This window comes from Pollutimonas bauzanensis, assembly GCF_900129885.1.
GTDB classification, from domain to species: domain Bacteria; phylum Pseudomonadota; class Gammaproteobacteria; order Burkholderiales; family Burkholderiaceae_B; genus Pollutimonas; species Pollutimonas bauzanensis.
The window spans coordinates 112116-168384 of the sequence record NZ_FQXE01000012.1; the positions used below are offsets into that span (position 1 = coordinate 112116).

The window sequence follows — 56269 nt, forward strand, 5'->3', positions numbered from 1 at the left end:
GGCCAGCCCATCTACAACGCCATCGTCTGGCAGGACCGGCGCGCCGAGCCGACCTGCGCCGAACTGCGCGCGCGAGGCCTGGATAGCCTTATCCTGGAAAAGACCGGGCTGCGCGTGGACGCTTATTTTTCCGGCACCAAGCTCAAGTGGATACTCGACCACGTGCCGCAAGCCCGCGAGCAGGCGCGCCGCGGCGAGCTTGCCTTCGGCACCATAGACAGCTGGCTGATCTGGCAACTGACCAAAGGCGGCAAGCACAGCACCGACGTCAGCAATGCCTCGCGCACCATGCTGTTCAACGTGCACAGCAACCAATGGGATGACGAGCTGCTGCAGGCGCTGGACATAGAACCGGCCCTGATGCCGCAAGTGCTGCCCTCGGCCGCCGAGTTCGGAGCGGCGCAGGCCGACCTCCTGGGGCAGGCGATCCCGATTTGCGGCGTGGCGGGCGACCAGCAAAGCGCGCTGTTCGGCCAGGCCTGCTTCAGCGCCGGCATGGCCAAGAACACCTATGGCACCGGCTGCTTCATGCTGATGCATACCGGCAACAAATTCCAGGTGTCGCAAAACGGCCTGGTCACCACCAGCGCCGCGCAGACCAGCGCGCAAACCGAATTCGCCATGGAAGGCAGCGTATTCGTCGCCGGCGCCGTGGTCCAGTGGCTGCGGGACGGGCTCAACGCCTTCAAGAAAAGCAGTGAAATCGAGACTCTTGCGCAAAGCGTGCCCGACTCGGGCGGCGTGATGCTGGTGCCGGCCTTTACCGGGCTGGGCGCGCCGTACTGGAAGCCGGAAGCGCGCGGCACGATTACCGGCCTGACGCGCGGCAGCACCATGGCGCATATTGCCCGGGCGGCGCTGGAAAGCATCGCCTACCAGAGCGCCGCATTGCTGCTGGCCATGAGCCGCGACGCCGTGGCCGCGGGTTCCGCGCCGCTGGCCGAGCTGCGCGTCGACGGCGGCGCCAGCGTCAACGATTTGCTCATGCAGTTCCAGGCGGACTTGCTGGGCATCCCGGTCGTGCGCCCCACCATGGTGGAAACCACCGCGCTGGGCGCCGCCTACCTGGCAGGGCTGAGCAGCGGCATTTATGAAAACAAGGAAGAATTATCGGCGCTCTGGCAAGAGGAGCGCCGCTTCATGCCCCAACTGGCCCGGGCCGATGCGCGGGCCTTGATGGAGAAGTGGGAACACGCGCTGCGGCAGACCACGGCCGAATAGCCGCTGGCGAGCTCTTGCTTTTCTTGCGTGGGGACGCGCCCGGCCAGGGCCCGTCCCTGGCCTACAATAAGGCCATTCTTCAAATAGGCCCAGCCATGCCTGCCTCGAACCCTGCCGCCGCCCCCGTCTATGTCGCCTGGACGGAAAATGAACAATCGCGCAAGGCGCAATGGCTTGCGCAGGACGGCCACGGCCTGCCCAAGCGCATCGTCGCGGCCGACGACACCCTGAGCGCCGACGCCGCCTACCGCCTGATCAGCCAGGGGACATCCGTGCTTTGGCGCGGCGACTTCCAAAATGGCCGGCAGCTTCTGCAGGCGCTGGCGCGCCGCATCGACAAAAAGAAAAAGCCCGCCCGCGCCAAAGCCGAACCCGCCTCCCCGCTCGATGAGTTCAATCGGCACCGCCTGCACCAGTCGCAGCGCACCCAGCTGCTGAACAAACTGCTGATCGAACTGGAGGCCGATGCCGGCATAGCGCTGCGCCGCGCGCCCGATGCGCGGGAAGCCTGCCATGCCGCCCTGGGCGAGACCCGCGCACCCTTTTTGCTGCCGCTGAGGGCTCTGCAGGGGATCATAGGCGCGCACGAGTGGCGCAAGAAAGGCGTGGCCGTTCCCGCGCTGGCCCATCCCATCCATGTGCATTACGGGGTGTTTTCACCCAATCGCGGCGAGTATATCGACCTGGTCGCGCAAGCGCCTTTGCCGGCGCGGGATCTGGCCTTCGATATCGGCACCGGCAGCGGCGTGCTGGCGGCGGTGCTGGCGCAGCGCGGAATCGGCAGGATCATCGCCACCGACCAGGACCCGCGGGCCCTGGCTTGCGCCCGCGAGAACATCGACCGGCTCGGCTTCAGCCAGGTCATCGATCTGCAGCAAGCCGACCTGTTTCCGCAAGGCAAGAGCAGCCTGATCGTCTGCAACCCGCCCTGGCTGCCCGCCAAGCCCACCGTTGCCATCGAACGCGCCATTTACGATCCCGGCAGCGGCATGCTGCTGGGCTTTCTCAATGGTCTGGCCGGCCACCTGGAACCCGGCGGCGAGGGCTGGCTGATCATGTCGGACCTGGCCGAACATCTGGGCCTGCGCAGCCGCGAGTTTCTGCTGCAGGCGATTGCCGCCGCGGGCTTGCGCGTGGCGGGCCGTCTGGATGCGCGCCCGGCGCACCCCAAGGCCATGGACGAGTCCGATCCCTTGCATATGGCGCGGCGCGCCGAAGTCACGTCGTTATGGCGCCTGATGCGAGACTAGCGCGGCCGCGCGCCGGCATGGTTTATGATGAAACCATTGGATTACCCGCCCTGGAGGCAAGCCCTGGATCATGCTGCAAAAAATCATTCTCGCCATCGCCGTTTTCATCATCATCCTGGTTGCGCTGACCTTCGGCGAAACCATAGCCTACGAGGCGTTCGCGTGGATCTCCCATATAACAGGGCTGGTCGTCCATAATTTCTCGGACATTTACTATGCCGTCAAAAACTATGTCGCCCTCCATGCCATAAAGGTGCTGATAGCGCTGGCGCTGACCGTGCCCATCAGCCTGTGGATCATCAAAAGCAAGAGCGACGAGCTCGACAAGCCCACCAATCATCGCAAGATCGCCATAGTCCTGGCGATCTTCCTGGGCTGGCTGGGAGCGCACCGCTTTTACCTGGGCCAGATCGGCTGGGGCATTTTCTATCTGGCCGTCTGCTACTTTTTCGCGCCGCTGGCCATTGTGCTGGGCTTGATCGACGCTGTCCGCTATATGTTCATGAGCGACGAAGACTTTGCCCTGGTCCGCAATTGAATCGTCCCGCCCCCGCTATGCCGTTCCAGCTGTCGCCCCCTCCCGCCGGGCTCTGCCAGGATGCGCGATTCGACGAATCGCTGATTGCGATGGCCGCGCAGAACGGCCCCATGGCTTGCGTGTGGGAATCCGGCCAGGGGCTGGTGGTGCCGCGCACCTACCAGCGCTTTGAATCCTTTGCCGCGGCCTGCGCCGAATTTGCCGGGCTGGGCTGGCCGGTCAGCGTGCGCCAGTCCGGCGGCGGCATCGTTCCGCAAGGGCCCGGCATCGTCAACCTGAGCCTGGCTTACGCGGCGCAGGGCAAGCCGCTGGACCACTCCGACGAGGCCTATCTGCTGATATGCCGGGTGATCGCCGGGGCCCTGCAAGAGCACGGCATCGTCAGCCAGCCACAGGCCGTCGAAGGGTCATTTTGCGACGGCCGCTATAACCTGGCGGTCGGGCAAGGCGCCTCGGCCAGGAAAATCGCCGGGACGGCGCAGCTGTGGCGCCGCCACACCCTGGCCTCTACCCGCGACACCGTGCAAATGGTGCTGGTCCATGCGCTGATACTGGCTGCGGTGGATGCGGACGCGCTCACCGCTTGCGCCAACCGCTTTGAACAGGCGGTGGGCAATCACAAGCGCTACGGCAGCGACCGCATTGCTTCCCTGGACGAATTGTGCAATACGCCCGGCCACGCCCGGGAAGCGTTCACGCTTGCCCTGAAAGACTCCTTGCGGCGCCAGCTCGTTTCCCCCTGACGGGGATGCCGACTGGCGGAAATCCGCGTTTCGTTACATAATGTAAAGTTGTTCATCCTAGCGGAACATGTTTCATGATTATGATGTTGCCTTTTTTGACCGGCATGCTCGCGGTCTGGTTCGGCATCCGGGGGCAACGCCCCGCCTGTCTTTCGTTCTGGGCGATCACCCTGGCGGTTTTCGCCGTCTGGTGCAGGTTCCACATGACTGACCCTTTGGGATTATCGCTTTAAGCCATGTCGAACCACTACTTCCACAACGACCGTTTTCGCCTGTCGCGCACGCTCAACATGCTGGCGCTGGCCGGCGTCTGCGCCATCCTGCTCGCGGCCTTCGCCTGGCAGTTGGCCTTCGACGAACTGCCCTGCCCCCTGTGCCTGCTGCAACGGGTGGCGTTCGTGCTGGTGGGCCTGGGGCTGCTGCTCAATGTACGGTTCGGCCCTTCGCCGCTGCATTACGGCATGATAGTGCTGTCGGCGCTGGGAGGCGCCATCGCGGCCGGGCGGCAGGTGCTGCTGCATATCGGGCCGGGCGACCCTGGCTATGGCCCGCCCTTGCTGGGCATGCATTTCTACACCTGGGCCTTGATCCTGTTCGCGGCCTTCATGGCCTGGAGCGGCATCATGCTGATGCTGGATCGCCGCTGCACCGACCAGCCCGATGCGCGCCAGGCCAGCCGCGCGGCCCGCGCCATCATGTGGCTGTTCTTTTTGCTGGTGCTGGGCAATATGGCGTCGACCATGCTGGAATGCGGTTTCGGCTCCTGCCCCGACAACCCGGCAAGCTATCTTTGGCTGAGTTGATCCGCCACAAGGAAATGCTCCTGCGCGCCTGATCAAAAGCGCGGCGGCGCGATGCCGCGCAACGCATATTCCATTACAATATCGTTAACATTGTAAACGTTGATCAGCCATGGAAAACAAGACCGCGCGACTCACAGTGCTCATCGACCCTCGCAAGAAGAAGGCCTTTGAGCAGCTCTGTGCCAGCCAGGACATCACCCCTTCGCAGGTGGTGCGCCAATTGATACGCGACTATCTGACGCAGCATGGCGTGAGCTACGGCAAGGCCAGCGTCACGACCAACCCGCAGGTCAAGAGCCCGTCCAGCGAATAAGCGGACTCCGGCTTCCGCCACGGCTCAGCTTTTTCCGGCATCCGGCGTGGCGGGCGCGCTGCCCGCCTCGGCGTGCAGCAAGGCCGCCACCAGCTCGGACAAGGTCTCGGTAAAGTTGCCGGGGCCCAGCTTTTCAAGCAGGCCCATTTTGCGCAGCTTGTGATAAACCCGGGAATTGGCTTCGGTAAGCACCACGCGCACGCCTCTGGCCTGCAGGCCCAGCACCACTTCTTCGAGTGTTTGCAAGCCCGTCGCATCGATGAACGGCACATGCCCGAGGCGGATGATTAGCACCCGCGGGTCGGTATGCGTGTCGGCCAGGGCGCGCTCGAAGGCCCCGACAGCCGCAAAGAAAAACGGACCATCCACCGCATATACCAGGACGCCCGCCGGCAGATGATGCAAGCCTTCGCGGGCCAGCTCCTTGTCCAGGTCCACGCCGTTCTGCTGGCGCACCACCACGCTTTCAGCCATGCGCCGCATGAAGTGCAGCATGGCCAGCACCACCCCTATGTTCACGGCCACCACCAGATCGGCGAAAACCGTCAGGCCGAAGGTGACCAGCAGAATCGCCACATCGGCGCGCGGAGCGCGCTTCACCATCTTGACCACATGCCGCAGTTCGCTCATGTTCCAGGCCACGATGAACAGAATGGCGGCAAGGCAGGCCAGCGGAATATTGGCGGCCAGAGGGGCCAGGAACAGCAGGACCACCACCAGGGTGAGCGCGTGCACTATCCCGGCGATGGGGCTGGTTCCGCCATTGCGGATATTGGTGGCCGTGCGCGCGATGGCGCCGGTGGCCGCAATCCCGCCAAACAGCGGGGCCACGATATTGGCCAGGCCCTGGCCTATCAATTCCTGGTTGGAATTGTGCCGGGTTCCGGCCATCCCGTCGGCCACGACCGCCGACAGCAGCGACTCGATCGCGCCCAGCATGGCGATGGCGAAAGCGGGACCTATCAGTTCGACCAGCCTGGACAGGGTCACCGCCGGAAAAGCCCATGTCGGCAGGCCGCGGGGAATCTCGCCATAGGTGCTGCCTATGGTGGCCACGCTGTCGAAATGGAATATGGCCTGGATGAGGGTGACGACCACCAGGGCCACGAGCGGCCCCGGCACCCGCGCCAGGCGCGGTATGCGCGAGGCGAAGATGACCAGCAGCAAGGCGATGCAGGCAAGCGCGGTGGTGGCCCAGTCCAGTTGCGGCAGCGCCTGCAGCAGGTTCCAGAGTTTTTGGTGGAAATGCTCGCCGCCCACCGCCGGCAGACCGAAGAAATCTTTCCACTGCCCGACCCAGATGACCACGCCGATACCGGCGGTGAAGCCGGCGATGACCGGCGCGGGGATGAATTTGATGACGGCGCCCAGGCGGGCCACGCCAAAGAGCAGCAGAATGACGCCCGCCATCAGGGTGGCGATCTGCAGGCCGTCGACGCCGTATTTGGCCACGATGCCGGCCAGGATCACGATAAAGGCGCCGGTGGGGCCGGCGATCTGCACCCGGCTGCCGCCGAACAGCGAAACAATGATGCCAGCGATGATGGCCGTGTAGATGCCCTGCTCCGGCTTGACGCCCGACGCGATCGCGAACGCCATGGCCAGAGGCAGCGCCACGACCCCGACGATCAGCCCCGCGACGATATTCGAAAGCCAGTGCGGGCGCCGTAGCAAGCCTGCGCGATACGCATCGAGAAGAGCAAACATCCTTACCCCGGATAAGCCAATATAATGTGGCTTTGATTATAATACGATGTAAACCCGGGATGCGCGGCCCGCCGCCACATATTCATCCTGCCCGCCGATTATTTGCGCAAAAGCCGCAGGCTGTTCGCCAGCACCAGCAGGCTGGCGCCCACATCGGCGAACACCGCCATCCACATCGTGCCCAGCCCCCATAAGGTCAGCAGCAGGAAGACCGCCTTGATTCCCAGCGCTATGCTGATGTTCTGAACCAATACGGCATGCGTGGCCCGCGACAGGCGTATGAAGCGGGGAATCTTGCGCAGGTCGTCGTCCATCAGGGCGACATCCGCCGTTTCGATGGCCGTATCGCTGCCCATCGCGCCCATGGCGAAGCCGATATCGGCCCGCGCAAGAGCGGGCGCATCGTTGATGCCGTCGCCCACCATGCCCACGGCGCCTTGCGCCGCATAGCGCTCGATGGCCTGCAGCTTGTCCTCGGGCATCAGTTCGGACTGCACGCTGTCTATGCCGACCTGCTCCGCGATGCCCCGGGCGGTAGCGCTGTTGTCCCCCGACAGCATGGCGGTGCGCACGCCCAGGCCATGCAATTCGGCGATGGCCTGCCGGGAGGAAGGCTTGACCGCGTCGGCGACGGCGAACACCGCCAGCGCCCGATCCGCCGCGGCCAATACCGCTACGGTCTTGCCTTGTTCCTGCAGTGCCGCCACATGGCGCGCAAGTTCCGCGCCGGCCGGCCGTGCGCCAAGCACGCTGTCGACCCAGCGGGGGCTGCCCAGCATATAGCCGGCGCCGGCTATGTCGCCGCGCGTGCCGCCTCCGGGCACGGCCTCGGAATTGCCTACCGGCAGCAGTTCCTGGCCGTCGTAAGCGCGGACTATGGCCTGCGAGACGGGGTGGTCCGATCTGGCGGCCAGGCTGGCGGCCAGGCGCCGCAGCTCGGCTGCGCCGAGCGCGGATCCCGCATGGGCGGTGGATGTCCCATGGCTGCCGCCAAGGACCAGGAAATCGGTTTGCTGCGGCTTGCCCTGGGTGAGCGTGCCGGTTTTATCCAGGGCAAGCCAGGCCAGTTTGCGGCCTTCTTCCAGATAAACGCCGCCCTTGACCAGAATGCCGTGGCGCGCGGCGGCCGCCAGCCCGCTGACAATCGCGACCGGCGTGGAGATGACCAGCGCGCAAGGGCAGGCAATCACCAGCAGCACCAGCGCTTTATAGACCCACTCCAGCCACGGCTGGCCCAAGGCGAGAGGTGGAACCACCGCCACCAGCAGGGCCAGCAGGCACACGATGGGCGTATAGATGCGCGCGAACCGGTCGACGAAGCGCTGGATGGGCGCCTTGCTGCCTTGCGCCGCCTGCACGGCATGGATGATGCGCGCCAGCATGGTATTGCTGAACGCCGCCTCCGCGCGATATTCGATCTCGGCCATGCCGTTGATGGTGCCGGCATAGACCTGGTCGCCCACGGTCTTTTCGACCGGCATGCTCTCGCCGGTGATGGGCGCCTGATCGACCACGGAACTGCCCGCCACGACGCGGCCATCCAGGCCGATGCGCTCGCCGGGACGGGCGCGCAGCACCGTTCCCGGCTGGACCGCAGCGGCGGCCATGCTGGCCCAGGCGCCATCGGCGCCTTGCGCCCAGACAGTTTCAGGGGCCACCTCCATCAGGCGCTCGACGGCGTGGCGCGCACGGTCCAGCGAGCGGGCTTCAATGAATTCGGCGATGGAAAACAGGACCATGACCATGGCGGCCTCCGGCCAGTTTCCCAAAGCCAGGGCGCCGGTCACCGCAATGCTCATCAAGGCATTGATGTTCAGATTGCCGTTGCGCACGGCGAGCAGGCCCTTCTTGTAGGTGTCCAGCCCGCTCAGCGCCACGGCCAGCAAAGCCAGGGCAATGACCGCCCAGCCGAAATCGCCCAGCCACCCCAGCGCCTCGGCGCCGACGGCGGCCAGCGCCGCCACGGCCAGCGGCCACCATGGCCGGGCCGGCGCGGGGGCGGCTTTGCCCAGCGGCTGGCCTTGTTGCGCCAGCTCCGGCTCGAAGCCCAGGCTGCGTATCGCCTGGAGGATGGCGCCCAGGGCCGGCGCCGCGTGATCCACGGTGAGCACGCGCTGCATCAGGTTGAACTGCACGCCGTGCACCCCTTCCATGGGCTCGAGCTTCCTGCGTATCAGCGCCTCTTCGGTGGGGCAGTCCATCTGCATGATGCGCATGGCCGTGCGCGCCCCGCCCGGCACGGCCTGCTGGGCCGGCAATGGCGCGATGCCGATGGCGGCAGGCTCATGGGCATGGCTCGAGCCATGAGGCGCATGGCCGTGGCCTTGCTCGCCGCCGCCATGGCCGGAACAACATTGGGCCGACGGCCCGGGACCTGCCGGGCCGCCGGCGTACTGGGAATCGTGTGAATGTGCGGACATGAGTTTTCCGTAAGCCTGCTTATTGCATATATGCAGTAAACACCTTAAAGTAACTACAAGGTCAACTCATATGTCGGAGACAGTTATGAAAATCGGCGAATTGGCCAAAGCGGCCAACTGCAGCACGGAAACCATACGCTTCTATGAGCGGGAAGGCTTGCTGCCGACCCCCGGGCGCAATGACAGCAATTACCGCAGCTATCGAGGCGACCATCTGGAACGCCTGCGGTTCATACGCAACTGCCGGGGCCTGGACATGGCCCATGACGAAATCCGCAGCCTGCTCGCATTCATCGATCGCCCTCATGGCGACTGCGCCCCCGTCAACGATCTGCTGGATGAGCATATCGTCCATGTGGACCTGCGGCTGGCGGAACTGCAGCGCTTGCGCAAACAGCTGGTCGGCCTGCGCCAGCAATGCGCGACCGCGCAATCCATGCAGGACTGCGGCATCATCCACGGCCTTGCGGCCATGGAAACCGAAGAAAAACACCCTTCGGCCTCACATCTGGGCTAAGCCCCCCCGCAAGCGCGGCTAGGTTTTCAGGTGATTGATCGCATCCAGCGCAAGATGGGAATGGGCATAGGCGGCGCCGGCGCGCATTTCAGCGGCGACCCAGATCGCTTCCATGATTTCCTGTTCGCTGGACCCGGCCTTCACGGCGGCTTCGGTATGGCCCTTGATGCAGTATGGGCACTGGGTGACGTGCGCCACTGCCACGGCGATCAATTGCTTGGTTTTCTTGGGCAACGCCCCTTCGGCAAATACCGCGGCGCTGAACGCCCTGAAGGCCGCCAGCGCGTCGGGCGCCAGTTCGGCGCGCTGTTTGGCGAATTCCTTGGTCATCGGGGGGTATATGGCAGGCTGGTCCATGGCGGGCTCCTCTAGCATTGGAAAATTCCAAGTATGGCCCCAAGGCAGGCGTCAGGGCCGCCTGGCCGACATGGCGGCATGGCCTTTCGCGGGAGACTCGCTTGTGGCAGGCGCGCCATGTCCCGCTGCGAGCGAAGGGCGGCGGGCTGGTTGACGGCAAATGGCTTGCCCGCAGCAGCGCCGTCGCCTTTTCCCGTCCTCAGAAGTACTTTGCAACGGTTGACGCAGGCCGTCCTGAAAGGGGCGGCCGAAGTCGACGCATGGACGCTGTACCGTACTCTGTCCGAGCCGCTCGAAGGCCTGGGCGGGCAATCACCAGTAGATGCCGTGACTGCCGATTCGGTCGATGCGGTGACCAAGGCGGTGTTCAATGTGCTCGGGGTACATTGAGGCGAGGTGGCGTGAGTATCGATCTGCCGCCGTCCCGAATCGATGCGGGAGAGCTGCTCCAACATGTGAGCCGCGTCGTCTATCGCGATGAACCGCTGTGCTACGGACGCGACGGCACCAACCGTTATGACGCCCCCAAGCGGGACTACGGCGTGCTGTACCTGGGCCGCAATCTCCCGACGGCGTTGATGGAATCAGTGTTTCATAAGCACCAGTGGGACCAGGACACCAAGCGCTCGATCGCGCTGGCGGAAGTCCATAGTCGCCTGGTGCGCGCAGCAGGCGTACTGGAGGATCTGTGCCTGGCCGATCTCATGGCTGAAGGCGTCATGGCGGGCTACTTCGGTTTGAACCTGGAGCAGTTGGCCCGCCGCGACTACACATACACGCAACAGGTATCCGCGCGGGTGCATGCGTTGCAACTTCTGCTCCCCATAATTTTTAATCTAGCGGAATCCCCAACCGGAACCCAGCTTCTATCCGGCCATATTTCCCCCGCAAGAGAACACGTCTTCACTTTTGAATTTTAATTCATAGTATTTTGACTCAGCCTCTGCCATTCCCGGAGTTCGGCACGAAAGCATCCGAGAAACAGAATTCTTCGGCCAGGCCGTGCGACAGAAAATCGGGCACCGCGGCCTGGACCATGCGCACCGAACCACAAACATAGAGCTCATAGCCGCCCAGATCCGGATGATCAGAGAGCAAAGCCTGGTGCACGAAACCGCGCCGCCCGCTCCAGGGATCATCCTCGGCAAGCCCCGAGAGCACCGGCACATACGTGAAGTTATCGTGCGCGGCCTGCCAGCGCCTGAGCTGATCCTGGAGATAGAGGTCGCCCTCTGTGCGTACGCCCCAGTACAGCTCGATGGGCCGGCGCACGCCGCGCCGGAAGGCGTCTTCAAGAATGCTTTTGATCGGCGCAAAACCCGTGGCGCCGGCAATCATCAGAATGGGGCGCTCGCTGTCGCGCAGCGTGAAGCGGCCTATCGGTCCTTCGAAATCGACCTCGTCGCCAACCTGCATGCGCTCGAACACCTGCGTGGTGAAACGCCCGTCCTCGACCCGGCGCACGTGCAGCTCGATGATGCTGTCGTCAGGCAAGGGAAAGGGCTGCGCCGGATCGGCCGGCGCCTTGGCGAAGGAAAAAGAACGCCTGGCGCCATCATCGAGGATGATATTGATGTATTGTCCGGCCTGGTAGCGCAAGACCTTGCCCGATGGCAGCGCGATGAACAGGCGCATCAGCTCTGGTGTGAGCCGCTCCATGCGCAGCACCCGGCCTTGCCAGCGCTGCCATGCCTGCGCTTGATCGGGCGCCAGCGAGGCCACGCCTTCAACCTCGAATTCGACATCTTCCAGCGCAACGGCGCAACACATCAGGGCCTGGCCGCGCGCACGCATCGCGGGCGTCAGCGCGGCCTCCTGGTAAAGCCCGAGATCGACACGTCCATTGAGCACGGTGCAGACACAGACCCCGCAGCCGCCCGAGCGGCAGCCGTAGGGCAAGGCCAGCTCGGCGCGCAGGCCGGCCTCGAGCAGGGTTTCATCGGCGCGCGCCGTGGCGCGCGCCGGCCCGGGATGAATGGTCAGGCTGTGTGCCGCTGCGGAGCCACGGCGCAGCTTCAACCACGGCAGCGCGATGCCCAGCAGCGTCAGACCGATGACCAGCGCCCAGACCAGGCCCGGATGACCTTCCTGTATGAGCGGAAAAACAGGCAGCAGGAACCAGTCCAGCGAGAGCTTCAGCGGCGTGGTGTGCAGGTCCGCCTGACCCTGGCTGGACACCGGCACGGCGATGGACAGCGCCACCAGCGTCAGCGTCACCGCCAGCGCCACGGGCCGTGGCGGCTGCGTGCTCGCCTTGGGCACACGCTGCACATGTATCCACATCAGCAACAACAGCAACAGGGGCACGCCTATGTGCATGAATACCAGCAGCGAAAAAAGACGGTTGGTGACGTGCTCCGGAAGAATGAAGTTGCGAATCAGCCGGCCGCCGAAACCCGGCAGCCAGTCCAGCCATTCGAAGCTGGCCTGCGTGACGAACTGCGCCAGGCGGTCCCAGGGCAGCATGAAGCCGTTGACGCCGGAAACATAGGTCAGCCACAGCAGGCCCATGCCGGTGATCCAGGAAAACGCCCGAAAGCCGCGCAGGCGATCGAGCGCGAAATAGCGCAGCATGTGCAACAGCATGGTCAGCACCATGGCGTCGGAACCATAGCGATGCAGGCCGCGTATCAGGCTGCCCAGGCCCCAGGCGCCGTGGGAGACCGCGACCACTGATCGATATGCGCCTTCCACACTGGTGTCGAAAAAAATATAAAGCACCAGGCCGGTGATGGCGATCACCCAGAACAGGAAGAAGGTGATTTTTCCCAGATGATATAAAGGATTCATGCGGTCGCCGAAAGCACGGTTGAATATTGCTTCGACAGCCATGAATACGGCACGCAGCGCGCGCTGCAAAAGGGTTATCATGCCGCGCCGTCCCTTTGCTTGGCGGGCGTGGCCGCAACGCCTCGCATGGCACGGATGACCACCAGGGCAAACAACAGCCCTCCGCCTATGGCCAACAGCCCGCCCAGGCCCATCAGGCCCATGCCGGCGATTTCGCCGCTGGTGCGCAGCACCTGCTGCGCGCCGGCCACCTTGCGCTGCACGCCATAGCCGCCCGACCACATCAGGCCGACAATGTGCAGCAGCTGCCCGCCACCGTACAACCAGGGCTGCAGCAGCGCCGTGCGGCCCGAGGGCGCGGCGTAGCCGAGCCTGGGCAGCAGCCAGTAGATCATGCCCATCAGGGCCAGCGTGACGCCCACTATGCTGCCGTGGTAGTGCGCGGGAATGCGCACGTTGCTGCCGGCTATGGTCAGCCCGATCAGGCCGCCGGCCACGAACAGCAGCAGCGACGCCAAGACCGCTGCGCGCAGCGGCCGCAGGCCCGGCGCCAGACGCCGCAACGGCGCAAGGCCCAGCAACACCGCCAGCATCAGCGGCGCAATGGCCATTCCGCCGCCCAGGCGCATGGCCCAGGTGTGCATATGGCGATGTTCGACGCTGCTGATGTCGTACATCAGATAGGCCAGCGGCGTAACGAAGACGCCCGCCAGCGCCAGGGCGAACAACAGCAATACGATGCGCGGACTGAGCGGCACCTGGCCGCCGCAAGCCTGCACCAGAACCAGCCACGACACCAGCATGAGCAGCGTCCAGGTGAACTGCAGGGCGTGGCCGCCACCCCAGTAAAGAATTTCATAATAGGCATCGGCCGGCAAGCCCGCGGGCATCACCGCCAGGGACCAGCCCAAGGCCAGCAGCGCCACCGCCGCCGCCACTGCGCTCGCATGCAGACCGAAACGCAGGGCGCCTGTGCCGTCGACCGCCGGCCCGATGGGGACCGCGCAGATCATGGCCTGCAACACGAGCAGAAGACCGCCAGCGGCGAACACCAGCAATGCGATGCGAAAGGTGGCGCTGTCTATCATGGGAATGTAGTTGGCCATGATGGCCGCTCCTGAATCAACGAAGGGCGCCGCGGCCATGCCCAGCGCCCCCGCCGCACACAAGGCCCATGCCAGCTGCGCGGCCAGACGGCTCCCGGGCGTGAGCGCCCTCAGATTGAGGCTCCACAGCATACCGGCAACGGCGACAAACCAGACCAGAACCGACAGGTCGACGTGCACCACCAGCGCCACGCGAAAGAAATCGCCCCCGGGCAGCACTGCGTTGATTCCCGGTGTGCGCGCCAGCACCAGCAGCACAGAGAACAGGCCCGAGCCGAGCAGGGCTGCCAGCGCCAGCCTCAGCCAGGCGCGCGCCAGCCGACGACTGCCGGCCGTTGTTGCCGGCAGTGCATAACGTGCGGGGGTGGAAGCCGTCACACGGCCCATGCTGTCGTGAGTCGATACCGTATGTGCATTCATTGCAGTACTATGCCGCCTTTTTCCGCGTCGAAATCAATGACCAGAACCTGGCCGGGCGCGAGCGCCACGCTGGCCTCGCGTTCGTAGACACGCGCTCCCGGCCGCACGTCATCGTTGAAGCGCACACTAATGCGCTGTTCGCCCGCGGACACCACCAGCCGCTCGTAAATGGCCGCGGCGCCGTCCCTGGACAGGCCGCCTGGCTCGGCCACGCGCTTGAGCATCCTGGCGCCGTTGACATTGACTTCCATGCTCAGCGGCGAGCGCTCACGTGGACACTGCACAGGGTCGCGCATATTGGGCGGCAGTTTGGCCAACTCTTCGTCGGTCAGCCGCCGGCATTCGCCAACCGGCTGGCCCAAGCGCGCAACGCTGACCTTGATCAGCGCCTGGTCCTCGCCCAGTGGATGATAGGGTGGCCATTGCGTGAATACGCCTATGGCCAGCGCAAACAGGCCGTAAAGAAGGAACTGCCCCAGCCACTGGACAGGGCCGGCGGGGCTGCCGCGCCGAGTTTCGACGACGATGGGCTCAGTGGACGATTTCATTGGCATTCATGCTCACATGTGGCGACATGGCCCGCAGCCGTTCCCGCAGGCCCTGCAGGGCTTGGTCAAGCAGAGCTTCTTCGCCGGGTCCGGCAAAAACCAGTTGCAAGCGCTCGGCCGGCGCGTGAACACGCAGCCGCGGCTCACGCTGACGCGTCAGGCGCTGCACCATCCAGCGCTCTCCCAGACGAAACTCGCAGCCCCCTTCACGACAGGCGGCCACAAGTACTCCCGCCGCGCCATTGCGCATGGCGTATTCAACAAAAGATGGGGGCAGCTGCCCTGCGCAAATCAAGCCAAGCACGCTCAGGTCGGCGCCGTGCAAATTGTCATGGGACGCCCCGTGCCGACACGAAAACACCACTATCGGCCGCTGCGCCGTCGACGCCGCCAGCCGGGCGCGCAGGCGCCGGCGCAAAGCGTCGATGGACAGCTGCGGCATGTCAATGCCGGTGACCAGTCGCCGGGCTCTGCGTAACGGCGTGGACGATGGGCAGGCCCCGGCGCAGATGCCACAAGCCGTGCACAAATCGGCATCCACCTGCGCCAGCCGGTGCCCGGGACGTCTGTCGGGATGGGGCACCATAGTCACCGCCGCATAGGGGCAGTCGGCAAAACACCAGGCGCAGCCGCTGCAATTTTCGGCGTCGACCACCGCCACTGCGGCACGCGGCGTTCGCGGCAAAAAAGGCAAGGCAAACAGTACCAGCACGGCGCCACCAGTCAAGGTCAGGGTAAAGCCTCGCGAGGTAGCGTCAGTGAGCGGGTGCAGCCACAGCAGCAACCAGTCAAGACGCAGCTCTGCCGGCACCTGGCCCAGGGCGGCCGGGGCGTGGCTGAGCACCGGGCGTGCCAGTGCCAGCAGCGCCAGCGCCAGGATCACCCCGAACGTCAAGCCCCGTGGCGGCAGCATGGCAACATGTGCCAGGCGCTGAATATGAAACCACAGACCGAACAGCAATAACAGAGGGACCCCCACGTGTACGAAAATGAACAATGAAAACATCCGGTCGCTGAGCGCCGCGGGCGACAGGAAATTTCGCGCCAGCGGCGATGCCAGCAAGGGCAGCGCGTCCAGCCATTCAGCCGTGGACAGCGCCGAATATTGACCCAACTGGTCCCAGGCCAGCCAGAAGCCGCCGATGGCGCTGATGAAACAGAATCCCGGCAAAGGCACGCCCGTCAGCCAATGAAAGCGGCGCGCGCCATGCGCATGGCCGTGCAGCCATTCACGCAAAATATGCAAAAACACCACCAGCATGAGCAAATCTCCGGCATAGCGGTGCACGCCGCGCAACAGGCGCCCCAGTCCCAGCGGCAAATGCGCCAGGCGTTCGACCGAATGCCAGGCGCCGTTGACCGAGGTGTCGAACAAGGCGTACAGAATGACGCCGCTGGCCGCCAGCAGCCAGAGCGCCAGAAAACCGATAGTGCCCAGATGACGCAGGGGATTCTGGGCCGAACCGAACGCCATATCGAAATACCGTTCGATGGTTCGCCAGCCCTTCAGACCCCTTTGCCGGAAACCGCGTGTGCTGTGACTGGACATGGCAAACCCGTTAGACGACGCTGGCGTCTTTGCCGGCGCCACTCGCCAAACAGCCAGATGAACATGGTCAGAAAAAACAGCAAACCACTGGCCATTTGCAGAATCAGTTTCCAGTCATAGCGGTATTCGCCGGTCCTGGCGTCATAGACCGTGCACAGAATGCGCACGCGTTCGATCAGCTGACTTATGGGGCTGGACACGATTTGCGGCTGCTCGTAGAGCAGCAGACGGCGCAGGGGTGTGCCCAGGCGCTCGGCGCTTACCGCGTCGCCCAGCACCTGGCTGTGGATGCGCCCCTCGGCGTCGACCACGGTGACGCCCAGCACGTGGTCGAAACCCGCGGGCGTAGCGACCCAGCTGAAACCGAAGGCGCGCGTCAAGGCCTCGACATCATTGGGCCTGGGGCTCAGGAACGCCCAGTTGCGGTGCTTGATGCGGTGCTGCGAGGCGAACGCGCGCATGGCTTTCGGATCGTCAAAGGGCTGGTTGAAGCCGATGCTGATGACGTTGAACTGGTTTTCACCCAGCATGCTGTCCAGACCCTTGACCGCTGCATACAGGCTGCGTGTCTGCGCAGGGCAGATTTCAAAACAACCGGTGTAGATGAAACTGACCAGCAGAGGTTTGCCCCGATAGCTGCCCAGCCGCAGCGGTTTGCCGTTACTGTCGCGCAGCTCGAAGTCAGGCACCACACGGCCCACTGCGTCTTCGGCCAGGCGAATGGCCTGGGTTTCGTCGATAGCCGGGAGTTCGCCCGGCGCACGCGGTGCCGCGGCAACGCCGGTCACGGCCAGGGCGCCGCCCGCAAACAAAACCAGCATGCCGGCGCACAGCAGGGCCCGCCAGCGCGTCAACCGCCGCGGCGGGGCAAGGTCAGCGCAAGGCCGCATCGAGCCAGACCCCCAGAATGAGCGCGCTCAGTTGCATCATGGATGCAAAGAATGCCGCCATCGCCCGCGCGCGCACCGGCTCACGCGCCAGGGCGAAGGTCTTGCGCAGAAAAAACGCGCCGCCAAGCGCCGCCCCCAGCCCATAGGCCCAGCCGGCGCCAAAACCCAGCGGCACCAGGGAAATGGCCACCAGAGCCACCGTGTTCCAGTGCACGATGCTTGCGGCACGCCCGGGCCCCACGACCACCGGCAGCATGGGCACACCGGCAGCGGCATATTGATCGTGGTTGGCAATGGCCAGGCTCCAGAAATGGGGCGGCGTCCACAGCAACAACGCCAGCGCCAGCAACCATGCCAGGGGTCCCATCTGCGGGCTGACTGCGGCCGCACCGGCCAGCACGGCAAAACTGCCGGCGGCCCCGCCTATGACGATGTTCCATGGCGTGCGCCGCTTGAGCCCCATGGTATAGACCAGAGCATAAGTCAAGGCGCCCAGCAGCACGAACAGCGCAGCGGTCCAGTTGGCGACCAGGCCGGCCGCCGCCACCGCCCCGACCAGCATGCCCAGCATGAGCACCAGCCAGCGCGGGTCCCGCCGCAGCGCGCCACTGGCAAAAGCACGCCCTCTTGTGCGTGCCATGAGGCGGTCACTGTCGGCTTCCACGTATTGATTGAAGGCGCCCGCGCTGGCCGAGGCCAGCAACACGCTCAGCCCCAGCACCAGCGTCCGCCAGGGCGTCACCGACTCATGAGGGACGACGGCCGCTCCTGCGAGCGCCGTGAACATGATAAGCATCCCGATGCGCAGCTTGAATAAGCTGAGCACCAGCCGCCAGCGCGGATGCACGGGACAGACAACCGGCGCCGGCGTGATCCGCGGGGACGACGCAAGAGAGCTTTCGATGTGATTCATGCGTGACTCCAGCACTCACGCTTGCCGGCGGCGGCAAGCGTGACAGGGTGTTGATCAGCTCAAGCCCCACAGGGTGGACAAATACTTCCAGTTGATGAAGTAATAGACGACGAAGGCCACCAGAAAGACCATGGCCAGCACGAAGGTACCCGGGGCAGTAAAGCCGATCGAGCCGTAAGTCAGGGCCGCCGCGCCGGGGGACGCGCGCCCTACAGGCGTGAACCTCGGGCTCGATGCGCCTGCTTCGAGCTTGCGCCCCCAGAGCAGTGAGCCCAGCGTGATGTAGATGAAGGCCACGCCCCCGATGATGGCTGCCACACCGCCTACGCCCACCAGCGCCATCATCAGATAGGCGGCGCCCGGCCATTCATAGGCCATTGCGGCGCCCTGGAAGGCCATGTCCCAGTGCCGGCGCGAAACGCCCAGCGTACCCGCCCCCATCATCACCAGGCAGAGAAAGTACATGGACAGGCCAAACAGATAGGGTTGCCATTTGGCCAGCGTGGGCGCGATCAGTTCGCGCCTGAACAATACCGGGATCAGATAGTAGGTCACCGCCATGAAGGTCAGCGTCGTGCCCACCACCACAGTGGCGTGGAAGTGGCCTGGCACATAAATGGTGTTATGGATGATCAGGTTGAGCTGTTCGGTGCCCATCATGACGCCAGTGATGCCACCCAGAAAGCCGAAGCCGATGAGAGAGATGAATACGGCCGAGAAAGCGGGATTGCTCCAGGGCGCTTTGCGCAGCCACTCGAACAAGCCCTTTGTGAAACCCCTCTGGCGCTGCGCGACTTCCATGGCGCCAGGCACTGTAAGACCGTGCAACATGGAGGCCAGCACGGCAAGATACATGAAATAGCTGGTGTTGATGATTTTCCAGGACGTGGACAGACCGGGGTCGCCCAGCAGGTGGTGCGCGGAGGCCAACTGCAGGAAAAGGATGTAAAGGAAGAAGGCCATGCGGCTGACGCGTTCGCTCATGGGCTTGGCGCCCAGCACCACGGCAGCGATGAAATACCAGATCGTGATGTGCATGGCGACATTGACCTGCTGCGATGAATGCCCCAGGGCCCACCATACGGTGCGATAGATCAAGGGGTCGACATGCATCAAACCCATCGACATCAGCCAGGCCGGGATGATGATGAATGCGCCCGACAGCAGCGTGAATACCATGATGATGGCAGCCGTCAGGCCGCCGAAAGTGACCAGCGGGATCGACCCTTCATAGGTTTTTTCGCGCCGCGCCACCACCAGCGTGCCGAAGAACACGGCGCAGCCAATCAGGGCGCCAACGGCAAACAAGATGATGCCCAGATAAAAAGCCGGCTCGGCCATCATGGGTACGTAGCTGGTCATCATGACGCTGGAGCCGCCGCGGAACACGGCGACATTGTTGACCACGGAGCCGATCACCATTAGCGCGAAACCCAGCCAGGCGAGCTTTGGTGTCGCGATGCGACAGCGCAGCAGCACCGAGGCGCAGAAATACATGAATCCGACTTCGAAGAACATGAGCCAGAAAATCAGCATGTCGAGGCCGTGGGCGGTAAGCACCATGTAGAAGGTCTGGGCCTCCAGCCAGCGAATTGCCGGCCAGCGCGTGAGCACCACGCCGAGGGCCAGGATGCCGCCAAATGCCAGCCACAGCATGCCAGTGACAATATTGAATTTGATGAGTCGTTCAGCTTGGCGCTCGAATTGCAAGCCGGAGCGCGGGCAAGTACGGTAAGTAGTTGTCATCGCAGTCATCCCTTTTCTTTTTATTTCACGTACAGGCGGCTGACCATGCGGTGGTGACCGATGCCGCAATATTCGTTGCATACCAGCGAGTATGTTCCCGACTCATTGGGGGTTACGGTAACGACGTGCTCGAAGCCCGGCACCAACTGGATGTTGATGTTGGCCGGCTGCAGGGAAAAGCCGTGGTTGTAGTCCAGGGCCGTGAGGTGCAGGCGGTAGGTCTTGTCTTTTTCCAGCTCGAGGATGGGCCAGAAATTCCACAGGCGCGCCAGCAGATAGACGTCACTTCCGGCTGGTGGCGCGACCACGGGAATTTTTTCTTCGGTTTCAGTGCGCACGGTGTATTTGTCCACCATGGCCTGCGCTTTTTCCATGAACTGCGCCGGTGTGCTGCGGTAGGTTTCTGTGGACAGGTTCTGTTTGCCCCAGATGTGCCAGCCCGTCATCATGACGAACAAAATGATGCACCAGAGCAAGGCTATGGCAATCCAGGTCCCTTCAACTCTGTCGATCGGGTGCTTGTACCAAAGCCGGTCTGCCGGCGGAAGAATAGCGCTCATTTTGCGGTACTCCGGATATTCCAGGTCATTGGGTGAGGGGCAGAAGCACGATTTCGACGACGCCCCACAGGTTGTAGACGATCATCGGGATCGCCACTCCCAGAGCAAGCAGAATGAACGGACTGTCCAGCAGTTGCTGCATCCACGGTATGGGCGCATCGAGGTCGTTCAGGTCATCGTGATCAGGCGTCGGCATGGTAATTTTCCATCTGTCAGCGCACACTGTCAGTGCGCGCGGGGATCAGCGCCTTTGCACATTAGCGATCGTTAAAAAATATGTCAATGCTTCGGACCTGCGATCTGCTTTATTGCAAACATAGATTAAGAATAGGCCTGATTTATGGGCTCGCAACGAGGCCGGATGTGGAAAAAAAGTCATTGCGTTGTGATCGGTCGGACTGCGTTCCGTCACACAGAGCGCAAGCAAAACGGGAGAGTTTGAAATCCGAACGAACACCCTCGGGCCCCGCTCAGGCAGCGCATTTCCGTGCCCGCGGCGGCGGCCGGAGGCCGGAGGCCGGCGCGCCGGCCGTCAGGACGGATTCTGCCGGGCGCCCGTTCGCTGGACGATATCGGCCCATTTCCTGTCTTCGGCCCGAATGAAGGCGGCGGTATCCTGCAAGGATCCGCCGGCCGGTTCCAGCCCGTGGCCGGCCAGCCGCTTCTGGAATTCCGGCTGCATCAGCAGCGCATTGACGTCAGCATTGAGCCGCTGGGCAATCGCCTGCGGCGTGCCGTCCGGCAGGAACAGCGCCACCCAGGTGTAATCGGTATAGCCGGGGAAACCCGATTCCGCGGCGGTCGGCACGTCCGGCAGCGCCGGGCTGCGCGCGGCACCGGTCACGGCAAGGGCGCGCAGCCGGCCAGCCTGTATCTGGGCCGCCGCGACGGGAACAGGCACGATGGCCAGATCGACTTGCCCACCCACCGCCGCCGCGATGGCCGGGCCGCCGCCGCGAAACGGCGCATGAATGATGTCGGCGCCCGACAGTGCGTTGAACAGATAGTCGCCGGTCAGGTGCGACGTTGACCCGCTGCCGGGCGAGCCGAAGCTGAGCTTGCGCGTCTTGGCCAGCGCCAGCAGTTCCTGCAGCGCGCCGACGCCCAGCGCGGGATGCGCCACGATGACGTTGGGACTGGAGGCGATATTGATGACAGGCGTCAGCGCCTGCAGGCGATAGCCGGTATCGTTTTCCAGCTGCGGATTGACCACGACGGAAGTGGTGGTGACCAATGCGGTGTAGCCGTCCGGCGCGGCTTTCGCCACCGTGGCGGCGCCGATATTGCCGCCGGCGCCGCCACGGTTGCTGACGACGACGGATTGGCCCAGCGCAGCCGCCAGGCCGTCGGCAATGCTGCGGGCGCCCAGGTCGGCGATGCCGCCCGGGGCAAAGGCGACGACGATATTCAGGGGCTGCCGTGGATAATCGCCGGCGGACCAGGCGGAAAACGGGGCTGCCAGTGTCAGCAGCGCCGCTGCGGCATGGCGCCTTATATGCGAGGGGAATGTCATGATGCCGGAAAATTGGAACGGAGCGCATCAGTCTACGGTATATTGCCGACACCACTACGATCTTCTGGCTGATAGCACATGACAGGCGGCAATAAAGATTTTCACGGGGTGTTTCCCTATCTGGTATCGCCGGTCGACGGCAAGGGCAAGGTCAAGACACGCGTGCTGTCCACGCTGTGCCGGCATCTGATCCGCTCGGGCGTGCACGGCTTGGCGCCCCTGGGCTCTACCGGCGAATTTGCCTATCTTGGCGCCGATCAGCGCCGCCGCGTGGTCGATGTGGTCATCGAGGCGGCCGGCGGCAAGGTGCCGGTCGTGCCCGGCGTGGCATCCACGACCATTGCCGACGCCAGGGCGCAGACGCGCGATTATGAACGCATGGGCGCCGACGGCATTCTGGCCATCCTGGAAGCCTATTTCCCGGTGGATGACGAAGGGGTGTACCAGTATTTCAAGGCCATTGCCGATGCAACGTCGCTGCCCGTGGTCCTTTACACCAATCCCAGTTTCCAGCGATCGGACCTGAGCCTGCCGGTGATAGAACGCTTGAGCCGCGTGCCCAATATCCGCTATATCAAGGATGCCTCCTCGAATACCGGCCGCCTGCTGTCCATCATCAACCGGGTGGAGGGGCGCATGCAGGTGTTCGCGGCATCGGCCCACATTCCCACCGCCGTCATGCTGATCGGCGGCGTCGGCTGGATGGCCGGGCCGGCGTGCCTGGTGCCCGAACAGAGTGTCGCGCTGTACGAATTATGCCGCCAGGGCCAGTGGGACAAGGCCATGGCGCTGCAGCGCCAACTGTGGGGCATCAACCAGGCTTTCGCCAAATACAACCTGGCGGCGTGCATCAAGGGCGGGCTGGCCCTGCAGGGGTTCGACGTCGGCGATCCCCTGCCGCCGCAGGCGCCGCTGTCCGAAGCCGGGCGAGCGGATGTGGCGCGCATGCTGCAGTCCCTGGGAGCGCTGCCGGAGCAGCGTTAAGCCGGGGCGCCGGCAGCTCCGGGCGAGCACCATATCACCGAGTATCCAGGTTGGCTTCGATATGCAGCTCGAACTTCAGGTGCCGCCAATCCTCGCGCCAGTCGTGCCACATAGAGGCCATCCTCGACCTAGCGACATCACCAGCCACATGATGGCCAACCAGGCACGACTGACCGTTCAGGTTCAGCCGGTGGCAATACGATAACCGTAGGCTGTATTCGTACCCCAATCAGCAACGACAGCCGCCGAACGGTCGGCGGAGACGGCGAGTCCTACCGGACTCCTGAGGCCCTCCGCCACCACGACCGTCTGTCCGTCCTTGCGCACCTGCTTGACCTGGGTTCCACCGTAGTCGACCACGTAGACGGATTCCTCGTCTGCAATGGCGATGCCCGGGCCTGGCTGCGCAAACTCGCGTGTAACGGTACGAGCACGCCCATCAGGCCCCGCGAAGGAAACCCCTCCGTTGATGTTCGACACGAAGTAGCTGCCATCCGCGAGTTGGACGGCGCCTACCGCGGAGGAAAGGCCTTTGGCGACAATGCGATCACCACTCCAGCGTGACGGCGCTGCAAAGGCACGGACACCAAGCGCGGGTATGATCCAATGGTCGCGTGCATTGCCTCAAGTCATCGGGCCGCTAAGAGGCGACGGGTTTCATTACTTGATTTGCAGTCCGACAACCTGTTTTGGTTCGACCGCAAGCTCAATCCCGCCTACTACGATTACTGCCTGAAATTATTTAATCGGGTCGGTTATTCGGCGCGCAGAATCCCGGAACCCGCAGACCACCATATCTTGCTTGGCTTGATTGCTGAAGGGCAAGGCATCGCACTCGTTCCGAAATCCCTGCATTCAGTCACTCGGAAAGGGGTGGTCTTCAAGCAGATCGTGGAGGGTGATCAGCTCAGTATTCGGCTCAGTGTGGCCTATCAGCCCGCAGCAGCGTCGCCAATGGTTCTGACATTGGTCGCCATGCTCAAGGAGAGATTTTCCGCCCAAGGCGCGAGTGCTGTAGCGTAAGCCAAAAAAAGCTCGCGGCCCGGCGGCAATAAAAGAAAGGGCCGCCCTTAGGCAGCCCTTTCTTTTGTTTCACCAGCCTGCAAGAAGCAGGCATTTCACGGGCACGCCCAAGGAGGGCGGCGCCGCTTGCGGTTTACTCGGCAGCAGCCGTTGCGCCGTAAACACCTTGCTTGACATAGCTTTTGGGCTGGAACACCCCGATCACGACTTGCCAGAATATGGCGAAGGAGCCGATGATGAATACCACGTCGCCGAAGGTGCGCACCCAGCGCAGGGTCTGCAGTATGCCTTGCTGCATGAACTCTTCGCTACGGGCGTACCACATGCCTTCGGTAATGCTGGCGTAGGCCTGTATGATGCCGATGGGCAACAGGCTGGTGGTGATCATCAGCACCAGGCCGATGTTCAGGCCCCAGAAGCCGGTGCGCATCAGCGATTCGCTGAACTTGAAGCCCGGCACGATGTAGCGCAGGACCAGCAAGGTAAAGCCGATGGCCAGGAAGCCATAGACGCCGAACAGTGCCGCGTGGGCGTGCACCGGCGTGGTGTTCAGGCCCTGGATGTAGTACAGCGAGATGGGAGGATTGACCATGAAGCCGAACACGCCCGCGCCCAGCATATTCCAGAAGGCGACCGCGACAAAACACATCAGCGGCCATCTGACGGCTTCCATCCATGGGGCGCGTTGCTTCAGGCGCCAGTTTTCCCAGGCTTCATGGCCCAGGATGATGAGAGGAACGACTTCCAGCGCGCTGAAGCTCGCGCCTATGGCCATGACCGGAGTGGTCGTGCCCGCGAAATACAGGTGATGCAGGGTGCCGGGCACGCCGCCCAGCATGAACAGCGATGCCGAAGCCAGGCTGGCCACTGTCGCGCCGCGCTTGGAAACCAGGCCCATGGTCGAGAAGATGAAAGCCAGGGCAGTCGTCGCGAAGACTTCGAAGAAGCCTTCCACCCAGAGGTGGACCACCCACCAGCGCCAGTACTCCATGATGGTGATGTGCGTGCGTTCGCCGTAGAACAGGCCCGTGCCGTAGAACAGGCCGATGGCGATCGTCGAGGCCACCAGCAAGGCCAGCAGGTTCTTGTCGCCGTCCTTCTTGAAGGCGGGCAACATGCCGCGCAGCATCAGCAGCAGCCAGAAAGCCAGGCCGAGGAATTTGACGATTTGCCAGAGGCGGCCCAGCTCGAGGTATTCATAGCCTTGATGGCCCAGCCAGAAATTGAGGTTGGCCGGCAGGATGTGCTTGATGGCCAGGAAGTTGCCGATGTAAGCGCCGACAACCAGCACCACCAGCGCCCCGAACAGGACGTTGACCCCGAGTTTCTGGTATTTGGGATCCTTGCCGCCGTTGACCACCGGGGCAAGGAACAGGCCCGCGGCCAGAAAGCCGGAAGCGATCCAGAACAAGGCGGTCTGCAAATGCCAGGTGCGCGCCAGCGAGTACGGCAGCCATTCCGATATATTGATGCCGTAAAAGGTCTGCCCTTCGACGGTATAGTGCGCGGTCAGGCCGCCCAGCAGCACCTGGGCGATGAACAAGGCCACGACCAGGAACAGATACTTGCCCAGGGCCCGCTGCGACGGCGTCAATGCGCCTATGGTCAGGGGGTCTTTCTCGGGCGCCACGGGTTCCGGATGGTCGCGGTGCAGGAAGGCCCAGCCCCATACCAGGAAGGCTATCCCCGCAAGCAGGATGACCACGCTGGCGACCGACCACATGACATTGGCCGTGGAGGGATGGTTGTCGACCAGGGGCTCGTGCGGCCAGTTATTGGTATAGGTGACCTTGCTGTTCGGGCGCTCGGTCGAGGCCGCCCAGGACAGCCAGAAATAGAACTTGGTCAGGTCCTGGCGGCGCTGCAGGTCCGGCAGGGTGTCTTCCATCATCGCGAAATGCGAGCGCGTGGTGCGCATTTCGGGATCGGAGCCATACAGCTTGACGTAGTACTGCGCCGTCTGGGCCATGGCCTGGGCGCGGCGTTCCGACACCGTGACCACGCCGGTTTGAGGGTCCAGCGTATTGCGCCGGTACTCCGCTTTCAGCTGGCTTTTCAGCGTCGCCTGCTGGTCGGCATTCAATTGCGCGAACGGCGTGTTCGCGGTTTCCTGGGCGGCCAAGTCGAGCCAGGCCAGGAGTTCGCGATGCAGCCAGTCGGCGCTCCAGTCGGGCGCCTGGTAGGCGCCATGGCCCCAGATGGAACCGACCTGCATGCCGCCGGTGCTTTGCCAGGCGGTCTGACCATCGAGGATTTGGTCCTTGGTCATCAATACCTTGTTCGACGGCGTGACTACCTGGGCGGGTATCGGCGGCACCTGCCGATAGACTTCGACCCCGCTCCACGCCAGAATACCGAAAGTGACCGCCAGAACGGCCAATAATAACCACCATAACTTCTTGTACTCACCCATGATGAGCTGCTCCTTCTGCTGCTATTGAGGCATTTAAAAACAGCACATTGTTTTCAAGATGAATGTGCTGCATCAAGTCTTCCTTGAAGGCGTTGAGGCCGCCGTACAGGGCCCGCCAGGTATTGCAGGCATTGACCGGCGGCGTAATGTTGTTGGTCAGGCGCTGGATGCTGCTGAGCGCGCTGCCGTGCTGCTCGTGCTCGAAGCGCATCACCGAGATGGGCCCCTGGGCCTGCCCGTTCATGCCGCGCGCCAGCATGGGGAAAAGCACCTGCTCTTCCTTCATCATGTGGCTTTCGAGTTCTTGCTGCAGCCCTTCCAGCGCATCGGCCAGGCCGCCGGGGCAGCCCGGCCGGCCGGCATGGACGTGCTCGACGCGGCGCGACAGGCGGATGAGTTCAGGCAATTGCACGCGATGCCGCTCGTGGAAGCGCGCCACGATATGCCCGATCAGGTCCTCCGGGGGGACGCCGCGCCAATCGATGCCCGCGGCCGGGTCCGCGGCCAGCGCCTCCAGGGCGGTCAGCAGCAGGCCGAGATCCAGGCCCCGCTGCTGCGCGGCATCGGCCAGGGTTTTGCCGCCACCGCAGCAAAAATCCAGCTGGAAATCGTGGAAAATGCGGGTGGCGCCGGGAATCGCGCTGGCCAGCGCGCCCAGCGTCTGATCCGGCAGGTTCTTGTTCATATAGCGTTATCCTTCTCATGGTTTTTCATTTGCCTGGCTGTATAAGCAATGCCTGTGCCAACTTATAATTCCTTATATTTCAAGGCTAGGCGATGACCGGGGTGATTTCGACCCTGGTGAACAGGGTTATCCCTACCCTGTCAGGGTATAATTCACCGCATGGATCAACTCATTCTGGCCGATCTGGTCACCGATTTACCCAATGCCGTCAGGCTGCAGCGCGCGGTGCATACCTTGCGCGAGCGCTTCCACTGCGACGCCGTAGGGCTGCTGAGCCTGGACACCGACAGCCTGCGGCTGGTCGCCGCGACGGGGCTCGCCCATGAAGCGCTGGGCCGCCGCTTCGTGGTTGCCCAGCATCCGCGTTTCGCCACCATCCTGTCGCGCCGCGAGCCCACCTGGTTCGAACCCGGCAGCGTATTGCCGGACCCCTACGACGGGTTGCTGGACGACCGCACCGGGTCGCCCCTGCCGGTGCACGACTGCCTGGGCATGAGCCTGTACATAGAAGGCCGCCTGTGGGGCGCCCTTACGCTGGATGCGCTCAAGACCGGCACCTTCGACGACGCCGCGCAGGCCGAGCTGCGGCGCTACGGTTTGATATTGGCCGCCGCCATCCGGATTACCGCGCTCGAAACCGAGAACCGCAATTTGCGCCAGTTGGGCACCACCGTCAGCGGCGCCATGCAGATCATCGACGAAAACGAAATCCTGGGCGAAAGCGAATCCATCTCCGGCCTGCTGCACGAACTGGATGTGGTGGCCGATTCCGACCTGCCGGTATTGCTGCTGGGCGAAACCGGGGTGGGCAAGGAATTGTTTGCCAGGCGGGTGCACCGCCATTCGCGGCGCAGCGCCAAGCCCATGGTGCATGTCAACTGCGCCGCCCTGCCGGAATCGCTGGCGGAAAGCGAGCTGTTCGGGCATGTGAAAGGCGCTTTCTCGGGCGCCACCCAGGACCGCGCCGGCCGCTTCGAGACCGCGCAAGGCGGCACCCTGTTCCTGGACGAAGTCGGGGAGCTGTCGCTGTCCATACAGGCCAAGCTGCTGCGCACCCTGCAGAACGGCGAAATCCAGCGCCTGGGCACCGACGAAACCATCAAGACCGACGTGCGCATCATTGCCGCCACCAACCGCCAGCTAAAGGAAAGCACCTTGGCCGGCGACTTCCGGGCCGACCTGTACCACCGCCTTTCGGTCTACCCCGTCCACATCCCGCCATTGCGCGAGCGCGACCAGGACATCCTGATACTGGCGGGCCACTTTCTGGAATTCAACCGCGCGCGCCTGGGCCTGCGCGGCGTGCGCCTGTCGTATGCCGCCGAGCGGGCGCTGCTGAGCTATGGCTGGCCCGGCAATGTGCGCGAACTGGAGCACGTCATCAGCCGGGCGGCGCTGAAAATGCTGAGCCGGGGCGCGTCGCGCGACCAGATCCTGACCCTCGGCCCCGAATTGCTGGATCTCGACATCGCCGAACCGGCGGGCGACAGGTTCCAGGACATCCGCGTCTCGCGGGTAGGCGCCGCGCACGACGCGGCGGCCGCGTCCGCCGCCCAGGAAGCCGACGACGACCTTTACGCCAGCGAACCCTTTTATGGCCCGGGGTCCTCGCTGATTGCCAACCCGGCCAGCCCCTACGGCCCGGAACAGAAAATCGTGCCGCTGCGCAGCGCGCTCGAAGACTGCCAGCGCACGGCCATACAGCACGCCCTTACAGCCACCAACTACAACTGGGCGCAAGCCGCCCGTTCGCTGCAGCTGGATTCCAGCAACCTGCACAAACTGGCCAGGAAGCTGGGGCTCAAATAGGGCAGTGCCCCTGGCATAAGGCTGCGCCCCTAGCGCCCCATGGCCTGGGCGGTCACGCCGCCCGCCATGCCCATATCGGATTTCGGAAAATCGATGACGCGCACGCGCACCTCGCTTTCCGCGACGCCGGTGGTCTCGGCGCCGACGCGGTGCAAGGCTAGGATCAGCGCCGCTTTCAGTTCGTCGCTGCGCCCTTCGATGAGCTCGACCACGAACATCACGCCGGGCGTGTTGAACTTGCCCGCGTTCAGGTAATGGCCCTCAGCCAGTTCGTGCAGCATGACCCGCACGCTGGCCAGCGGCGCGCCTATGCTTTGCACCACGGCATCGCTGGCGCGTTCCAGCAACTGCCGCTGCTGATCGGCGGAAAGACCCTTGGTGGCGGATATGGTGACGTACGGCATATGACCTCTGTATAGTTGGACGATGGGACACCATAATCCAACATTCGGTCGTCCACAAGAGGAGCCCCTATGCCCGAGCCACAGGTCGAAACCTTTTTCGACAAGCAAACCGCCACGTTTTCCTATGTCGTGCATCGCCCCGGCAACGCCGCCTGCGCCATCATCGATTCGGTGCTGGACTACGATCCCAAGGCCGGCCGCGACGCCACGGCCTCGGCCGACCGCATCATCGCCTTCGTATCGAAGAACCGGCTGCAGGTGCAATGGATACTGGAAACCCATGCGCATGCCGACCACCTCTCGGCGGCCGCCTACCTCAAGGCGCAGCTCGGCGGCCGGACGGCCATAGGCGGGCATATCACGCAGGTGCAGGCGGCATTCAAGCGGATCTTCAATCTCGGCCGCGAAGTCGCTGCCGACGGATCCCAGTTCGATCACCTGTTCCACGACGGCGAGCGCTTCCTGATAGGCGACATGGCGGTCCAGGCCCTGCATGTGCCGGGCCACACGCCGGCGGATATGGCCTATTGCGTGGAAGGCCTGGGCATCTTCATCGGCGATACCTTGTTCATGCCCGATGTGGGCACCGCGCGCTGCGACTTTCCGGGCGGCGACGCCCATGCGCTTTACCAGTCGATTCAAAGAATCCTGGCGCTGGGCGACGACACCCGTCTCTACCTGTGCCACGATTACCCGCCGGATTGCCGCGGGCCGCAATGCTGCGTGACCGTGCGTGAACAGCGCGCCGGCAATATCCATGTGCGCGATGGCATAGGCGCCCAGGAGTTCGTGGCCATGCGCACCGCGCGCGACAAGACGCTGGCCATGCCGTCGCTCATCCTGCCCGCCATACAGGTCAATATCCGTGCCGGCCGGTATCCCGAGCCGGAGGACAATGGCGTGCGCTATCTGAAGATTCCGCTCAATCAATTCTGACCGCCGCCTGAACCGTGGCCCGCCGGCCGCAAAACCCGTCGAGCCGCTGGCGCGACAGCCGTATTTCGACCAGAATGCGGGCTGGGGCGTTCAACGCCACGGCATACGCGGAGACTCGATGAACTTGAACAAGGCGCTGATGGATAGCGGCATGTGGCTGGCGCAGGCCTACCTGATTACCGTCGTGCTGGCGGCGGCCAGCATCTGGGGCCTGGCCAGATTCACGGCATGGGGGCGCCAGTTCTGGAGCCTGACGGCGGACTACTTTTCGCCGCGCCGCAACTGGCGCCCGCTCGCCGCCCTGCTGCTGATCCTGTTCCTGACGCTGTGCGCGGTCCGGCTCGACGTGCTGCTTTCGGACTGGAGCAACACGATGTACACGTCCTTGCAGCAACTGGACGCGCCCGCGTTCTGGCAGGCCATGCTGCTGTTCGCCATGCTGGCGAGCGTGCATGTGCTGCGGGTGCTGATTACGTTCTACATACAGCAGGCCTTCACGATACGCTGGCGCGTATGGCTGAACGAGGAATTGCTGGGCCGCTGGCTCGACAGGCAGGCCTACTATCGCACGCAGTACCTGGACATGCCGGTCGACAACCCGGATCAGCGCATACAGCAAGACGTCGCCAACTTTGTGGATATGTCGCTCACCCTGGCCGTGGGCGTGGTCAACGCGCTGGTGTCCACCTTCGCCTTCACCCTGATCTTGTGGACGCTGTCCGGCCCGCTGCATGCCCTGGGCATGGAAATCCCGCGCGCCATGGTTTTCCTGGTGTTTGCCTACGTGATCATCGCCACGGTCTTCGCCGTCAAGATCGGCCGGCCGCTGATCATGCTCAACTTCCTGAACGAACGCTACAACGCCGACTACCGGTATGCCCTGGTGCGGCTGCGCGAATACTCGGAAAGCATCGCGTTTTATGCCGGCGAAAAAGTCGAGGGCGCGCTGCTGCGCAGCCGCTTCGGCCATGTCATCGGCAATGCCTGGGCGATTGTGTACCGGTCCATCAAGTTCCAGGGCTTCAATTTGTCGATAAGCCAGGCGGCTGTCGTCTTTCCTTTCATCATCCAGGCGCAGCGCTTCTTTTCCAAGCAAATCAGCCTCGGCGATCTGATGCAGACGGCGCAGGCCTTCGGGCAGCTGCAGGATAATCTATCCTTCTTCCGCAACGCCTATGACAGCTTCGCCACCTACCGCGCCACACTGGATCGTCTGAGCGGGTTCACCAGGGCCATCGCCGAGGCGCGCGCCTTGCCCGAACCCGAGGTGCTGGCGCGGGGCTCCAGGCTGGCCCTGGAAAAGCTGACCGTCAAGACGCCCGCGGGCGCCCTGCTGCTTGCAGACCTCAGCCTCGAAGTGCTTGCGGGCGCGCCGCTGCTGATACGCGGGCCATCCGGATCTGGCAAGACCACGCTGCTGCGCGCCATCGCGGGCCTGTGGCCATACTGCCAGGGAACCATCGTCCGGCCCGAACACGATGCGCTGTTCCTGTCGCAGAAGCCCTATCTGCCATTGGGCAGCCTGCGCGACGCCTTGTATTACCCGCGGCAATTGCCCGGCATGGCCAACCTGACCCAGGCCGCCGACATCCAGCGCCAGCAAAAAGCCGCCCACGCCAGCGCGCACGGAACGCCCGGCAATCTGGACGAACTGGTCAGCGCCCGCAAGGACGAACTCGGAACCGGGCCGGAAACGAGTTCCGTGCCGCCGGCGGCGGCCGGGCCGCTGGCGCACTCCCGGGCGGCGGCGCCCGATCCCGCGCAAGCCTATGAGGCGAACGCCTGGACCGAAAGGGCGCAGCAGGTTCTGCGGCAGGTTCAATTGGGCCACCTGATAGACCGCCTGGATCTGGTGGCCGACTGGGGACGCATCCTGTCCCTGGGCGAGCAGCAGCGCCTGGCCTTCGGCCGGCTGTTGCTGGCCGAGCCCGCGGCGGCGTTTCTCGATGAAGCCACCTCGGCCATGGACGAAGGCCTGGAAGATGCGATGTACAGTCTGGTGCGCGAGCAATTGCCGCGGACCATACTGGTCAGCGTGGGCCATCGCAGCACGCTGCTGGCGCACCACAGCCGCCAGCTTGTCCTGCAAGGCCAGGGCAGCGGCGCATGGGAAATTGCGGCCGCCGCATGAAGAACGCGGCCGACCTGCTACGATATCGCCCTGCCATCACCCAACTTCACTTTTTCAACAGGCATCTGGTTTCGCAACATGAACTATCTAGCTATAAAACATCTGCACATGACGGCCGCGAGCCTGAGCATTCTTTTCTTCGTGATAAGGGCTTACTGGTCCGTGACCGGCTCCGCGCTGCTGCAGCGGCGCGCTGTCAGGATCGTGCCGCACGTCATCGACACCATATTGCTGGTCTGTGGCGTCACCCTGTCCGTGATGCTGGGAGCGGCCGGCATGCAGCCCTGGGTCCTGACCAAGATAGTGCTGCTGATCGCCTACATAGGCGTGGGCACCATCGCCATCAAGCGCGGCAGGACAGCCAGAACCCGCGGCATCGCGGCGCTGATCGCCATCGCCATTTTCGCCTACATCGTGGGCGTGGCCATCCATCGCAACCCGCTATCCTGGTTCTCCTGACATCGGCCCAGGGGGCCAAAGGCCTCTTGCGGCCGGCGCCTACCAGGTCCCCATGGCGTGCTGCACCGCCAGGCTGCTGGCGCCCACCGATATCCACACGCCCAAGCCCAGCAGGATGGGCCGTATGCCGGCCTTGACCATGCGCCGCAGATCGGAAGACAGGCCGATGGCGGTCAGGGCGACCACGATCAGGAACTGGGCCAGCGACTGCAAGGCGGCGATCCAGTTTTCGGGCATATAGCCGGTCGAGCGGATTGCCGAGGCGGCCAGGAACCATAAAATGAACCACGGGAAGATCTGCGCCAGGCTGAAGCTGCCGCCGCCCTGCTTTTTGTGGCGCCAGGCCTGGAAAACAACCAGCGCGAGGCAAACCGGGATGATCAAGGTGGCGCGCGTCAGCTTGACGACGGTGGCGTAGTCCCCCGCCGTCTGGCTGTAGCTGTAGCCGGCGGCCACCACCGAAGAGGTGTCGTTGATCGCGGTGCCGGCCCACATGCCGAAGCCAAGATCCGACATGTTCAGCCAGTGGCCCAGCAGCGGAAAGGCCAGCACGGCCACGATATTGAAGATGAATATGGTCGAAATCGCGAAGGCGGTTTCATGCTCGTCGGGCTTGATGATGGGGGTCACCGCCGCGATCGCCGAACCGCCGCAGATGGCCGTGCCCACGCCGATGAGCGTCATGAGCTTGGACGGTATGCGCAGCCATCTGCCCAGCAGACAAGCCGATCCGAAAGCGGCCGCAATCGTGACCAGGGTCACCGACAGCGACTCCATGCCGGTCTGGGCCACTTGCTGGATGCTGAGGCCAAAGCCCAGGGCGATGATGGACCATTGCAATACCTGTTTGGATGCGAATTGCAGCCCCGGCTTGAACAGGGGCCCGACACCCGCCGTGTTGCGTATGGCAATGCCCAGCACAATGCCGAACACCGGGCCGCCGACGACAGGCAGCAGGCGGCCCAGCATCATGGCGAAAATGGCGACGGTTACCGCAAGGGCGAGGCCGTACAGCAGCGCCGGCTGGCGCGGCGAGGCATGGCCGGCATGCCGGCGCAGGAGCCGGGCGCGCAGCGTCCCGGCATCAGTCGAAGTCGCCGCGAGCATGGGGGCCGAAGAGGAAGCAAGCATCGTTTAACCGCATATATTAATAACCTGTAGTTATTTTAAAGCCATGGCCTGCTATAAACAAATTCATTAATTCTTATAAACAGTATAAAATTTACTGATGTTAGGAATCAGTGTCCGCCATATCGAGGTATTCGTCACCATTGCCGCCACCGGCAGCGTCGGCGCGGCGGCGCAGCGCCTGTTCGTGACCCAGCCGGCCGTCAGCATGGCGCTGGCGGAGCTTGAACGCCAATTGAATGCCCAGCTGTTCGACCGCGAGCGAGGGCGCCTGCATCTGAGCCCGCGCGGCAAAGAACTGCTGCCCATGGCGCAGGAAGTCATAGAACGCATACATGAAATGCTGCGCCAGACGGGCGAACAGCCCCTGGCGCTGAGCGGCGAACTCAGGCTGGGCACCAGCAATACCATAGGCAACTACCTGGTCGGAGATCTGCTGGGCCCCTTCATATCGCGGCACCCGCAGGTATCGCTGCAAGTCAGCGTGGAAAATACTGACAGGATCACCGCCGGCCTGCTGGAGCACCGCATCGACGTCGGCTGCGTCGAAGGCCCGGTGAACCATCCGCAGCTCGAGCTGATATCCTGGCGCGACGACGCCCTGGTGGTCTGCGCGGCGCCTTCCCATCCGCTGGCCCAGCGCAGCGACCTGAAGGCGCGCCACTTCAAGGACGCCCAATGGATATTGCGCGAGCGCGGCTCGGCCATGCGCGTGCTGGCCGAGCAGGCGCTGACCGCGCTGCCGCCCGGCCAGATACTGCTCGAACTGGGCCAGGTGGAAGCGATCAAGCAGGCCGTCATCGCGGGCCTGGGCATAGCCTGCCTGCCCTATGCGGCCACCGTCGATTCAGTGGCGGTCGGGCGCCTGAAGATACTCGACACGCCCTTCCTGAACCTGCAGCGCCGGCTGGCGCTGGTCCTGCACAAGTCGCGCTATCGCGGCGCCCTTATCGATGCCTTCGTGCAAAGCATCTTCGCCCCGCGCGGCTGAGCGCGGCCCGGCATTCCGTGCCGCACTGCGGCAGCAACAATTGCTGCACTGCAGCAGCGGCAATGTTATCGTTAGCGTTAAATGAAGAATCCGAAATCACACAGGCGCGTATGAGTCATCAACTTGAGCTGTTCCCCACCCCGTCCAGGAAGCCGATACGGCGCATGGCCGCACAGGCGCGGCGCAAGGGGGCCGACACGCAGCGCATGACCTCCCCGCTGGGCGACACCAGGCAGGCGGACGCCACCAGTCCGCCCGATGCCGCCCTGGCCCCGGACACGCCGCAGCCGCGCGCCGAGCCGCCGGTCAACACCGATCCGCGCCTGCCGCCCTACCAGACGGTGGCCCTGGTGCTGCAGGGCGGCGGCGCCCTGGGCGCCTACCAGGCGGGGGTCTACCAAGGCCTGCACGAGGCGGGTATCGAACTGACCTGCCTGGCGGGCATTTCCATCGGGGCGCTCAACCTTGCCATCATTGCCGGCAATCCTCCGGAAACCCGCATAGCGCGCCTGACCGAATTCTGGGAAACCATATGCCAGCCCAATCACGGCGTGGCGCTGCATCCCTTCGTCGAACAATCGCTTTTCAATTTGAACGACACCGTGCGCCAGTCCATGAGCGCGTGGCACGCCGCCAGCGCCATGCTGGACGGACAGAAAGGCTTCTTTGCCCCGCGTTTTCCTCCCGCGCCGCAGATAACGCCGGGCGATCCCAAGGCGGCCAGCTATTACGACACCAGCATGCTGAAGGAAACATTGGAACGGCTGTGCGATTTCGACCGCATCAATTCCGGCGCGCAGCAAGTATCGGTGGGCGCGGTCAATGTGCGCAGCGGCAATTTCGTCTACTTCGACAATACCAAGATCAGGCTGCGCGCCGAGCACTTCCTGGCTTCGGGCGCCCTGCCGCCGGCGTTCGCCGCCGTCGAAATCGACGGCGAATACTATTGGGATGGCGGCCTGGTTTCCAATACGCCGCTGGCGCAAGTGCTGGAATCCCGGCCCATGCGCGACACGCTGACTTTCCAGGTGGACCTCTGGAGCGCGCGCGGCGTCGCGCCATCCAATATGAGCGAAGTATCGGACCGCATCAAGGACATACAGTATTCCAGCCGCACCCGCATGGTCACCGAGCAGTTGCGCTGGACGCAGCACCTGCGCCACATGCTGCGGCGCATGCTGGAAGACATACCGCCCGAAATCCTCACCCAGGACTACTACTGCCAACTGGCGCAGCAACTGGCCTGCAGCACCCGCTATAACGTCATCCACCTCATCTACCGCAACAAGCCATACGAACAGCACTACAAGGACTTCCAGTTCGGGCTGGCGGCCATGCGCGAACACTGGGACAGCGGCCTGCAGGACATACGCGAAACGCTGCAGAACCCCGAGCGCCTGGCCATGCCGGACAATGTGTCCGGCTTCGTGACGCACGATGTGCACCGCGAGGAAATCGAACAGAGAATGCAGGGCGATACGACGCGCCCGCCCCGAGCCGCCGGCTAGCGCTCGGCGCGGCGCCGCCCCAGCACGACAGCGCCGGCCAGCACGAAGGCAGTGCCGGCCAGTTGCAGGGACGTGATGGGCTCGCCCAGTATCCACCCGGCCAGGAACAATACCGACACAGGCCCCAGCAAGCCCAGCTGCGACGTCATGGGCGCCCCGATGCGCGCCACGGCCCACATGATCATGAAAGTCGGCGCCACGGTATTGACGATGGCGTGCAGCAGCGACAGCTCATACACGGGCAGCGGCTGGCGCAGCCCCTCCCAGGAATGCACGCTCAGGAAATGAGCCATGCTTACCACCGCCGACACCGACATGGCGTAGGCCACCAGGCGCGTCGCGCCGACCCGCTTGATCAATTCGCCGGAACTGATGATGTAGAGCGAATAAGTCAGCGCCGAGGCCAGCACGAAGACGGAGCCCAGCATGACGTTGCTGCCGCTCAGGGACAAGTCCTGCAGAAACACCAGCACCACGCCCAGATAGGCCATACCCAGCGCGAACCATTGCCTTGCGGCGATGGGCCGCTTCAAATAAAGCGCGGTGATCAACAGCACGAAAGTGGGCGACAGGAACAGGATCAGGCGCTCGAGCCCCGCGGTGATGTATTGCAGGCCGAGGAAGTCCAGGTAGCTGGACAGGTAATAGCCGATAAACCCCAGGAAGACGATCTGCAGGCTTTCCTTGCCCGTCAGGCGCGGCAGCCTGCCCCGCCGCGCCTGGCGCGCCTGCATCAGGCCTATCACCGCGAAAAACGGCAGGGAAAGCATCATGCGGAAACCGATGATGGTCAGGGCGTCCACCCCATAGCGGTAGGTCAGCTTGACCACGATCGCCTTGGCGGAAAACAGTATCGCCCCGATCCCGGCCAGCAGGAAGCCCATCCAGAACTCTTTCGTTTTCGTTGTTTCGGGACCAGGAAGAGAGCTCATAGGATCGCAGGAAAATTGGAATAAGGAAGGCAAGGGAATGGCATGGCGCAGAAGCAAATGCCGATAAGACGCAAATGGCCCCGTCCGCTATTTTTGCCTAAAATTTGCTGTGTTGCAAAATAATGTTAGATCAATAGTTGCCGCGGCAAATACATTGCGCTAAAATTATTTTCATGCTCAAGCCCGCCCCTTCCACCGCCGCCAAGAAATCCAAGGCCTCCCCCGCCGCCGGGAAAACCCCGCGGAAACAGGATTTCTACACCGCCGAGGAACTCTCGGGCGACATGTGCAACAACGTCGGCCTGCTGATCAAGCAGGTGCAGAGCTCGCTCAACCGCATGATAGACCTGCACGTTTCCCCGCTGGGGCTGACCTCCCGGCAATGGCGCCCGCTGGTGATGATCCGCTATCGCAATGTCAACACGCCGGCCGAACTGTCCCGCCAGGCCCATGTCGACACGGGGGCCATGACCCGCACGCTGGACCGGCTGGAAGCCAAGAAATTCCTTACCCGCCACCGCTGCCCCGACGATCGCCGCGTCGTCAAACTGGAATTGACCGAAAGCGGGCAAAACGTGGCCGACCAGATCCTGCCCGCGATCGCCACTTCCCTGAACACCCACCTGCTCGGTTTCAGCAAGCCTGAAGTCGAAACCATGATTGCCCTGTTGCAGCGTATGCTGGTCAATGGCAAGCTGGAGGAAAGTACCTGTAGCGGAGAGCAGTAGCCCGCTACCGTACATCGCGGCAATGAGCGCCCTCAAATTTTTTTACCTTGTATCTGCCTAGGCAGATACCTACTAGTCAATAATATTCAGCTATTCGTAAGCTATGCCCGACTCATCCCCATTGCATATAAAAACCATGAAACGATACGCTACCCTACTGCTGATCGCCGCTTTGTCAGGCTGCGCGGCGCTGGACCCGGGCCAGCCCGGCCTGGCCGCCTTGCAGCCCAGCCAGGCCGGGCTGCAAGGCGGCGCCATAGCCTGGCCGACCGAGCAATGGTGGCTGCGCTACCAGGATGCCCAACTGGGCCAGCTGGTCAGCGAAGCCCTCGCAGGCAGCCCTTCCCTCGCCGCGGCGCAGGCGCGCCTGAATATGGCCAATGCGGCCGTGGGCGGCGCCCGCGCCATACAACTGCCGCAGCTCAATGCCGGCTACGACATGGTGCGCGAGCGCTTCTCGGAAAATTACATATACCCGCCTCCCTACGGCGGCTCCATGCTCACCGACAACACCTTGCGCCTGAACCTGGGATTCGACCTGGACCTTTGGGGCCGCAATCGGGCGCGCTACGCCGCCGCCGTGTCGCAAAAAGACGCCTCCCTCGCCGACCTTCAAGTCGCCCGCAACACGCTGGTCAGCGGCGTGGTCCAGAGCTACTTCAATCTGCAGAACGCGCTGTCCCAGGTCACGGTGATCACCCAGATCGTCAAGCAGCTTGAAAACGTGGCGAGCATCACGCGCCAGCGGGTGGCCGCCGGCCTGGATACCGAGGTGGAAGTCAACCAGGCCGACTCGGCGGTTTCCTCGGCCCGCGTCCAGCTCAGCCAGGCAAGCACCAACGCCGATTTATTGCGCAACCAGATATCCGCCCTGACCGGAGCCGGGCCGCAACGCGGCTCGACCATCCGCCTTGCGGACCTGTCGAAAGCGCCTGAAGGCGTGCCCGCCAACATTCCGTTCGAGCTGCTGGGCCGGCGTCCCGACATCGTCGCCGCCAAATACCGCGTGCAAGCCAGCGCCAGCCAGATATCGGCCGCCAAGGCGGAATTCTTTCCCAATATCAACCTGTCCGCCTTCGCCGGCTTCATGTCGCTGGGCCTGGGCAATCTGCTGGCGTCCGGCAGCGAGATCTATGGCGTGGGCCCGGCCGTCACCCTGCCCATTTTCAATGGCGGCGCGTTGAACGCCAACCTGGACACCAGGCAAGCCGAACGGGACCTGGCCATTGCCAATTACAACCAGACCGTGCTGGCCGCCGTGCGGGAAGTGGCCGACGCCACCACCGCGATCCAGGCCTTGCGGCAGCAAACCGTGGACCAGGCCGCCAGCTTGCGCGCCATTACGTCGGCCTATGACATCGCCGTCAGGCGCTACAAATCCGGGCTCGGCAATTTCGTGCAAGTGCTGCTGGCCCAGAACGAGGTCCAGAAGCAGGCCATCCTGAATACCGACATGCAGGCCCGCGCCTTCAACCTCGACGCCCAGCTGGCCACGGCTCTGGGCGGCGGCTACCGCATCGATACGAATACACACTGAAATACGAGAGTTCCATGACTACCGACAAGAAACCGGCTTCCCAGGCCACTGAAAGAAAATCGGGTTCGCAGCGCAAGCGCCTGCTGATTACCGCCGCACTGATCTTTATCTTCATAGGCATAGCCTATGCCATCTGGTGGGCTGTATTCGCCGCCGATTACGAAACGACCGACGATGCCTATGTGCATGGCAACCTGGTGCAGGTCACCTCGCAAATCCCCGGCACGGTCATAGCCATCCATGCCGATGACACCCAGCTCATCAGCAAGGGCGCGCCGCTGGTGCAGCTGGATTCGAGCGATGCCGACATCGCCCTGATACAGGCAGAAGCCGCGCTGGCCCAGGCCGTCAGGCGCACCCGCACCATCTTTGTACAGAACGATGCCCTTCAGGCCGACATCGCCCTGCGCGAGGCCAATGTCGAGCGCGCGCAGGTCGATCTGGCCAAGGCCGCAAGCGACCTGAAGCGGCGCCAGACCCTGGCGCGCTCGGGCGGCGTCAGCGGTGAAGAAATCCTGCACGCCCAGACCGCCGTCAAGGCCGCGCAGTCCGGGCTGGCCCAGGCACAGGCGGCCTTGGCGGCCTCGCAGGCCACGCTCAAGACCAACCAGGCCCTGACCGCGGGCACCACGGTCGCCCGCCACCCGGACGTCATGCAGGCCGCCGACCAATTGCGCAAGGCGTGGCTGACCAACGCCCGCACGCGGCTGCCCGCGCCAGTGGCCGGCATGATCGCGCAGCGCTCGGTGCAGGTCGGCCAGCACGTCGCGCCCGGCACGCCGCTGATGACCATCATCCCCTTGCAGCATGTCTGGGTGGAAGCCAATTTCAAGGAAGCCCAGGTGCGCCACATGAAGCCCGGCCAGAACGTCAAGCTGACGGCCGACCTGTACGGCGGCGACATTACCTATCATGGCAAAGTGGAAGGCATTGCCGCCGGAACCGGCGGCGCCTTCGCCCTTCTGCCGGCGCAGAATGCCAGCGGCAACTGGATCAAGGTCGTCCAGCGCGTGCCGGTCAGGATAACGCTGGATCCCAAGGAACTGGCCGACCACCCCTTGCGCGTGGGCCTGTCCATGGATGTCGAGGTGGAACTGGCCGAACCGCAAGCGTCGGACGCCGGCGCCAAAGCCAATACGCAGTTCGAGACCGCCGTGTTCACCGACAACACCGGCGCGGTGGACGCCCAGATCAATAAAATCATCGAAGAAAACCTTGGCTCATGAGCGCTACAGAAACTGACCGCCCGGCCCGCGATCCCGCCCCCGCGGCCCGACCGCAAGGAGCGGTCCACAAGCCACTGGAAGGCCGGGCGCGGCTCTTTGGCACCATCGCCCTGTCGACCGCCGTTTTCATGAATGTGCTGGATTCGTCCATCGCCAATGTGTCCATCCCCACCATCGCGGGCGATCTGGGCGTAAGCGCCACGCAAGGCACATGGGTCATCACGTCCTTCGCCGTGGCCAACGCCATCACCGTTCCGCTGACGGGCTGGCTTACCCAGCGATTCGGCCAGGTGCGCCTGTTCGTGCTGTCCGTGCTGCTGTTCGTCCTGTCTTCCTGGCTTTGCGGATTTTCGTGGTCGCTGGAATCGCTGGTGGCCTTCCGCGTGCTCCAGGGCGCCGTCGCCGGCCCCATGATTCCCCTGTCGCAATCATTGATGCTGGGCAGCTACCCCAAGGAGAAAGCCGGCATGGCGCTGGCCATGTGGTCCATGACGGTGCTGGTCGGACCGGTGGTGGGCCCGCTGCTGGGCGGCTGGATCTCGGACAACTACACCTGGCCATGGATCTTCTACATCAATGTCCCGGTGGGACTGCTGGCCGGCTGGGCCTCCTGGCAGCTTTACAAGACCAGGGACTCGGCGCGCTCCAAGCTGCCTATCGACACCACCGGCCTGGCATTGCTGGTGCTGTGGGTGGGAGCCCTGCAGCTCATGCTGGACAAGGGCAAAGAACTCGACTGGTTCGCCAGCCCCGCCATCACCACCATGGCCGTCGTCGCTGTCGTGTCATTCGTGTTCTTCGTGATCTGGGAACTGACGGCCAAGCACCCGGTGGTGGACCTGACCCTTTTCAAGTACCGCAACTTCACCGCCGGCGTGCTGACCATTTCGGTGGGCTACGGGCTGTTCTTCGGCACAGTGGTATTGCTGCCGCTGTGGATGCAGAGCACCCTGGGATATACCGCCACCTATGCCGGCATCGCCTCGGCCCCGGTAGGCATACTGGCCATCATATTTTCCCCGCTGGTGGGGAAACTGCTCACCAACCACGATCCCCGCAAAATCGCCACGGTGGCCTTCCTGATTTTCGCGCTCATCAGCTATATGCGCGCCAACTTCAATACGGAGGTCGATCTGTACACCATCATGATCCCCACCTTCATACAGGGGGCGGCCATGGCCACGTTCTTCATTCCGCTGACCACCATCACCCTGTCCGGCCTGGACCCGCATCGCATCCCGTCGGCCGCCGGGCTCTCGAACTTCGTGCGGCTGCTTTTCGGCGCCTTCGGCACGTCCATCACGACGACCATGTGGGACAACCGCGCCAGCCTGCATCATGCCCAGTTGACCGAGATCGCGCGCCCGGGCATGCCCGCCTTCGATGCGATCATGGCCGGCCTGCGGCAAAAAGGCCTGACCCTGGAACAGTCCGCGGCCGTCATCAACAACATGATAGACCAGCAGGCTTTCACAATATCGGCCACGGACATCTTCTACGCTTCGGCCATACTGTTCCTGATCCTGATGGGCCTGGTCTGGATAGCGGCTCCAAAATCCTCCAAGGGCGCTCCCGGCGACGCGGCCGCGGCGGCGCACTGACGCCGCGCCAGGCACGCAAATTGCTGCTCTCCTGCGAAAGCCGGATTGCGCGCCTGCGCGGCGCCCGATCCGGCCAGCGTTTTTCAACGGAAAAGGGATATCTATGAAATCAAGCAATGCTACAGCCGCCAGCAACCATGGCCCCATCGACGTCGCCGCGATCCGCAGCGCCGCCAGGAACCTGGACAGCGGCGCCGTGCCCTCGGGCTATCAGGGCAACCGCGAAGAAATCATTGAAATGCTCAATGCCGCGCTGGCAACCGAGCTCGTCTGTGCGCTGCGCTACAAGCGCCACTATTACACGGCCACCGGCCTGGTCAATGAACCGATCAAGGCCGAATTCCTGCAGCACGCGCAGGAAGAAGAGGACCACGCCGGCCGCATCGCGGAACGCATCGTGCAGTTGAACGGCGACCCCGACTTCAACCCCGCCACCATCACCGACCGCAGCCATGCCGAATATGACGAATGCAGCGACATAAAAGGCATGATCAGGGCCAATCTCATCGCCGAACGCGTCGCCATCGAGTCCTATCGCCAGATGATAGAACGCATCGGCGACACCGACCCCACCACCAAGCACATGCTGATCGACATCATGGCCGTCGAAGAAGAACACGCCGACGACATGAAAGACCTGCTGGACTAAAGCCCTTTCCCCGCGGAGAAGCGGCGCCGCCTGCGCGCCCAAGCGCACATAGAGCGCCGTATCCGGCGCTGCAGAGCGCTTGGGCTCATGTTTGAGCTCCTCAACTTGCGAGAATCGAAAATTCTATGCTATAGTTTCGCTTCTTTAATTCCCCGATAGCTCAGTCGGTAGAGCGACGGACTGTTAATCCGCAGGTCACTGGTTCGAACCCAGTTCGGGGAGCCAAGAATACCAAGGGCCTACGTGAAAATGTAGGCCCTTTTCTTTTGACAGTATGTGCCGCGATATGTGACGCTGGCGCCTATCCAGTACTATAGAAAAACGAGCCCGCCCTAACCGGTGGGCTTTTTTACGCCCGCTTTATGGTAAATGCACTGTTCATTAATACAGTATTTTAGCCATGCAACATTTACCGCTTGCGACAGCGCAATTGCGTGTTATCCAGAATCGCAACATCGTCAACGCTGACGTCATGACGCTGCTGCGAGAAATCAGGCGCTTCCACCGCGTCCTGAACAACTGCTGGCAAGTGCTCGACCGGATGCCACCCGAGCCGCCCAATAGCCGCTCAACCTATTTATCGGACTCGTGAGCCGTGCGTGATGGAGCAGCGGGCCGCCTACGAGCGCATAACTCCGGCGCCGTCGCGGCTACCGCGCGACGGGCTTAATTGATCGCATGAACTATAAGCAGCGCCTAATGACAAATGACTCCGGCGGGAATCGAATCTATTTTTTTGGGGGAATTTATGGGATAATTTTTTGTAGATAGGGCCAATATATTCCCGCTAATTCCTTATCCGTGTCACGCTTTCTGTCACGGAACTAATTCCGCGTGCCGAACGGTGCACCCAATCCGCCCCAGAAAGGACAACAGACGTGTATTCACCGCCACCAACAAAGCAAGAAGTAGTCGCAGCCCTTGATGCCCTGAAAAATATCGCTCGCCCAGAGGGGGACAATGAAGGGGAACCTATCAACTCTCCCAATGTATACCCGCTCCTAACCCCCGAAGATCAGGATTTAGTTGACGACGCAGAGAGGATTGCAAAAGAGTATTTACGCAGACCGGGCGACCATGGGGATGAGCCAAACGCGCGCGCTATTACAGAGCTCCGTAAGGCTGGGTTTAACACATCGCTTAATCCAGACCAATACGATCAGGACATACTGGTCGGCGAGGTAGAAATTAGCGATGAGGTAGTACTAGATGTAGGTGACCGTACTCACCAAAGCAATGACAATTAGAAGGTGAGGCAGTCGACAAAACATATCCCTTATCTGCGGGTACGTCGGGGCGAAGTAGCCAGCGTCAACCTTAGGCCATTCCCAAGCACGCTGACACAGCGCGCCGCCGCCTACCCAAGTCTTCCCGGACCCGAAACCGGCGACAGATGCCCTGAACTTATGCGGCAGCGCAAGGAATCCAGCCTGAGGCCGGTTCAGTGTTGGGTTGATCGTCGTCACGGATACGTGAGACAGCAGGGCCGCTAAATACCGGCTACCCAGCAGGAGGGGGCGATAAAACTACCCTGTGGACTCAATGAAATTCAATACCATCTGAACGAATTCATCAGGGCGCTCAAAAGGCGCTAAATGCCCACAATCTAACTCCGCATAACGAGCACCAGGAATAGCGGCTGCCAATGCGCGAGAATGCTCAACGGGAACCATCTGATCCTGCATACACCCGATGACCAACGTTGGCCTATTTATTCTCTGTGCCTGCGCGCTGACATCTAGCCGACTATCAAGATCGATCTGACGCGCTATGCCGTCCCACCGATTGGCGGTACAGATGGCCTCAACCCATTCGCCGATCTGCTGCTCATTGAGTTGCGAGAGGAAGGCGGGGCTGAACCCTGTTAGAAGGATAAGCTGCGCAAACGCGCGCGGGTCGAAACGAATCAATTCCAGCCACAGCTCGGACTGCAGCTTGAGCCTGGGGTCGTTGCCTGAAGCGAAGCCTGCCAGCAGCACGAGTGATCTCACCATCTCCGGGTATTGGGCGGCAATATGTATGGCGACGCTGGCCCCAAGCGAGTAACCGACCAAGTCAAAAGGCACGGCACCCGATGCCTTGGCCGCCACTACGATTTGTTCTGCAAGTATCTCGACAGACAGTACCTTGTGGTCATCGCGAGTTTCACCCGAGCCGGAATAATCCACTCGTACGACAGTCCGATGCGGCGTTAAGTGGTCAATCAGATGATCCCAATTGCTATGTAAATTACCGCCGGTGCCAGATACCAGGATCAACCCTTGGCCGCTGCCATCAATGCGAAATGACACCGTCGCATCTGAGATGTCAATATGCTTCATTGCGCCGATTCCTTCGGTTTAACGGGAGAATTCGACCTTTTACCCGAACACCAGCGCAAAGGTCAACCAAAAATCGCTACGCCAGAAATGCAAAAAGCCCAAGCGGGTCAGGCTCGGGCTAGTCGTCATCACGCACGCGCTCCCTGACATGTTGAGTGGCGCGAGCAATGTAACGCTCGACGCTGCCCGGCGACAACTTCAGATGACGGGCGATGTCGACCTGAGTCCATCCTTCGATACGGTTGAGTACGAAAGCGCGCCGGCAGTTCAGCGGCAGCTTTTCCAACGCGGCCACCAGAGCCTCTCTCAATTGCTCAGCCGAGGCCCCGGCGTCCGCTCCGCACGCCACGGGATGAGCGTCCTCGGGCACGTCGTCCCAGGCGATATGTTGATACCGGCTTTCCCGCCGCCACATGTCAATGGCGCGATGCTGGGCGGCCCGGTACAGGAAGTTGCGCGCATGCACGCCTGCATGAACTCGCTATAGTGCGCGAGCCAGCCTTTGCGGGACGGCGGTTGGTGAGGCATGGCGGCGGATCAATTCATCACGGCTTATGCTGCCAAACGGAAGACAGGCTGCTAAAGTGCCGAACAACACCAGCGCTCACACCTGGAAACTGCCGCCATGACTACGGCCTGGGCATATGGCGATCGCATCGCGCGGACATCAAAAATATTCTTGCCGCTCGTAACGCGAAGGGTTACAATGTGATTAGAACCTTCATCCATAAAGGGCTTGAAAAATTTCACGAAACAGGCAGCTTGGCCGGCATTCAACCGCAACATGCCAGGCGTCTGCGCTTGATTCTCGCCTTGCTTGGGCAAGCCCGCGTGATCGGAGACGTGTATGCTCCGGGACTACGCCTGCATCCACTGCAAGGCAATCTGAAAGATTTCTGGTCACTTACTGTGCAGGCGAACTGGCGCATTATTTTCCGATTCGAGGATGGCGATGTGCACGCCGTGGACTACGTCGATTATCACTGAGGAAACATCATGAATACGATGTTCAACCCCCCACATCCTGGCGAATTGCTCCGGGAGCTATGGCTCCAGCCTCTCGGGCTGTCGATTACGGACGCCGCAAAGCACCTGAAGGTATCGCGCAAAACGCTCTCGGAGATCGTCAACGGAAAAGCATCCATATCGTCCGAAATGGCTGTGCGCCTGGAGCTGGCCTTCGGCAAGAGCGCCCAAAGCTGGCTTGGGCATCAGTCCGAATATGATCTATGGCAACTGGAACCGAAACGCCATGATCTTGGCATTGAGCGGATCAAGATGGCTGCTTGAGACAAGGAGCAAAGCGCTGTCTGGCCTGGCGAGCTCAAGATGCACGGCTCTCTCTTCAAGTGCGACCATTCAGCCGATCGATAATAGCAAGGGCTTTCTTTCCATGGGTGCTCATTTCTTCGATCAGTTTGTTGACACTCAGCCCAGGCATGCGCGCCAATATTCTAAAACGCTGGACGGTATCCTCCGGCAAACGTATCGTCAATGTGCTCATGGCAGACTCTCCAGGCATTGAGCGGAGTCAATGCCCGCAATTCCTTCCAGACAATCGCTGTCATGCATGACAGCATATATAACGTCAAAAGCGCGGGTGGCCTGACGGCCGGCGTTCATATCAGTTGTCTTCATCTATCTTCCAGCCTCCTCCCAAGGCACGGTACAAATCGACAGCGCTTTGCAGGTGCAAGGCTTTCAACTGCGCCGCCATGTCCTGGGCCGCGTAGAGCGTTCGCTGGGTGTCGAGCAGCGTCAGCAGGGTCTCGGCACCCGCGCGATAGCGGGATTCTGCCAGCGTCAAAGCCAACTGCGCCTGGGTCAGCTCCTCGGATTGAGCCTCTAGCTGTGCTTGAACACCGTGCATTTGTGCCAACGCCATCTGCACATCCGAAAAAGCCATCACGATGGACTGGCGGTAATCAGCCAGCAACTCCTCGCGCCGGGCCTGAGCCAGGTCGTGCCCTGCCGCCAGCCTGCCAGAATTGAAGATGGGCGCGGCTAGTCCCGCTGCCAGCGAATACAGGGGATAGGCAAAGAGGCGGCCCAGGCGATCGCTATTGGCACCCGCATAAGCTGCAAAGGTAAGACTGGGCAGCATGGCCGCCCGCGCGACGAGCACATCGGCGTCGGCCGACGCCAGTTGCGCTTCGGCGCGGGCAATGTCGGGACGGCGCAGCAACAGTCCGGATGGCACGCCCGCATCGATGGCCGGAGCGCGGATCGACGCCAATGTCGGCGTGTCGACCATAACTTCATTCGCCTGTCCCGTCAGGTGAGCCAAAGCGATGCGCGCCTGGTTCGTCTGCTGGCGCAGCGCGGCCAGACTGCGTCGCTGGCTCGCGACCATGGTGCGTTGTTGAGCCACGGCCAGCTGCGTGGCCGATCCGGCCTCGTACTGCGACTGCACCAGCGCCAGCAGGTGCCCGGCACTGTGCAGGTTGTGTTCGGCAATAGCCGCACGCTCACCCAGCGCCACGGCTTGCACCCAGGCACTGGCCGCGCCGGCTGTCACCGTCAGGAGTACGGTATCGCGATCGAAACGAGTGGCTGCCAGGGTATGGACGGCGCTATCGCGCGCGGCGCGGTTACGCCCCCAGAAGTCCACCTCGTAGCTGGCGCTCAAGCCCGCTGCGTAAAGGGTGCCATCCACGTCGGCATGCCCGCCCAGTCTGGCTTGCCGCCCAGCCTCCAGCCCGGCCGAGACCTCGGGCAAGAGTGCCGCCCCCGCGATACGCGCACTGGCCCGGGCCTGGCGCACGCGCGCTGTGGCGCCGGCAATGTCCTGGCTCTGCGCCAGGGCCTGTATCACGAAGGCATCCAGCTCGGCGTTGCCAAAGCCGCGCCACCAGTCGGCGCTTAAGCTGTCCTGCGATGAAGTCCCGGCAACACTGTCGGGCTGAGTCCATTGCGCCGGCAAGTCGGGCGGCTGGGCATCCAATGCCGGAGACGTGGCGCAGCCCGCCAACATCAAGGCACCCACCATCGCGAACAGATGTCGATGAGAGTTTTGCATACTCACTCCCCCGCCAGCGCCACGACCGGATCCAGCCGGGCGGCGGTGCGTGCCGGCATGAAACCGAACAGCACACCGGTGACCACTGCGCAAGCGAACGCCCCGGCCATGGCTGTGACCGAGAACACCAGCGGGACCTCGGCAGCGATCAATGCCGCGCCAATCAATAAGCCCAGGATCAGCCCCAGTGCGCCGCCCACGACGGTGAGCAGCATGGCCTCGGTCAGAAACTGGCGCAGGATGTCGCGCTGGCGCGCGCCGGTGGCCATGCGAATGCCGATCTCTCGGGTGCGCTCCTTGACCGTCATCAGCATGACATTCATGACGCCGATGCCGCCCACCAGCAGCGACACGGCGGCGATCAGTCCCAGCATCATGGTCATGCTGCGCCGGGTGGCCGCTTCGGCCTGCAGGCGCGCGGCCGCATTGCCGATCCCGAAGTCCTCGCGCCCGCCGTGACGCGTCAGCAGCAACTGGCGCACGGCCTCTTCGGCGGCCAACACGCTACCGGAGGACGCCGCCTCCATCACCACATAATCCGGCTGGGCCTGCGCCTGATAGACTCTGGCGCGGCCCGTGCGATAGGGAATGAACACCATGTCGTCGTAGTTCTGAGCGCCGGAATCCGCACCGCGCTCGGCCATCACGCCTATCACTTCGAAAGGCGCGCTGCCGATCAGCAATTGCTCGCCCACGGGATCGGCTGCGCCAAAGAAGTGCGCGCGCGCCTTGGCGCCCAGCACCACGAGCGGCGCCAGGTCGCGGTCTTCGGCGTCCGTATAAAAACGCCCCTGTCCCACCGACCAGTGGTGGATGCTCGGCATGTCCTCATCGGCCGCGAAGACATAGACCTCGCGGCTGGCGTTGCCGTAGCGCAGCGTCAGCGGATCGCCGATCACGGGCATGACCCGGCGGATGTCGGGCAGCTCCCCGATGGCGGCCAGGTCTTCCTCGGTGAGCATGCCCGGCGGTCCGCCGGTGGGCGGTGCGCGGCTGCCCATGTACATGATGGTCGTGCCCAGCGCTCCCATCTGGCTCATCACGCGCTGGCGCGCGCCTTCGCCGATGGCGAGCATGACAATGACCGAGGCCACGCCGATGATGATGCCAAGCAAAGTCAGGAAGGTGCGCGAGCGATTGATACGCATGCCGCGCCAGGCGGTGCGCAGTGCTTCCTGCAGCTCGGCCAAGCCGGCGCCCGGATCGCTGTGCGCGGCATTCATATTCAGTGCCGGCAAGGCGCGTGTGCGAGACTCATCCGCGCCACCGGCAACTTCCGGATCCGCCTTCTGCGTATCGCCCACAATACGCCCGTCGTGAATCTCGATGACGCGCCTGGCCTGTTCGGCCACCTGCCTGTCATGGGTAATCAGGATAACGGTATGCCCAACATCGGCCAGCTCGTGGAACAAAGCCATGACCTCGGCGCCGCTTTGGCTATCCAGCGCGCCAGTCGGTTCGTCGGCCAGAATGATGCGGCCGCCGTTCATCAGCGCCCGAGCGATCGACACCCGCTGCTGCTGGCCGCCCGAGAGCTGGCGGGGCCGGTTGTTCTGACGCTCCGAAAGCCCCAGCCGTGCCAGAAGGACGGCAGCGCGCTCGGCACGCACATCAGTCGATGTTCCGGCATAGATGGCTGGCACTTCCACGTTTTCGCGCGCGGATTCAGTCGCGATCAAGTGATAACCCTGAAACACGAAACCGAACGCCTCGCGGCGCAGCCACGCCAATGCATCAGCGTCCAATGTAGACACGTCCCGGCCACTGAAGCGATAGGCGCCGCTGCTGGCACGGTCCAGGCAGCCCAGAATATGCATCAGCGTGGACTTGCCCGAGCCGGACTGCCCCATGATGGCAACGAACTCGCCTGCCCGAACGCTCAGATCAATCCCATGCAGGACCTCAACGGCAGGCACCCCGTCCTTGCCGCCATATTGCTTGCGGATGCCGCGCAATTCGATAAGAGGGACGGGATCGGGCTCGCTTTGCAAGGATGCCGCGGCTCCTACCATTGCAGCCAGCTCCAGCCTCGCTCGACGGGATGCTCGGCCGTGATCAGGCGCTCGCCTTCGGCCAGACCTTCCAGGACCTCGCCTTGGTGGCGGCTGCGCACACCCAGGCGAACAGGGCGGCTCTGCGCCTGGCCGCCCGCATTCAGCACTCGCGCCCGGTATTGCCCATCCACCCTTTGCAATGCAGATAGCGGCACGGCGACGGCCTGCTCAACCTCTGCCGTGATAAAGGCCACCTGCGCCGTCATCTGCGGCATCAGCTCGCCATCGGCGTTGTCGACATCGAACAGCACCGTGTAGACCACCGCCTTCGTTGCCGCTGGCGCCGCACTGCCCTCGGACACTGGCACCACGGGCGGAGTCGGCAATACTTGACGCACCGTGCTTTCCCAGCGGCGCGGCGCGTCATCACCGCCGCCCAGAGTCGTAAAAAATACCGGCATCCCCGCCTTGACCCGACTTACATCGGCTTCAGAGACTTCAGTCCAGACGGTCATGCCCGACAGGTCGGCGATACGCAGGATATTCGGCGTCTGATAGGTCGCGTTCAGCGTCTGCCCCGCGCGAGCATCGACCGATACCACCGTGCCCGCCATGGATGCGTAAATGCGGGTATAGCCCAGCCTCGCCTCTTCGGCCCGCTGGCTGGCCCGGGTCTGATCGATCTGGGCATTCAGCTGCGCAATGCGCGCAACCGCGTAGGCCAATTCGGCTTGGGCAGCCTGCACATCTTCTTCCCGGGTAGAGCCGTCTTTCGTCATGCGCTGCTGGCGGGCATGCTTCAATCGCGCCAGCTTGTGCGCGGCCTGCTGTTCAGCCAATTGCGCACGCAGGCCCGCTATGGCAGCGCGGCCTGCATCGACCACCGCCTGCTGCACGCTGGGGTCGATCTCCACCAGCAATTGGCCCTGCTCGACCACATCACCCGGCTGAACCGCCAGGCGCGTGATCTGGCCGGAAACTTGTGCGCCGACATCCACGTAGCGGCGCGGCTGCAGCGTCCCAATGGCATTGACCCTGGCCTGGATATCAGAACGGAAAACCGCCACAGTATCGTAGCGAGGGCTGCCTGGCCCTTGCGACCACAGCAACGCTGCGGCGAGCGCCACCAGGCCAACGGCCAGCATCCCTATGCGCCCATGCCGGCGCTTCAGCAAACTATGAGACATGGTGAATAGGGATGGTCTTGAGGGTCTTGCCGCTGGCAAGCAAGAGCGCCGCAGCGGCCAATGAGGCAAGATGAAGTCCAGACTCGATGAAAGGAGACATTGAAAATTCGATGGGGGGAAAAATGGAATAAGGTGATGAGCCGGCTAGTGCCATTCAAAAGCTTCCCCTGATGCAGCGGCCAGGGGAAAGCCGCAAGCGCTACATCCGATATTCCGCGCGCAGCATGGCGTTCAGCGGCGCGCCGTAACGCACTCCGCTACCATCCCATGATGCGCCCAATGCCGTGCGATAACGCCGGTCGAACAGGTTATCGACGTTCAAAACGAGATTGAAGTTCTGATTTACGCGATAGCCGGCCATCAACCCGACCACCGCATATCCGCCCTGACGCGCCTGGAAGGCGCCATCATCCACAAATACCGCGCTTTGCATGTACACCGAGCCGCCGAAATTCCAGCGATTCCAGTCCCCGGCGGGTCGATAGTTGGTGAACACCTTGAACAGGTGGCGCGGCACCTCGTCGCTGATGCGTTTGCCCACCCGCGCCGGGTTGCTGTCCTTGGTATAGCGGGCGGCATTGTAGGTGTAGCCGCCACCCACCTGCCACGCAGGCGTCAGTGCGCCGCTGATCTCAACGTCGATACCCTTGCTTTCGACTTCGCCAGCCGCGCGCGAGCACGATATGGGTCCGCCTGCCGGGCAGTTTTCGTCGTCCGCGACCGCGCGGTTGCGCTGCTTGATCTGATATAGCGCCAGGCTGGTGTTCAGTGCACCGTCAAAGTACTCGCCCTTGATACCGACTTCCAGGTTGGTGCCAGTCATCGGGTCGAGCTGCGCGCCGTTGAAATCCACCGCGCCTTGCGGCTGGAAAACCTGCGCATAGCTGGCATAAACGGAATGCCAGTCGTCCAGATCCTGCACGATGCCGGCATAAGGAGTGAACTCGGCATTTTGGCGCACGGCTTCGCCCCATTCGCGCTGGCCGAAGTACCACCCCGTGCCCTGCTGTTCGTACCATCCCAGGCGCGCACCCAGGATCAGCTTGGTGGAATCGGTGAGGCTGAATCGCGTGGTGCCAAATATGCCGGTATTCTTGGAGCGGTTGTCCCACATCATGGGGTCGCTGCTTGGCGTAAGGCCGGAACCAGGCGACATGCGCGGATTGAAATTGTAGGGATCGACTATGTAAGAGCTGCCGTCATCGTCCCAGGGATTGGCCGCCTTTGAGAGTTCGTTGCGGTAGGTTGCGCCAACGACAATCTCGTGTTCGCGACCCAATAGCTGGAAGGGGCCAGTCAGGGTCGCTTCCACATTGGTCTGGCGCGTGCTGTAGTCCCAGCCGGTGCTGCTGAAGCTGAAATGATCCGGATCGCCCGAGATGCGGCTGAAAAAGGGATAGACCGAGTCCGACTCGCCCGTGGTGTACATGGCGCTTACCTTAGACTTCCAACCGTTGCCAAAATCGTGATTCAAGTCTGCGAAATAAGTAGCGGTTTCACGCTGCTGCGATGACCATGCCTGGCCCCAGAAGGCGCTGCGCGACAAATCGAAGGGAGTCCCGTCCAGATGCGCGGGCGTGCCGGCGTGGATGCCGTCCACGCGATAGCGTTGATACGAAGCGCCCAGGCCTAGCGTAGTGCGCTCGCCAAGGTCGAATTCCATTACCCCGTACAGGCTGCGGTTGGTGCTGCGCGAAACGTCGACGAAACCGTTCTCGTTCTGGTAATTGGCCACTAGCCGGCCGCGCACATTGTCCGTGGGCCCGACTGCGCCGCCACCATCGAACATCGCTGAATAGCGGTCATGGGTACCCGCGCCAACGGAGAGGTTCAACAAAGGATCGGCGGTGGGACGCTTGCGCACCATGTTCACCGCTGCCGAGGGGCTGCCCACGCCATACAGAAGGCCGGCTGCGCCGCGCAACACCTCAACCCGATCGTACATGCTCATATCGCCGGAAATGGTGCGCATATTGAAGTTGCTGCGATCCGTGGCCTGGCCATCGATCAGGATATTGTCCACCCCAAAGCCGCGCGACTGAATGCTGACCTCCTGATCGGAAACACCATCCGGCCCAGTAACGAACATGCCGGGGGTGTAGCGCATGACATCCAGCAGCGTGTTGAGGTTGTAGTCTTCAATCTGTTGGTGTGTCACGACGCTGACCGACTGAGGCGTCTCGCGCAGGGATAAGTTTAACCTCGTGGCAGTATTGCTACTATCCGTCGTGTACGAGTTTGTACCTTCCGTCGTAGGCGAACGGCTTCCTGCAACTCTGACAGCTTCCAACTGAGCCGCCGCTGCAGGCCCGCGGGTCAAGGAAACACGTGTCCCATTGCGCCGGAATTCAACTCCGGTCCCTGCCAGCAGGCGCTGCAATGCCTGATCGGGCGTGAGCGAACCAGCAACAGCTGGCGCGTTCAACCCCTGCACCGTTTCCGGCAGATAGAAAATTTGCAATGACGCCTGCTCGCCCAGCTGAATCAGCGCGTCACTCAATGATTGGGCCTGCATGTTGATCCGCACGGGCGACTCCTGAGCGTGTACGTTGCCCGGTACGCCACCGAACGACAGTACAGCCAAAATAGTAGCCGCAACATTGCATCTGACACTCATGCCTTTGCCTGAAGTCCGCGACTTGACACCTGCTGCCCGTAAACCTTGTCTGTCCACCATGAAACCGTTCCAAAAATATTCGCGCGTAATGCGCTCGACGCCTTTGCGAAGAATGCTTGCCTGGGAATTGAATATTTGCAGGGAAAATGCAGAGCTCTGCCTATCCATCCCGTCCTGATAAAGACGCTGCCGGGCAAAATTTTCCGGAACTTTTCCTGACGATAGATTGAAACCAGATGTATCAACAAACAAAAACCGGGCGATAAAAGGCCGCGCCAATTCACTGACGTGGCCCTGAATCAGCGCGCAGTAATGACCGTGCTGCCGTCGGTGCGCCTGAGCACCGTAACCGGTGCGATCTCGGGCAAAACCTCCAGCGCCGATTCGGGCTCGTCGATTCCCAATGTTCCCGCGATACGAAGCCGGCCAAGATGCGCATCGGCAATGCGCAGCGGCTGGGATAGATACCGGTTCAATTCGTTGACCACCTGTGAAAGCGGCGAATCCCGGAAGATGAGCCGGCCGCGCTGCCATGCCGTCAATATGGCCACATCGCCCGGATGCGCGGGCTCGAGGCCCTGTCCGGTTTGGTAGTGCGCCACATACCCGGCCGCCAGTCGTTCGACCTTGCGGTTCCACCACGAACCGGCCGAGAACTCGACCGAACCACTTTCCACGGCCAGCGACACATCGTCGCCATCGCGGCGCACATTGAAACGGGTGCCGGTTACGCTGACCTGCGCCTTTCCGGCAGCGACAATGAATGGGCGCGACGGATCCGCATCGACCGCGAACAGGATTTCCCCGGCGGCCAGGGTCACGGTTCTTTTGCCGGGATAAAACGCCACGGTGGCGTGGGTATCGGTGTTCAATTCGAGGGTCGAGCCATCGGGCAAAACAAACTGCTTGCGCTCGCCCTTGGCCGAAGCAAGCCGCGCCGTGTACTCGGGCGCCGGGGCCCACCACTGCGGTCCCACCACCCCAGCCACCAAAGCCATGGCACAAGCGGCTCCCAGCCCCATCGCAAACCGGCGGCGCTGATCTATGGGTGGCCGAAGCGCTTCGGTTTGCGTCAACACAGCCCGCATACGGTCGCGCGGCAACTCGTCGGCCACGCGCCAAAGCGTTTCCAGCGACCGGTACTGGCTGTCATTCTCGGCGGATGCGGCCCGCCAAGCCTCGCACTCACGCCGCTCTTGCGGGGTCAGCGTTCCGAGGCGCGCGCGAGCGAACCAATGTGCGGCTTGATCGCGCGCGGCCTTCGCAATGTCCGAGTCGTTAAAATCCATCATGGCGCGATTCGTAATCCGATTTTTTGCGGCAGGCTAAAAACGTATCCCTTCCTTATATAGACGTCGTAGCGGTAAAAACTCCGGAATCAATCCGGCGCATAGTCTTGCAAGCGATCGTGCACGTGGCACAAGGCCCGCTTCATGTATTTTTCAACCATGCTTTGCGACAAGCCCATTTTCTTGGCGATTTCCTCTTGTGTATAGCCTTCGATTTTATTCCACAGGAATACCTGGCGGCATTTCAGCGGCAACTCCGAGAGCGCCTTTTCCAGGGCGAGCGCCAATTGCGAAACCCGGATCGCCGCGTCGTGATCGTGAAGCTGCGGGTGATCCGCTTCCGCAAGGCTATCCAAGGAAACGATTTCGTGACGGGCCTGCCGGCGGATTTCTCCGTATAGCCGATTCTGACTCGCCCGAAACAAATAGGCCCCTTGATCGAGAATACCCGCGCTATTGTTCTTGAGTATGCCGACCACGGCATCGTGGGCCGCATCCTGCGCGTCCGGCGGAGTTGTCTGCCGTTGCGTCCACGCCCCGATCAGCCCGCGATAATGCGCGAGCCAGCCTTTATCGGGTGGGGGGCGGCGAGACATGAAGGGCTTGGAAAGTGGATAGTAAAGAGCTCGCAATTATTGCAAATAGTTCTCATTACGTCAATTCCAGTGCATTCTCGATGATAAGCCCATGCGGGCAAAACTATCGCATGGGCTTATTGCAGCTCAAACACCTCGGTGCTAGAACTCGACCTCAGCCGACAGCAGGACGGTGCGCGGCGCCGCCACAGTCCCCAC

56 protein-coding genes, 1 tRNA gene and 1 pseudogene (2 of these 58 only partly in view) are annotated in these 56269 nt (G+C 62.8%); 28 read left to right on the forward strand and 30 right to left on the reverse strand.

What is annotated here, in order from left to right; genetic code table 11:
- From glpK to BUB23_RS19440, 7 genes are all read left to right on the forward strand, one after another.
- A protein-coding gene (gene glpK, locus BUB23_RS19415) for a glycerol kinase GlpK (RefSeq protein WP_073106443.1) crosses the window boundary here: on the forward strand, positions 1-1221 show its 3' portion. 273 nt of this gene lie to the left of the window's left edge; 1221 of the gene's 1494 nt are visible here — the last part of the coding sequence; its start codon lies beyond the left edge, outside the window; its stop codon occupies positions 1219-1221.
- 95 nt (positions 1222-1316) lie between these two features.
- Entirely contained in the window at positions 1317-2471 is a 1155-nt protein-coding gene (locus BUB23_RS19420; RefSeq protein ID WP_073106634.1) for a methyltransferase, read from the forward strand.
- 70 nt (positions 2472-2541) lie between these two features.
- A complete protein-coding gene (locus BUB23_RS19425) occupies positions 2542-3009 on the forward strand; it encodes a TM2 domain-containing protein (protein WP_073106446.1) in 468 nt (155 codons plus the stop codon).
- Entirely contained in the window at positions 3006-3752 is a 747-nt protein-coding gene (locus tag BUB23_RS19430; protein WP_143161051.1) for a lipoyl protein ligase domain-containing protein, read from the forward strand. The genes BUB23_RS19425 and BUB23_RS19430 overlap by 4 nt, the downstream gene beginning before the upstream one ends.
- A gap of 83 nt (positions 3753-3835) precedes the next feature.
- Positions 3836-3985, forward strand: coding sequence for a DUF5993 family protein (locus BUB23_RS27445; RefSeq protein WP_281255567.1), 150 nt, complete (start codon positions 3836-3838; stop codon positions 3983-3985).
- Positions 3986-3988: 3 nt separating this feature from the next.
- Positions 3989-4555, forward strand: a complete 567-nt coding sequence (locus BUB23_RS19435) for a disulfide bond formation protein B (RefSeq protein WP_073106452.1) — start codon at positions 3989-3991, stop codon at positions 4553-4555.
- A gap of 109 nt (positions 4556-4664) precedes the next feature.
- Positions 4665-4868 carry a ribbon-helix-helix domain-containing protein gene (locus BUB23_RS19440; protein WP_073106455.1) on the forward strand — a complete coding sequence of 68 codons (204 nt, stop codon included), beginning with the start codon at positions 4665-4667 and terminating at the stop codon, positions 4866-4868.
- 24 nt (positions 4869-4892) lie between these two features.
- On the opposite strand, the gene BUB23_RS19445 is transcribed toward BUB23_RS19440, so the two are convergent.
- Entirely contained in the window at positions 4893-6575 is a 1683-nt protein-coding gene (locus BUB23_RS19445) for a SulP family inorganic anion transporter (RefSeq protein WP_073106458.1), read from the reverse strand.
- 98 nt (positions 6576-6673) lie between these two features.
- Entirely contained in the window at positions 6674-8995 is a 2322-nt protein-coding gene (locus tag BUB23_RS19450) for a heavy metal translocating P-type ATPase (RefSeq protein WP_073106460.1), read from the reverse strand.
- A gap of 85 nt (positions 8996-9080) precedes the next feature.
- On the opposite strand from BUB23_RS19450, the gene cadR reads away from it, so the two are divergent.
- Positions 9081-9512 (forward strand): Cd(II)/Pb(II)-responsive transcriptional regulator, encoded by a 432-nt coding sequence (gene cadR / locus BUB23_RS19455; protein ID WP_073106463.1) that lies wholly within the window; start codon positions 9081-9083, stop codon positions 9510-9512.
- Between the two features lie 18 nt (positions 9513-9530).
- On the opposite strand, the gene BUB23_RS19460 is transcribed toward cadR, so the two are convergent.
- Positions 9531-9869, reverse strand: coding sequence for a carboxymuconolactone decarboxylase family protein (locus BUB23_RS19460; RefSeq protein ID WP_073106638.1), 339 nt, complete (start codon positions 9867-9869; stop codon positions 9531-9533).
- A 210-nt stretch (positions 9870-10079) separates the two neighbouring features.
- On the opposite strand from BUB23_RS19460, the gene BUB23_RS19465 reads away from it, so the two are divergent.
- On the forward strand, positions 10080-10259 hold the full coding sequence (locus BUB23_RS19465) for a hypothetical protein (protein WP_218599084.1): 180 nt from the start codon (positions 10080-10082) through the stop codon (positions 10257-10259).
- Between the two features lie 11 nt (positions 10260-10270).
- Entirely contained in the window at positions 10271-10789 is a 519-nt protein-coding gene (locus BUB23_RS19470; protein WP_084136137.1) for an RES family NAD+ phosphorylase, read from the forward strand.
- Positions 10790-10805: 16 nt separating this feature from the next.
- Here the strand turns inward: BUB23_RS19470 and BUB23_RS19475 are convergent, their stop codons facing one another.
- The 10 genes from BUB23_RS19475 to BUB23_RS19515 all read right to left on the reverse strand — a co-directional run bounded on the left by BUB23_RS19475 (position 10806) and on the right by BUB23_RS19515 (position 21904).
- Positions 10806-12740 carry a 2Fe-2S iron-sulfur cluster-binding protein gene (locus tag BUB23_RS19475; protein WP_073106466.1) on the reverse strand — a complete coding sequence of 645 codons (1935 nt, stop codon included), beginning with the start codon at positions 12738-12740 and terminating at the stop codon, positions 10806-10808.
- A complete protein-coding gene (locus tag BUB23_RS19480; protein WP_084136138.1) occupies positions 12737-14185 on the reverse strand; it encodes a cbb3-type cytochrome c oxidase subunit I in 1449 nt (482 codons plus the stop codon). The genes BUB23_RS19475 and BUB23_RS19480 overlap by 4 nt, the downstream gene beginning before the upstream one ends.
- On the reverse strand, positions 14182-14733 hold the full coding sequence (locus BUB23_RS19485) for a hypothetical protein (RefSeq protein ID WP_073106469.1): 552 nt from the start codon (positions 14731-14733) through the stop codon (positions 14182-14184). The genes BUB23_RS19480 and BUB23_RS19485 overlap by 4 nt, the downstream gene beginning before the upstream one ends.
- Positions 14717-16282, reverse strand: coding sequence for a hydrogenase iron-sulfur subunit (locus tag BUB23_RS19490; RefSeq protein ID WP_073106472.1), 1566 nt, complete (start codon positions 16280-16282; stop codon positions 14717-14719). The genes BUB23_RS19485 and BUB23_RS19490 overlap by 17 nt, the downstream gene beginning before the upstream one ends.
- The gene (locus tag BUB23_RS19495) at positions 16240-17103 is read right to left on the reverse strand and encodes an SCO family protein (protein WP_084136147.1); all 864 of its coding nucleotides are present in this window, start codon (positions 17101-17103) and stop codon (positions 16240-16242) included. Before BUB23_RS19495 ends, BUB23_RS19490 begins: the two co-directional genes overlap by 43 nt.
- 52 nt (positions 17104-17155) lie before the next feature.
- Positions 17156-18085 (reverse strand): heme o synthase, encoded by a 930-nt coding sequence (cyoE, locus tag BUB23_RS19500; protein WP_084136139.1) that lies wholly within the window; start codon positions 18083-18085, stop codon positions 17156-17158.
- Between the two features lie 54 nt (positions 18086-18139).
- Complete coding sequence (locus BUB23_RS19505) at positions 18140-19831, reverse strand: cbb3-type cytochrome c oxidase subunit I (protein WP_084136140.1); 1692 nt, start codon at positions 19829-19831, stop codon at positions 18140-18142.
- A 20-nt stretch (positions 19832-19851) separates the two neighbouring features.
- The gene (locus BUB23_RS19510; RefSeq protein ID WP_073106480.1) at positions 19852-20391 is read right to left on the reverse strand and encodes a cupredoxin domain-containing protein; all 540 of its coding nucleotides are present in this window, start codon (positions 20389-20391) and stop codon (positions 19852-19854) included.
- Positions 20392-20416: 25 nt separating this feature from the next.
- Positions 20417-20587, reverse strand: a complete 171-nt coding sequence (locus tag BUB23_RS27080; RefSeq protein WP_178372349.1) for a hypothetical protein — start codon at positions 20585-20587, stop codon at positions 20417-20419.
- Between the two features lie 336 nt (positions 20588-20923).
- The gene (locus tag BUB23_RS19515) at positions 20924-21904 is read right to left on the reverse strand and encodes a tripartite tricarboxylate transporter substrate-binding protein (protein WP_073106483.1); all 981 of its coding nucleotides are present in this window, start codon (positions 21902-21904) and stop codon (positions 20924-20926) included.
- 78 nt (positions 21905-21982) lie between these two features.
- On the opposite strand from BUB23_RS19515, the gene BUB23_RS19520 reads away from it, so the two are divergent.
- Complete coding sequence (locus BUB23_RS19520) at positions 21983-22888, forward strand: dihydrodipicolinate synthase family protein (RefSeq protein WP_073106486.1); 906 nt, start codon at positions 21983-21985, stop codon at positions 22886-22888.
- Positions 22889-23071: 183 nt separating this feature from the next.
- On the opposite strand, the gene BUB23_RS19530 is transcribed toward BUB23_RS19520, so the two are convergent.
- Positions 23072-23368: an NHL repeat-containing protein gene (locus BUB23_RS19530; protein ID WP_073106489.1), complete on the reverse strand. Its 297-nt coding sequence runs from the start codon at positions 23366-23368 to the stop codon at positions 23072-23074.
- Positions 23369-23494: 126 nt separating this feature from the next.
- Here BUB23_RS19530 and BUB23_RS19535 point away from each other — a divergent pair, with 126 nt between their 5' ends.
- Positions 23495-23911 carry a LysR family substrate-binding domain-containing protein gene (locus BUB23_RS19535; protein WP_073106492.1) on the forward strand — a complete coding sequence of 139 codons (417 nt, stop codon included), beginning with the start codon at positions 23495-23497 and terminating at the stop codon, positions 23909-23911.
- 133 nt (positions 23912-24044) lie between these two features.
- Here the strand turns inward: BUB23_RS19535 and BUB23_RS19540 are convergent, their stop codons facing one another.
- Both BUB23_RS19540 and ytfE read right to left on the reverse strand, forming a co-directional pair.
- A complete protein-coding gene (locus BUB23_RS19540) occupies positions 24045-26324 on the reverse strand; it encodes a nitric-oxide reductase large subunit (protein WP_073106495.1) in 2280 nt (759 codons plus the stop codon).
- A complete protein-coding gene (ytfE, locus tag BUB23_RS19545) occupies positions 26317-27009 on the reverse strand; it encodes an iron-sulfur cluster repair protein YtfE (RefSeq protein ID WP_073106498.1) in 693 nt (230 codons plus the stop codon). The genes BUB23_RS19540 and ytfE overlap by 8 nt, the downstream gene beginning before the upstream one ends.
- Positions 27010-27168: 159 nt before the next feature.
- Between ytfE and norR the strand changes: the two genes are divergently transcribed.
- Positions 27169-28818, forward strand: coding sequence for a nitric oxide reductase transcriptional regulator NorR (norR, locus tag BUB23_RS19550; protein WP_073106501.1), 1650 nt, complete (start codon positions 27169-27171; stop codon positions 28816-28818).
- A gap of 29 nt (positions 28819-28847) precedes the next feature.
- On the opposite strand, the gene BUB23_RS19555 is transcribed toward norR, so the two are convergent.
- The gene (locus BUB23_RS19555) at positions 28848-29222 is read right to left on the reverse strand and encodes a tautomerase family protein (protein WP_073106504.1); all 375 of its coding nucleotides are present in this window, start codon (positions 29220-29222) and stop codon (positions 28848-28850) included.
- A 69-nt stretch (positions 29223-29291) separates the two neighbouring features.
- Here BUB23_RS19555 and BUB23_RS19560 point away from each other — a divergent pair, with 69 nt between their 5' ends.
- The 3 genes from BUB23_RS19560 to BUB23_RS19570 all read left to right on the forward strand — a co-directional run bounded on the left by BUB23_RS19560 (position 29292) and on the right by BUB23_RS19570 (position 32748).
- A complete protein-coding gene (locus BUB23_RS19560) occupies positions 29292-30158 on the forward strand; it encodes an MBL fold metallo-hydrolase (protein WP_073106507.1) in 867 nt (288 codons plus the stop codon).
- Between the two features lie 118 nt (positions 30159-30276).
- Complete coding sequence (locus BUB23_RS19565; protein WP_073106510.1) at positions 30277-32289, forward strand: ABC transporter ATP-binding protein/permease; 2013 nt, start codon at positions 30277-30279, stop codon at positions 32287-32289.
- A gap of 78 nt (positions 32290-32367) precedes the next feature.
- Positions 32368-32748 carry a SirB2 family protein gene (locus BUB23_RS19570; protein WP_073106514.1) on the forward strand — a complete coding sequence of 127 codons (381 nt, stop codon included), beginning with the start codon at positions 32368-32370 and terminating at the stop codon, positions 32746-32748.
- Positions 32749-32787: 39 nt separating this feature from the next.
- Here the strand turns inward: BUB23_RS19570 and BUB23_RS19575 are convergent, their stop codons facing one another.
- Positions 32788-33879, reverse strand: a complete 1092-nt coding sequence (locus tag BUB23_RS19575; RefSeq protein WP_245801325.1) for a YeiH family protein — start codon at positions 33877-33879, stop codon at positions 32788-32790.
- Between the two features lie 97 nt (positions 33880-33976).
- Between BUB23_RS19575 and BUB23_RS19580 the strand changes: the two genes are divergently transcribed.
- The gene (locus BUB23_RS19580) at positions 33977-34867 is read left to right on the forward strand and encodes a LysR substrate-binding domain-containing protein (RefSeq protein WP_073106518.1); all 891 of its coding nucleotides are present in this window, start codon (positions 33977-33979) and stop codon (positions 34865-34867) included.
- A 206-nt stretch (positions 34868-35073) separates the two neighbouring features.
- On the forward strand, positions 35074-36375 hold the full coding sequence (locus BUB23_RS19585; protein ID WP_425439565.1) for a DUF3734 domain-containing protein: 1302 nt from the start codon (positions 35074-35076) through the stop codon (positions 36373-36375).
- On the opposite strand, the gene BUB23_RS19590 is transcribed toward BUB23_RS19585, so the two are convergent.
- On the reverse strand, positions 36372-37307 hold the full coding sequence (locus tag BUB23_RS19590) for a DMT family transporter (protein WP_073106651.1): 936 nt from the start codon (positions 37305-37307) through the stop codon (positions 36372-36374). The genes BUB23_RS19585 and BUB23_RS19590 overlap by 4 nt on opposite strands.
- A gap of 173 nt (positions 37308-37480) precedes the next feature.
- Here BUB23_RS19590 and BUB23_RS19595 point away from each other — a divergent pair, with 173 nt between their 5' ends.
- From BUB23_RS19595 to BUB23_RS27085, 8 genes are all read left to right on the forward strand, one after another.
- Positions 37481-38035: a MarR family winged helix-turn-helix transcriptional regulator gene (locus BUB23_RS19595; protein ID WP_073106521.1), complete on the forward strand. Its 555-nt coding sequence runs from the start codon at positions 37481-37483 to the stop codon at positions 38033-38035.
- Between the two features lie 136 nt (positions 38036-38171).
- Positions 38172-39572, forward strand: a complete 1401-nt coding sequence (locus tag BUB23_RS19600; RefSeq protein WP_073106524.1) for an efflux transporter outer membrane subunit — start codon at positions 38172-38174, stop codon at positions 39570-39572.
- Positions 39573-39586: 14 nt separating this feature from the next.
- Positions 39587-40798, forward strand: a complete 1212-nt coding sequence (locus BUB23_RS19605; protein WP_073106527.1) for an HlyD/EmrA/EmrK family protein — start codon at positions 39587-39589, stop codon at positions 40796-40798.
- Positions 40795-42399 (forward strand): DHA2 family efflux MFS transporter permease subunit, encoded by a 1605-nt coding sequence (locus BUB23_RS19610; protein WP_073106529.1) that lies wholly within the window; start codon positions 40795-40797, stop codon positions 42397-42399. Before BUB23_RS19605 ends, BUB23_RS19610 begins: the two co-directional genes overlap by 4 nt.
- A gap of 103 nt (positions 42400-42502) precedes the next feature.
- Positions 42503-43048: a ferritin-like domain-containing protein gene (locus BUB23_RS19615; RefSeq protein WP_073106532.1), complete on the forward strand. Its 546-nt coding sequence runs from the start codon at positions 42503-42505 to the stop codon at positions 43046-43048.
- 149 nt (positions 43049-43197) lie between these two features.
- Positions 43198-43273, forward strand: a tRNA-Asn gene (locus BUB23_RS19620).
- A gap of 175 nt (positions 43274-43448) precedes the next feature.
- Complete coding sequence (locus BUB23_RS26825; protein ID WP_143161052.1) at positions 43449-43640, forward strand: hypothetical protein; 192 nt, start codon at positions 43449-43451, stop codon at positions 43638-43640.
- A 286-nt stretch (positions 43641-43926) separates the two neighbouring features.
- Complete coding sequence (locus BUB23_RS27085) at positions 43927-44295, forward strand: hypothetical protein (protein ID WP_178372355.1); 369 nt, start codon at positions 43927-43929, stop codon at positions 44293-44295.
- Between the two features lie 18 nt (positions 44296-44313).
- Here the strand turns inward: BUB23_RS27085 and BUB23_RS27705 are convergent.
- The 3 genes and pseudogenes from BUB23_RS27705 to BUB23_RS19635 all read right to left on the reverse strand — a co-directional run.
- Positions 44314-44514, reverse strand: a pseudogene (locus BUB23_RS27705) (terminase); the annotation flags it as partial.
- A gap of 60 nt (positions 44515-44574) precedes the next feature.
- The gene (locus BUB23_RS19630) at positions 44575-45369 is read right to left on the reverse strand and encodes an alpha/beta fold hydrolase (RefSeq protein WP_073106535.1); all 795 of its coding nucleotides are present in this window, start codon (positions 45367-45369) and stop codon (positions 44575-44577) included.
- 118 nt (positions 45370-45487) lie between these two features.
- Positions 45488-45835: an RNA polymerase sigma factor gene (locus BUB23_RS19635; protein WP_073106538.1), complete on the reverse strand. Its 348-nt coding sequence runs from the start codon at positions 45833-45835 to the stop codon at positions 45488-45490.
- A gap of 242 nt (positions 45836-46077) precedes the next feature.
- On the opposite strand from BUB23_RS19635, the gene BUB23_RS19640 reads away from it, so the two are divergent.
- Together BUB23_RS19640 and BUB23_RS19645 are read left to right on the forward strand one after the other, a co-directional pair.
- A complete protein-coding gene (locus tag BUB23_RS19640) occupies positions 46078-46356 on the forward strand; it encodes a type II toxin-antitoxin system RelE/ParE family toxin (protein WP_073106541.1) in 279 nt (92 codons plus the stop codon).
- A gap of 9 nt (positions 46357-46365) precedes the next feature.
- On the forward strand, positions 46366-46659 hold the full coding sequence (locus BUB23_RS19645) for a HigA family addiction module antitoxin (RefSeq protein WP_143161053.1): 294 nt from the start codon (positions 46366-46368) through the stop codon (positions 46657-46659).
- 55 nt (positions 46660-46714) lie between these two features.
- On the opposite strand, the gene BUB23_RS26830 is transcribed toward BUB23_RS19645, so the two are convergent.
- The 8 genes from BUB23_RS26830 to BUB23_RS19680 all read right to left on the reverse strand — a co-directional run.
- Positions 46715-46873, reverse strand: coding sequence for a ribbon-helix-helix protein, CopG family (locus tag BUB23_RS26830; RefSeq protein ID WP_143161054.1), 159 nt, complete (start codon positions 46871-46873; stop codon positions 46715-46717).
- 120 nt (positions 46874-46993) lie between these two features.
- Positions 46994-48388, reverse strand: coding sequence for an efflux transporter outer membrane subunit (locus BUB23_RS19650; RefSeq protein ID WP_073106544.1), 1395 nt, complete (start codon positions 48386-48388; stop codon positions 46994-46996).
- 2 nt (positions 48389-48390) lie between these two features.
- Entirely contained in the window at positions 48391-50400 is a 2010-nt protein-coding gene (locus tag BUB23_RS19655; protein WP_073106547.1) for an ABC transporter permease, read from the reverse strand.
- A complete protein-coding gene (locus BUB23_RS19660; RefSeq protein WP_073106550.1) occupies positions 50394-51569 on the reverse strand; it encodes an efflux RND transporter periplasmic adaptor subunit in 1176 nt (391 codons plus the stop codon). The genes BUB23_RS19655 and BUB23_RS19660 overlap by 7 nt, the downstream gene beginning before the upstream one ends.
- Before the next feature lie 199 nt (positions 51570-51768).
- A complete protein-coding gene (locus BUB23_RS19665) occupies positions 51769-54465 on the reverse strand; it encodes a TonB-dependent siderophore receptor (protein ID WP_143161055.1) in 2697 nt (898 codons plus the stop codon).
- 20 nt (positions 54466-54485) lie between these two features.
- Positions 54486-55478 carry a FecR family protein gene (locus BUB23_RS19670; protein ID WP_073106556.1) on the reverse strand — a complete coding sequence of 331 codons (993 nt, stop codon included), beginning with the start codon at positions 55476-55478 and terminating at the stop codon, positions 54486-54488.
- An 86-nt stretch (positions 55479-55564) separates the two neighbouring features.
- The gene (locus tag BUB23_RS19675; RefSeq protein ID WP_073106559.1) at positions 55565-56071 is read right to left on the reverse strand and encodes an RNA polymerase sigma factor; all 507 of its coding nucleotides are present in this window, start codon (positions 56069-56071) and stop codon (positions 55565-55567) included.
- Positions 56072-56212: 141 nt separating this feature from the next.
- A protein-coding gene (locus BUB23_RS19680) for a TonB-dependent receptor (protein ID WP_245801327.1) crosses the window boundary here: on the reverse strand, positions 56213-56269 show its 3' portion. 2274 nt of this gene lie beyond the right edge of the window; only the last 57 of its 2331 coding nucleotides appear in the window; its start codon lies off the right edge, out of view; it ends in the stop codon at positions 56213-56215.

Excerpts from the sequence above, each read along its gene's own strand:
- BUB23_RS19420 (WP_073106634.1), top strand. The coding sequence starts at position 1,317 with ATGCCTGCCTCGAACCCTGCCGCCGCCCCCGTCTATGTCGCCTGGACG.
- BUB23_RS19425 (WP_073106446.1), top strand. The coding sequence starts at position 2,542 with ATGCTGCAAAAAATCATTCTCGCCATCGCCGTTTTCATCATCATCCTG.
- BUB23_RS27445 (WP_281255567.1), top strand. The coding sequence starts at position 3,836 with ATGTTGCCTTTTTTGACCGGCATGCTCGCGGTCTGGTTCGGCATCCGG.
- BUB23_RS19435 (WP_073106452.1), top strand. The coding sequence starts at position 3,989 with ATGTCGAACCACTACTTCCACAACGACCGTTTTCGCCTGTCGCGCACG.
- BUB23_RS19440 (WP_073106455.1), top strand. The coding sequence starts at position 4,665 with ATGGAAAACAAGACCGCGCGACTCACAGTGCTCATCGACCCTCGCAAG.
- BUB23_RS19445 (WP_073106458.1), bottom strand. The coding sequence starts at position 6,575 with ATGTTTGCTCTTCTCGATGCGTATCGCGCAGGCTTGCTACGGCGCCCG.
- BUB23_RS19450 (WP_073106460.1), bottom strand. The coding sequence starts at position 8,995 with ATGTCCGCACATTCACACGATTCCCAGTACGCCGGCGGCCCGGCAGGT.
- cadR (WP_073106463.1), top strand. The coding sequence starts at position 9,081 with ATGAAAATCGGCGAATTGGCCAAAGCGGCCAACTGCAGCACGGAAACC.
- BUB23_RS19460 (WP_073106638.1), bottom strand. The coding sequence starts at position 9,869 with ATGGACCAGCCTGCCATATACCCCCCGATGACCAAGGAATTCGCCAAA.
- BUB23_RS19475 (WP_073106466.1), bottom strand. The coding sequence starts at position 12,740 with ATGATAACCCTTTTGCAGCGCGCGCTGCGTGCCGTATTCATGGCTGTC.
- BUB23_RS19480 (WP_084136138.1), bottom strand. The coding sequence starts at position 14,185 with ATGAATGCACATACGGTATCGACTCACGACAGCATGGGCCGTGTGACG.
- BUB23_RS19485 (WP_073106469.1), bottom strand. The coding sequence starts at position 14,733 with ATGAAATCGTCCACTGAGCCCATCGTCGTCGAAACTCGGCGCGGCAGC.
- BUB23_RS19490 (WP_073106472.1), bottom strand. The coding sequence starts at position 16,282 with ATGTCCAGTCACAGCACACGCGGTTTCCGGCAAAGGGGTCTGAAGGGC.
- BUB23_RS19495 (WP_084136147.1), bottom strand. The coding sequence starts at position 17,103 with ATGCTGGTTTTGTTTGCGGGCGGCGCCCTGGCCGTGACCGGCGTTGCC.
- cyoE (WP_084136139.1), bottom strand. The coding sequence starts at position 18,085 with ATGAATCACATCGAAAGCTCTCTTGCGTCGTCCCCGCGGATCACGCCG.
- BUB23_RS19505 (WP_084136140.1), bottom strand. The coding sequence starts at position 19,831 with ATGACAACTACTTACCGTACTTGCCCGCGCTCCGGCTTGCAATTCGAG.
- BUB23_RS19510 (WP_073106480.1), bottom strand. The coding sequence starts at position 20,391 with ATGAGCGCTATTCTTCCGCCGGCAGACCGGCTTTGGTACAAGCACCCG.
- BUB23_RS27080 (WP_178372349.1), bottom strand. The coding sequence starts at position 20,587 with ATGCCGACGCCTGATCACGATGACCTGAACGACCTCGATGCGCCCATA.
- BUB23_RS19515 (WP_073106483.1), bottom strand. The coding sequence starts at position 21,904 with ATGACATTCCCCTCGCATATAAGGCGCCATGCCGCAGCGGCGCTGCTG.
- BUB23_RS19520 (WP_073106486.1), top strand. The coding sequence starts at position 21,983 with ATGACAGGCGGCAATAAAGATTTTCACGGGGTGTTTCCCTATCTGGTA.
- BUB23_RS19535 (WP_073106492.1), top strand. The coding sequence starts at position 23,495 with ATGGTCGCGTGCATTGCCTCAAGTCATCGGGCCGCTAAGAGGCGACGG.
- BUB23_RS19540 (WP_073106495.1), bottom strand. The coding sequence starts at position 26,324 with ATGGGTGAGTACAAGAAGTTATGGTGGTTATTATTGGCCGTTCTGGCG.
- ytfE (WP_073106498.1), bottom strand. The coding sequence starts at position 27,009 with ATGAACAAGAACCTGCCGGATCAGACGCTGGGCGCGCTGGCCAGCGCG.
- norR (WP_073106501.1), top strand. The coding sequence starts at position 27,169 with ATGGATCAACTCATTCTGGCCGATCTGGTCACCGATTTACCCAATGCC.
- BUB23_RS19555 (WP_073106504.1), bottom strand. The coding sequence starts at position 29,222 with ATGCCGTACGTCACCATATCCGCCACCAAGGGTCTTTCCGCCGATCAG.
- BUB23_RS19560 (WP_073106507.1), top strand. The coding sequence starts at position 29,292 with ATGCCCGAGCCACAGGTCGAAACCTTTTTCGACAAGCAAACCGCCACG.
- BUB23_RS19565 (WP_073106510.1), top strand. The coding sequence starts at position 30,277 with ATGAACTTGAACAAGGCGCTGATGGATAGCGGCATGTGGCTGGCGCAG.
- BUB23_RS19570 (WP_073106514.1), top strand. The coding sequence starts at position 32,368 with ATGAACTATCTAGCTATAAAACATCTGCACATGACGGCCGCGAGCCTG.
- BUB23_RS19575 (WP_245801325.1), bottom strand. The coding sequence starts at position 33,879 with ATGCTTGCTTCCTCTTCGGCCCCCATGCTCGCGGCGACTTCGACTGAT.
- BUB23_RS19580 (WP_073106518.1), top strand. The coding sequence starts at position 33,977 with ATGTTAGGAATCAGTGTCCGCCATATCGAGGTATTCGTCACCATTGCC.
- BUB23_RS19585 (WP_425439565.1), top strand. The coding sequence starts at position 35,074 with ATGACCTCCCCGCTGGGCGACACCAGGCAGGCGGACGCCACCAGTCCG.
- BUB23_RS19590 (WP_073106651.1), bottom strand. The coding sequence starts at position 37,307 with ATGAGCTCTCTTCCTGGTCCCGAAACAACGAAAACGAAAGAGTTCTGG.
- BUB23_RS19595 (WP_073106521.1), top strand. The coding sequence starts at position 37,481 with ATGCTCAAGCCCGCCCCTTCCACCGCCGCCAAGAAATCCAAGGCCTCC.
- BUB23_RS19600 (WP_073106524.1), top strand. The coding sequence starts at position 38,172 with ATGAAACGATACGCTACCCTACTGCTGATCGCCGCTTTGTCAGGCTGC.
- BUB23_RS19605 (WP_073106527.1), top strand. The coding sequence starts at position 39,587 with ATGACTACCGACAAGAAACCGGCTTCCCAGGCCACTGAAAGAAAATCG.
- BUB23_RS19610 (WP_073106529.1), top strand. The coding sequence starts at position 40,795 with ATGAGCGCTACAGAAACTGACCGCCCGGCCCGCGATCCCGCCCCCGCG.
- BUB23_RS19615 (WP_073106532.1), top strand. The coding sequence starts at position 42,503 with ATGAAATCAAGCAATGCTACAGCCGCCAGCAACCATGGCCCCATCGAC.
- BUB23_RS26825 (WP_143161052.1), top strand. The coding sequence starts at position 43,449 with ATGCAACATTTACCGCTTGCGACAGCGCAATTGCGTGTTATCCAGAAT.
- BUB23_RS19630 (WP_073106535.1), bottom strand. The coding sequence starts at position 45,369 with ATGAAGCATATTGACATCTCAGATGCGACGGTGTCATTTCGCATTGAT.
- BUB23_RS19645 (WP_143161053.1), top strand. The coding sequence starts at position 46,366 with ATGAATACGATGTTCAACCCCCCACATCCTGGCGAATTGCTCCGGGAG.
- BUB23_RS26830 (WP_143161054.1), bottom strand. The coding sequence starts at position 46,873 with ATGAGCACATTGACGATACGTTTGCCGGAGGATACCGTCCAGCGTTTT.
- BUB23_RS19650 (WP_073106544.1), bottom strand. The coding sequence starts at position 48,388 with ATGCAAAACTCTCATCGACATCTGTTCGCGATGGTGGGTGCCTTGATG.
- BUB23_RS19655 (WP_073106547.1), bottom strand. The coding sequence starts at position 50,400 with ATGGTAGGAGCCGCGGCATCCTTGCAAAGCGAGCCCGATCCCGTCCCT.
- BUB23_RS19660 (WP_073106550.1), bottom strand. The coding sequence starts at position 51,569 with ATGTCTCATAGTTTGCTGAAGCGCCGGCATGGGCGCATAGGGATGCTG.
- BUB23_RS19670 (WP_073106556.1), bottom strand. The coding sequence starts at position 55,478 with ATGATGGATTTTAACGACTCGGACATTGCGAAGGCCGCGCGCGATCAA.
- BUB23_RS19675 (WP_073106559.1), bottom strand. The coding sequence starts at position 56,071 with ATGTCTCGCCGCCCCCCACCCGATAAAGGCTGGCTCGCGCATTATCGC.